General features: G+C 34.4%; 52 protein-coding genes, 1 tRNA gene and 1 pseudogene. 30 read left to right on the top strand and 24 right to left on the bottom strand.

Annotation, left to right across the window (positions count from 1 at the left end):
- Positions 1-404: 404 nt before the first annotated feature.
- Positions 405-1,142: an IS21-like element helper ATPase IstB gene (istB, locus tag FDY99_RS14000; protein ID WP_139420992.1), complete on the bottom strand. Its 738-nt coding sequence runs from the start codon at positions 1,140-1,142 to the stop codon at positions 405-407.
- A gap of 12 nt (positions 1,143-1,154) precedes the next feature.
- A complete protein-coding gene (istA, locus tag FDY99_RS13995) occupies positions 1,155-2,705 on the bottom strand; it encodes an IS21 family transposase (RefSeq protein WP_139420994.1) in 1,551 nt (516 codons plus the stop codon).
- Positions 2,706-3,060: 355 nt separating this feature from the next.
- On the opposite strand from istA, the gene FDY99_RS13990 reads away from it, so the two are divergent.
- From FDY99_RS13990 to FDY99_RS13980, 3 genes are all read left to right on the top strand, one after another.
- Positions 3,061-3,630, top strand: a complete 570-nt coding sequence (locus tag FDY99_RS13990) for a hypothetical protein (RefSeq protein WP_139422297.1) — start codon at positions 3,061-3,063, stop codon at positions 3,628-3,630.
- On the top strand, positions 3,627-4,358 hold the full coding sequence (qatD, locus tag FDY99_RS13985) for a Qat anti-phage system TatD family nuclease QatD (protein ID WP_139422295.1): 732 nt from the start codon (positions 3,627-3,629) through the stop codon (positions 4,356-4,358). Before FDY99_RS13990 ends, qatD begins: the two co-directional genes overlap by 4 nt.
- 282 nt (positions 4,359-4,640) lie before the next feature.
- Positions 4,641-5,998 (top strand): IS3 family transposase gene (locus FDY99_RS13980; protein ID WP_394344535.1). Its coding sequence is split into 2 segments (ribosomal slippage): positions 4,641-4,976 and positions 4,979-5,998, totalling 1,356 coding nucleotides; the frame shifts between segments, so codons are not numbered across the junction.
- Between the two features lie 2 nt (positions 5,999-6,000).
- Here FDY99_RS13980 and FDY99_RS13975 read toward each other — a convergent pair.
- Positions 6,001-7,026 (bottom strand): SIR2 family protein, encoded by a 1,026-nt coding sequence (locus tag FDY99_RS13975; RefSeq protein ID WP_139422293.1) that lies wholly within the window; start codon positions 7,024-7,026, stop codon positions 6,001-6,003.
- A gap of 115 nt (positions 7,027-7,141) precedes the next feature.
- Positions 7,142-7,549 (bottom strand): helix-turn-helix domain-containing protein, encoded by a 408-nt coding sequence (locus FDY99_RS13970; RefSeq protein ID WP_139422291.1) that lies wholly within the window; start codon positions 7,547-7,549, stop codon positions 7,142-7,144.
- Positions 7,550-7,729: 180 nt separating this feature from the next.
- Here FDY99_RS13970 and FDY99_RS13965 point away from each other — a divergent pair, with 180 nt between their 5' ends.
- From FDY99_RS13965 to FDY99_RS23355, 4 genes and pseudogenes are all read left to right on the top strand, one after another.
- Positions 7,730-8,284: a hypothetical protein gene (locus FDY99_RS13965; protein ID WP_228448798.1), complete on the top strand. Its 555-nt coding sequence runs from the start codon at positions 7,730-7,732 to the stop codon at positions 8,282-8,284.
- Positions 8,285-8,997: 713 nt separating this feature from the next.
- On the top strand, positions 8,998-10,677 hold the full coding sequence (locus FDY99_RS13955; RefSeq protein WP_162304173.1) for a hypothetical protein: 1,680 nt from the start codon (positions 8,998-9,000) through the stop codon (positions 10,675-10,677).
- 110 nt (positions 10,678-10,787) lie between these two features.
- On the top strand, positions 10,788-10,955 hold the full coding sequence (locus FDY99_RS13950; protein ID WP_139422283.1) for a DUF2624 family protein: 168 nt from the start codon (positions 10,788-10,790) through the stop codon (positions 10,953-10,955).
- A gap of 89 nt (positions 10,956-11,044) precedes the next feature.
- Positions 11,045-11,827: pseudogene (locus tag FDY99_RS23355) on the top strand (recombinase family protein); the annotation flags it as partial.
- 742 nt (positions 11,828-12,569) lie between these two features.
- Here the strand turns inward: FDY99_RS23355 and FDY99_RS13940 are convergent.
- Positions 12,570-12,640: transfer RNA gene (locus FDY99_RS13940), tRNA-Gln, on the bottom strand.
- Positions 12,641-12,739: 99 nt separating this feature from the next.
- On the opposite strand from FDY99_RS13940, the gene FDY99_RS13935 reads away from it, so the two are divergent.
- The 5 genes from FDY99_RS13935 to FDY99_RS13915 all read left to right on the top strand — a co-directional run bounded on the left by FDY99_RS13935 (position 12,740) and on the right by FDY99_RS13915 (position 17,530).
- Positions 12,740-13,768 carry an AMP-binding protein gene (locus FDY99_RS13935; protein WP_139422281.1) on the top strand — a complete coding sequence of 343 codons (1,029 nt, stop codon included), beginning with the start codon at positions 12,740-12,742 and terminating at the stop codon, positions 13,766-13,768.
- Between the two features lie 99 nt (positions 13,769-13,867).
- The gene (gene arfB / locus FDY99_RS13930; RefSeq protein WP_139422279.1) at positions 13,868-14,260 is read left to right on the top strand and encodes an alternative ribosome rescue aminoacyl-tRNA hydrolase ArfB; all 393 of its coding nucleotides are present in this window, start codon (positions 13,868-13,870) and stop codon (positions 14,258-14,260) included.
- 195 nt (positions 14,261-14,455) lie between these two features.
- Positions 14,456-15,427: a deoxyhypusine synthase family protein gene (locus FDY99_RS13925; protein ID WP_066680555.1), complete on the top strand. Its 972-nt coding sequence runs from the start codon at positions 14,456-14,458 to the stop codon at positions 15,425-15,427.
- A gap of 203 nt (positions 15,428-15,630) precedes the next feature.
- Positions 15,631-16,578 carry an acyltransferase family protein gene (locus FDY99_RS13920; protein WP_228448797.1) on the top strand — a complete coding sequence of 316 codons (948 nt, stop codon included), beginning with the start codon at positions 15,631-15,633 and terminating at the stop codon, positions 16,576-16,578.
- Positions 16,579-16,651: 73 nt separating this feature from the next.
- The gene (locus tag FDY99_RS13915; protein WP_063969482.1) at positions 16,652-17,530 is read left to right on the top strand and encodes an IS982 family transposase; all 879 of its coding nucleotides are present in this window, start codon (positions 16,652-16,654) and stop codon (positions 17,528-17,530) included.
- A gap of 381 nt (positions 17,531-17,911) precedes the next feature.
- Here FDY99_RS13915 and FDY99_RS23170 read toward each other — a convergent pair whose 3' ends face one another.
- Together FDY99_RS23170 and FDY99_RS13905 are read right to left on the bottom strand one after the other, a co-directional pair.
- Entirely contained in the window at positions 17,912-18,058 is a 147-nt protein-coding gene (locus FDY99_RS23170; protein ID WP_167494297.1) for a hypothetical protein, read from the bottom strand.
- Positions 18,059-18,223: 165 nt separating this feature from the next.
- A complete protein-coding gene (locus FDY99_RS13905) occupies positions 18,224-19,015 on the bottom strand; it encodes a glucose 1-dehydrogenase (protein WP_139422275.1) in 792 nt (263 codons plus the stop codon).
- 167 nt (positions 19,016-19,182) lie between these two features.
- On the opposite strand from FDY99_RS13905, the gene FDY99_RS13900 reads away from it, so the two are divergent.
- On the top strand, positions 19,183-19,479 hold the full coding sequence (locus tag FDY99_RS13900; protein WP_139422273.1) for an MGMT family protein: 297 nt from the start codon (positions 19,183-19,185) through the stop codon (positions 19,477-19,479).
- Positions 19,480-19,617: 138 nt separating this feature from the next.
- On the top strand, positions 19,618-20,418 hold the full coding sequence (locus FDY99_RS13895; protein ID WP_139422271.1) for an alpha/beta hydrolase: 801 nt from the start codon (positions 19,618-19,620) through the stop codon (positions 20,416-20,418).
- A gap of 110 nt (positions 20,419-20,528) precedes the next feature.
- On the opposite strand, the gene htpG is transcribed toward FDY99_RS13895, so the two are convergent.
- Positions 20,529-22,421, bottom strand: a complete 1,893-nt coding sequence (gene htpG, locus FDY99_RS13890; protein ID WP_139422269.1) for a molecular chaperone HtpG — start codon at positions 22,419-22,421, stop codon at positions 20,529-20,531.
- Between the two features lie 335 nt (positions 22,422-22,756).
- Between htpG and FDY99_RS13885 the strand changes: the two genes are divergently transcribed.
- The 5 genes from FDY99_RS13885 to FDY99_RS13865 all read left to right on the top strand — a co-directional run bounded on the left by FDY99_RS13885 (position 22,757) and on the right by FDY99_RS13865 (position 28,688).
- A complete protein-coding gene (locus FDY99_RS13885; RefSeq protein WP_139422267.1) occupies positions 22,757-23,386 on the top strand; it encodes a hypothetical protein in 630 nt (209 codons plus the stop codon).
- An 83-nt stretch (positions 23,387-23,469) separates the two neighbouring features.
- Positions 23,470-26,838 carry a beta strand repeat-containing protein gene (locus tag FDY99_RS23220; protein ID WP_185148732.1) on the top strand — a complete coding sequence of 1,123 codons (3,369 nt, stop codon included), beginning with the start codon at positions 23,470-23,472 and terminating at the stop codon, positions 26,836-26,838.
- Positions 26,839-26,997: 159 nt separating this feature from the next.
- Entirely contained in the window at positions 26,998-27,615 is a 618-nt protein-coding gene (locus tag FDY99_RS13875; protein ID WP_228448796.1) for a hypothetical protein, read from the top strand.
- 44 nt (positions 27,616-27,659) lie between these two features.
- Positions 27,660-28,091, top strand: coding sequence for a transposase (locus FDY99_RS13870; RefSeq protein ID WP_317129830.1), 432 nt, complete (start codon positions 27,660-27,662; stop codon positions 28,089-28,091).
- A 282-nt stretch (positions 28,092-28,373) separates the two neighbouring features.
- The gene (locus FDY99_RS13865; protein ID WP_139422265.1) at positions 28,374-28,688 is read left to right on the top strand and encodes a helix-turn-helix domain-containing protein; all 315 of its coding nucleotides are present in this window, start codon (positions 28,374-28,376) and stop codon (positions 28,686-28,688) included.
- A gap of 157 nt (positions 28,689-28,845) precedes the next feature.
- Here FDY99_RS13865 and FDY99_RS23545 read toward each other — a convergent pair whose 3' ends face one another.
- Positions 28,846-28,980 carry a hypothetical protein gene (locus FDY99_RS23545; RefSeq protein ID WP_262711399.1) on the bottom strand — a complete coding sequence of 45 codons (135 nt, stop codon included), beginning with the start codon at positions 28,978-28,980 and terminating at the stop codon, positions 28,846-28,848.
- A 6-nt stretch (positions 28,981-28,986) separates the two neighbouring features.
- On the opposite strand from FDY99_RS23545, the gene FDY99_RS13860 reads away from it, so the two are divergent.
- Both FDY99_RS13860 and FDY99_RS13855 read left to right on the top strand, forming a co-directional pair.
- On the top strand, positions 28,987-29,259 hold the full coding sequence (locus FDY99_RS13860; protein WP_139422263.1) for a helix-turn-helix transcriptional regulator: 273 nt from the start codon (positions 28,987-28,989) through the stop codon (positions 29,257-29,259).
- A gap of 89 nt (positions 29,260-29,348) precedes the next feature.
- Positions 29,349-30,782 (top strand): tetratricopeptide repeat protein, encoded by a 1,434-nt coding sequence (locus FDY99_RS13855; protein WP_139422261.1) that lies wholly within the window; start codon positions 29,349-29,351, stop codon positions 30,780-30,782.
- A gap of 54 nt (positions 30,783-30,836) precedes the next feature.
- On the opposite strand, the gene recA is transcribed toward FDY99_RS13855, so the two are convergent.
- The 7 genes from recA to FDY99_RS13820 all read right to left on the bottom strand — a co-directional run bounded on the left by recA (position 30,837) and on the right by FDY99_RS13820 (position 39,573).
- A complete protein-coding gene (gene recA / locus FDY99_RS13850) occupies positions 30,837-31,841 on the bottom strand; it encodes a recombinase RecA (RefSeq protein WP_074230138.1) in 1,005 nt (334 codons plus the stop codon).
- 658 nt (positions 31,842-32,499) lie between these two features.
- Positions 32,500-33,696 (bottom strand): oxygenase MpaB family protein, encoded by a 1,197-nt coding sequence (locus FDY99_RS13845; RefSeq protein ID WP_139422259.1) that lies wholly within the window; start codon positions 33,694-33,696, stop codon positions 32,500-32,502.
- Between the two features lie 193 nt (positions 33,697-33,889).
- Entirely contained in the window at positions 33,890-35,080 is a 1,191-nt protein-coding gene (sucC, locus tag FDY99_RS13840) for an ADP-forming succinate--CoA ligase subunit beta (RefSeq protein WP_074230142.1), read from the bottom strand.
- Positions 35,081-35,211: 131 nt separating this feature from the next.
- Complete coding sequence (locus FDY99_RS13835; RefSeq protein ID WP_139422257.1) at positions 35,212-36,489, bottom strand: chloride channel protein; 1,278 nt, start codon at positions 36,487-36,489, stop codon at positions 35,212-35,214.
- 129 nt (positions 36,490-36,618) lie between these two features.
- Positions 36,619-37,005, bottom strand: coding sequence for a DUF423 domain-containing protein (locus FDY99_RS13830; RefSeq protein ID WP_074230144.1), 387 nt, complete (start codon positions 37,003-37,005; stop codon positions 36,619-36,621).
- 2 nt (positions 37,006-37,007) lie between these two features.
- The gene (locus tag FDY99_RS13825) at positions 37,008-38,078 is read right to left on the bottom strand and encodes a hypothetical protein (RefSeq protein ID WP_139422256.1); all 1,071 of its coding nucleotides are present in this window, start codon (positions 38,076-38,078) and stop codon (positions 37,008-37,010) included.
- A gap of 166 nt (positions 38,079-38,244) precedes the next feature.
- Positions 38,245-39,573, bottom strand: a complete 1,329-nt coding sequence (locus FDY99_RS13820; RefSeq protein WP_139422254.1) for a hydroxymethylglutaryl-CoA reductase, degradative — start codon at positions 39,571-39,573, stop codon at positions 38,245-38,247.
- A gap of 194 nt (positions 39,574-39,767) precedes the next feature.
- Here FDY99_RS13820 and FDY99_RS13815 point away from each other — a divergent pair, with 194 nt between their 5' ends.
- Together FDY99_RS13815 and FDY99_RS13810 are read left to right on the top strand one after the other, a co-directional pair.
- Complete coding sequence (locus FDY99_RS13815) at positions 39,768-41,024, top strand: putative DNA modification/repair radical SAM protein (RefSeq protein WP_139422252.1); 1,257 nt, start codon at positions 39,768-39,770, stop codon at positions 41,022-41,024.
- A 73-nt stretch (positions 41,025-41,097) separates the two neighbouring features.
- Complete coding sequence (locus FDY99_RS13810) at positions 41,098-41,856, top strand: TIGR03915 family putative DNA repair protein (RefSeq protein ID WP_139422251.1); 759 nt, start codon at positions 41,098-41,100, stop codon at positions 41,854-41,856.
- Between the two features lie 197 nt (positions 41,857-42,053).
- Here the strand turns inward: FDY99_RS13810 and FDY99_RS13805 are convergent, their stop codons facing one another.
- Both FDY99_RS13805 and hutH read right to left on the bottom strand, forming a co-directional pair.
- The gene (locus tag FDY99_RS13805; RefSeq protein WP_139422248.1) at positions 42,054-42,500 is read right to left on the bottom strand and encodes a GNAT family N-acetyltransferase; all 447 of its coding nucleotides are present in this window, start codon (positions 42,498-42,500) and stop codon (positions 42,054-42,056) included.
- A gap of 96 nt (positions 42,501-42,596) precedes the next feature.
- Entirely contained in the window at positions 42,597-44,087 is a 1,491-nt protein-coding gene (hutH, locus tag FDY99_RS13800; protein WP_139422246.1) for a histidine ammonia-lyase, read from the bottom strand.
- A gap of 182 nt (positions 44,088-44,269) precedes the next feature.
- Between hutH and FDY99_RS13795 the strand changes: the two genes are divergently transcribed.
- Both FDY99_RS13795 and uvrC read left to right on the top strand, forming a co-directional pair.
- Entirely contained in the window at positions 44,270-45,031 is a 762-nt protein-coding gene (locus FDY99_RS13795) for a hypothetical protein (RefSeq protein ID WP_139422244.1), read from the top strand.
- 88 nt (positions 45,032-45,119) lie between these two features.
- The gene (gene uvrC, locus FDY99_RS13790) at positions 45,120-46,913 is read left to right on the top strand and encodes an excinuclease ABC subunit UvrC (RefSeq protein ID WP_102981582.1); all 1,794 of its coding nucleotides are present in this window, start codon (positions 45,120-45,122) and stop codon (positions 46,911-46,913) included.
- 57 nt (positions 46,914-46,970) lie between these two features.
- Here the strand turns inward: uvrC and FDY99_RS13785 are convergent, their stop codons facing one another.
- Together FDY99_RS13785 and FDY99_RS13780 are read right to left on the bottom strand one after the other, a co-directional pair.
- Entirely contained in the window at positions 46,971-47,795 is an 825-nt protein-coding gene (locus tag FDY99_RS13785) for an anti-sigma factor (RefSeq protein WP_139422242.1), read from the bottom strand.
- A 1-nt stretch (position 47,796) separates the two neighbouring features.
- Positions 47,797-48,306, bottom strand: a complete 510-nt coding sequence (locus tag FDY99_RS13780; RefSeq protein ID WP_228418755.1) for an RNA polymerase sigma factor — start codon at positions 48,304-48,306, stop codon at positions 47,797-47,799.
- Between the two features lie 250 nt (positions 48,307-48,556).
- On the opposite strand from FDY99_RS13780, the gene FDY99_RS13775 reads away from it, so the two are divergent.
- On the top strand, positions 48,557-49,126 hold the full coding sequence (locus FDY99_RS13775) for a fasciclin domain-containing protein (RefSeq protein WP_139422240.1): 570 nt from the start codon (positions 48,557-48,559) through the stop codon (positions 49,124-49,126).
- An 87-nt stretch (positions 49,127-49,213) separates the two neighbouring features.
- On the opposite strand, the gene FDY99_RS13770 is transcribed toward FDY99_RS13775, so the two are convergent.
- On the bottom strand, positions 49,214-49,399 hold the full coding sequence (locus tag FDY99_RS13770) for a hypothetical protein (protein ID WP_185148731.1): 186 nt from the start codon (positions 49,397-49,399) through the stop codon (positions 49,214-49,216).
- Positions 49,400-49,584: 185 nt separating this feature from the next.
- Between FDY99_RS13770 and FDY99_RS13765 the strand changes: the two genes are divergently transcribed.
- On the top strand, positions 49,585-50,466 hold the full coding sequence (locus FDY99_RS13765) for a tyrosine-type recombinase/integrase (RefSeq protein ID WP_228448715.1): 882 nt from the start codon (positions 49,585-49,587) through the stop codon (positions 50,464-50,466).
- Entirely contained in the window at positions 50,451-51,743 is a 1,293-nt protein-coding gene (locus FDY99_RS13760) for an IS91 family transposase (protein WP_228423886.1), read from the top strand. The genes FDY99_RS13765 and FDY99_RS13760 overlap by 16 nt, the downstream gene beginning before the upstream one ends.
- A gap of 218 nt (positions 51,744-51,961) precedes the next feature.
- On the opposite strand, the gene FDY99_RS13755 is transcribed toward FDY99_RS13760, so the two are convergent.
- From FDY99_RS13755 to FDY99_RS13745, 3 genes are read right to left on the bottom strand one after another with little or no spacing between them, the layout of a single operon-like run.
- Positions 51,962-52,495 (bottom strand): hypothetical protein, encoded by a 534-nt coding sequence (locus FDY99_RS13755; protein WP_139422238.1) that lies wholly within the window; start codon positions 52,493-52,495, stop codon positions 51,962-51,964.
- Positions 52,496-52,517: 22 nt separating this feature from the next.
- A complete protein-coding gene (locus tag FDY99_RS13750; RefSeq protein WP_139422236.1) occupies positions 52,518-53,600 on the bottom strand; it encodes a putative type IX sorting system protein PorV2 in 1,083 nt (360 codons plus the stop codon).
- 13 nt (positions 53,601-53,613) lie between these two features.
- Positions 53,614-54,492 (bottom strand): DMT family transporter, encoded by an 879-nt coding sequence (locus FDY99_RS13745; RefSeq protein WP_139422234.1) that lies wholly within the window; start codon positions 54,490-54,492, stop codon positions 53,614-53,616.
- A gap of 453 nt (positions 54,493-54,945) precedes the next feature.
- Here FDY99_RS13745 and FDY99_RS13740 point away from each other — a divergent pair, with 453 nt between their 5' ends.
- Positions 54,946-56,574: an acyl-CoA carboxylase subunit beta gene (locus FDY99_RS13740; RefSeq protein ID WP_139422232.1), complete on the top strand. Its 1,629-nt coding sequence runs from the start codon at positions 54,946-54,948 to the stop codon at positions 56,572-56,574.
- A 191-nt stretch (positions 56,575-56,765) separates the two neighbouring features.
- Positions 56,766-57,233 (top strand): VanZ family protein, encoded by a 468-nt coding sequence (locus tag FDY99_RS13735; protein ID WP_139422230.1) that lies wholly within the window; start codon positions 56,766-56,768, stop codon positions 57,231-57,233.
- Positions 57,234-57,671 lie beyond the last annotated feature (438 nt).

Raw genomic sequence — 57,671 nt, 5'->3', positions numbered from 1 at the left:
AGTTAGGAGCTCATTCGCAACTTTGAAAGTCCTGACGTCCTAACAAAGTTGCTACTTCGCTCTACGAGGCTAACGGAATTGGTATTTACATTCATTTCAATATTTTACTAATACAGTATTGGAAAATCATTACCGTATTTATACTGATATTTCATAATGTATTTTTTACGATCTTTATCAAACAAATTAACTACGATTACGGATATCCGTAATTATTGTATAATTATTAAAATTATTTTAGCATAATCAAATTTTTAAATTTTATGTGTGTAAATTCCAGTGATATTGACCACCCAATTTCAATTCAAAGTGACCAGGTAATTTCGGTTTAAATTGACCACCCTTAAATTTGATAAAAACTCTTGCTTTTCATGTGTCAATTAATATTCAAATATAATAATTAATTACTCCCTGCTAACTCTTCTCTTTTTTCTCATAGATTCCCCCTGGAGTTCCAGGCGGTGAGACTGATGGATAAGTCTGTCCAGAATAGCATCAGCTATGGTCTTTTCGCCAATGATGTCATACCAGCCTTGCACCGGGATCTGTGATGTCACAATGATGGACCCGTTGTTGTGACGGTCTTCTATGATCTCCAGAAGGGTTATCCTGTTGGCACTGTCCAAAGCCTGAAGACCAAAATCATCAAGGATGATCACATCCTGCCTTTGTAGTTTTGCTAGTTCGCGCAGGTATGACCCGTCTGCTTTTGCCATTTTTAATTTGGCAAACAGCCTGGAAGTATTAAAATAATTGACCTTGAAGCCTTCGATACAGGCCTGGTAGCCCAACGCAGTTCCCAGGTAACTTTTACCCACGCCTGTACTTCCTGTGATCAGGATGTTCTCATTTTTCTCTACGAACTCACATCCTGCAAGACGCATTACCAGATTACGGTCGAGATTGCGGGTGTCATCGAAGTTGACACTTTCAATACTGGACCTGTAATGGAACTTGGCATTTTTGATGCTTCGCTCTATGCGTCTGTTGTGCCTCTCATCCCATTCGGCATCGATGAGCATCGATACAAACTGGTCGAGGGTATAATGGTCTGTCCTTCCGCTTTCAATAGCGGTCTTAAAGGCATTGTGCATGCCGTAAAGCTTCATTTGCTTCATTTTGCTCACTGTCGGTTCGTTCATAACTGTTGGTATTTAATGATAATATTGTTTTCCTCTGATGTTGCCGTGATCAGGCAGTTCCTGCTCCTTTTCTTCTTTTTCCGGATCGATCATCTGATCCAGATTGTTCTCCAATATCTTCTGCACGGTCTTAAAGCTGTAGATCTTAAAATCCAATGCCCGTTTACAGGCATTGATCAATCGTTCCCTGCCTACTTTCTTTTCGAAGTTCAGGATCCCCAGGCAGCTTTTGTAGGCCTGCTCGGGATGATTGCGACTGTCGATAATTTGGACAATGTATTCTCCCACTGCGGTATCAATACTATTAGCCCAATCGATAAAGCGGGCAGCGCTCCATCCGGCAACGAACTGGTGGGTGCTGGCCAGATGTTCTGTAATGGTCGTGTAGACATAAGGCTTGTAATTGCGTCTGTGCATGGCGATCCTGTTGTATTTATAGTAGATCTCCACGGTGGAAGAGGTGTATAGGATCTTGATCTTCTTCTTGATATACTGGTACGGGACACTGTAGTAGTTCTTATCCTGGCTCAACTGTACGTGCCCGTTCTGCATCACTGTTGCAAAGGATTGGTACCTGATCTCAAAACGACGCTCAGGCAGTGGGCGCAGCTGCTGCTTCTCGTCCTCCAGGAACAGCTCGTAGCGGGAGTAAGGACGTCCTGTGAGCTTGCGTTTGTTATGGGAGTCCAACAGGTCCCGGATCTCAAGATTTAGTTCATCCAGGCCGCAGGCTCCCTGTTGAAGGTTGGCGTAGATCCTTCTGTACAGGATCTTGACCGCTCCCTCTACCAAGGATTTATCCCTCGGTTTGTAAGCCCTGGCAGGCAAGATAGTCGTCTCATAATGTTCGGCCAGATCGGCCAGGGTCTCATTGATGGTGGGTTCAAAACGGCTGCTTTTGATCACTGCGGATTTTAAGTTATCAGGAACGATCGCTGCCGGTGTGCCTTCAAAAAAGCGGATGGCATTTTCTACAGATCGTACAAAATCTTCCTTCTGCTGGCTCATAGAGGCTTCAGCATACGTGTACTGGCTTGCTCCCAGGATAGCTACAAAAAACTGAGCTTCTTTAAGCTCCCCGCTTTCCTTATCAATAATGGAGAGTGTCTTTCCTGCATAATCGACATACATCTTATCACCGGATTTGTGATTCATATGCATCACAGGGTTCACACGTTTGCCCCAGACCTTGTAATGATGCCGGAACTGTGAACTCTGAAAACCATCAGGATGCAGTACAAGATACTGCTCCCACATATGATGGATAGTGATCCCCACCTTTTTGAGCTCACGTTCCATCTTGGGAAAAAAATCGTACAGGGACTGTAGTTTGGGGCTGATGGTGTGAACCGTGTTATTGGAAAACAAAAGTTCCAACTCGGCGTCTGTCTTGGCATTGATTGCATCAGGGCTCAAGCCCAGGATCTCATATAATGAGATGTATTTCTTAACGGTATTTCTGGAAAGGGATAGATAGCTGCTTATAAATAACTTGCTCTTTCCAGTGCTGTAGAATTTTATGACTTTTCTAATTTTACTCATGTCTGTTATTTTATTTGCCATAATCCGCTTTTTTTAACGAATATATGACGCTAACATCATGAAAAAACCAAGTCGTTTTTATCTCAAATATAACCCAGATAACAGGTGGTCATTTTAGACCGAAAAGTGGTGGTCACTTTGCTCCGAAATCAGTGGTCAATTTACTCCGAAATTAGGTGGTCAATTTGACCGTCTTTTCCAATATTGGGTACAATCAAAATTAGCATTATCAAGGAAAGATATTGATGGAAACAGAGTAACCATCGAAAATAATTATCGTAGTCGTTCTCTGTTTTTTATTGGTTTAGGTTGTTACCTATCTCCAATTGATGAATTAATAATTCCTGAGAATGGCACAATTTCAATCAATTATCCATTGACCCCATCAAGAGTAAGTTCTTTAAGTACAAGAACAACACATCCCTATGTTTTAAAAAACACTCAAGAATTGCTTGCCGAATTAGGGTTATCTACAAGAATACATAATCCTTATACATTTAAAACTAAAGGAGAGATGTTTGTTGAATGTACAAACCAAACATTTATACAAAGTATTTTTCAAAATTCGGTGTCTTGTGGCAAAAGAGGCAGAAAGCAAAATTGGGAAGTAAAAACAGGTACCCAAGAATGTGGAATCTGTATGCCTTGTATTTACAGACGAGCTGCTTTGAATAAAGCACGATTAGATAACGAAAATCATTATGGCAACTTTATTACCAGACCAAATTCACGAAGCTACAGTACAGATTTACCCGCATTAATAAGTTATTTAAAAAAAGATATTTCTTTGGAAAAAATGAAAAGAGATTTATTGGTGAATGGAAATATTGAAATTGATAATCTTCAACAATATGCGAATATGGTATTAAGGTCTAAAGAAGAAGTTTTACAATTGTTTAGGGAGAAAGGAAATATATTTGTAAAATCTGAGCTAGGGATAAGATGATTATCGATACACACTGCCATATAGATTTATATCAGAATCCAAGAAAAATTTTACAGGATTGTGTAAAAGCTAATATCACTATATTAGCAATGACCAATCTGCCAAGCCATTTTGAAATGGGGTATTCTCATTTCCAGTCATTAAAAAAAATAAGATTGGCTTTAGGAATGCATCCATTAATGGCTGATTCGCATAAAAAAGAGTTTAATTCATTCTTAAAGAATATTAGTAAAACATCATATATTGGAGAAATTGGTTTAGACTTTTCTAAAGAGGGTGTCTCAACAAAGGATATTCAATTAGATACTTTTTCTAAAATATTAAAGGCTATTTCAGGGCAAAAAAAAATCTTAAGTATTCATTCCAGAAAGGCAGAAAAAGAAGTTTTAGAGCTTCTAAAAAAAAATAATATAAGGTCGGCAATTTTTCATTGGTATTCAGGTGGGCTTACTCTAATTGATGAGATTGTTCAAGAAGGTTATTACTTTTCAATTAATCAGTCAATGATAAAGTCAATGTCTGGCAGAAAGATAATTTCGAAAATACCAAGGCATCTTATTCTAACAGAAACTGATGGTCCTTTTATTAATGTGAATAATTCTCCGATTATACCAGGAGAGGTAAGAACTGTAATTTCATTTTTAGCCAGTGAGTGGAAAATAAATGAAAACGACGTAGAAAATCTCATTTGGTCAAATTTCAAAAGCATTGTATCTAGCCTGAAATAATAATATTTTATTTCAAGACATTCTTTGCCATTTAATACTCTTTTAAGTCAAAAGTTTTTGATTTAAAAGAGTATTTTTTATTTAGTGCTTGTGAAGACTTCCATTAACTTTAAGTCAGCAAAAGCAGATTCTGAAACCCATAACTTCAGAAAGAAAACATTCGATTATATTCGAAAGGATTTAATAGCTAAAAACGAATATTGTGTAAATCGTCAGCAAAAAGTAGACACTATATAGTATAAAAGTTAAGGAGTGTTTTCAAAAAAAGAATTACATTTAATTATGGAAACACCTAAAAAGAAAAGTTCCGAAAAATTCATAAAAGACATCCGTAAAAATACAAGGAGGATCTTTACAGCCGAGCAGAAAATTTTAATCGTAATGGAAGGGCTTCGTGCAGAAACTTCTGTAGCGGAACTATGCCGACAGCATAATATTGCCCAATCTCAGTTTTATTCCTGGAACAAAGAATTTATGGAAGCCGGTAAAAAACGACTCAACGGCGATGTCATTAGAGAAGCCACGAGTGATGAAGTGTCGGATTTGAAGAAAGAGAATGCCCGACTGAAGGAAATGGTTGCCGATTTGGTTCTGCGCTATGACATTGTAAAAAAAAGCTTAGACATGCTGGATTGACCCATAAATACAGAAAGTTTATGAGATTATCAGCAAGTGAGAAATACGAAATTATTCAAGAAGTTACTACGAGTGAAATTGGTGTAAAACGAACCTTGGAAAGCTTTGGGATTGCAAGAAGTACTTTCTATAAGTGGTATCAGAAATACCTTGAAAACGGCTACGATGGCTTGGAAACGTCCAAAAGAACATCTAAAAGACAATGGAATAGCATTCCGGAAGAACAAAAAGATTTGGTAGTAGAAATCGCTTTGGAACATACAGAACTTTCCTCAAGAGAACTGGCGCACAAAATTACCGATGAACAAGGTATTTTCATCTCAGAATCCAGTGTTTACAGGATTTTGAAGCAACGGGATTTAATCCCTGCACCGAATCATTTTTTACTTTCAGCAGCAAATGAATTTAAGGATAAGACAGAATTTGTGCATCAAATGTGGCAAACAGATTTCACTTATTTTAAAGTGATTGGTTGGGGTTGGTACTATCTGAGCACTGTTTTAGACGACTACAGCAGGTATATCATCCACTGGGAACTCTGTGATTCGATGAAGGCTGAAGATGTGAAAAGAACAGTAAATACAGCGATTGAAAAAGCAAAATTAAAGTCTAAAGCCAAACCGAAATTACTCTCAGACAATGGTTCCTGCTACATATCAAACGAACTCAGAACCTACCTGAAAGACGATTTGAAGATGAAGCAGGTTCACGGAAAGCCGATGCATCCGCAAACCCAAGGGAAAATAGAACGATACCACAGAACGATGAAAAATGTGGTAAAACTCAATCACTTCTATCATCCTGAAGAACTTGTGGAAGCTTTAGAAAAATTCGTAGAAAACTACAATAACAAGCGATATCACGAATCTTTGAAAAACCTTCCTCCAGCAGATGTGTACTTCGGAAGATCTGAGCAAATTTTGGAAAAAAGAAGACAAATAAAATCGGATTCAATCCGAAAAAGAAGACAGTTGTATTTTCAACAGAAATTTATAAATTTATAACCCTAAATACTCCTTAAGGATTTATTCCAAAATGTCCAAGTTAGTTTGAAGACGTACAGCATAAGATTAAATGGAATTGATTCAATTTTCTTTGAATCATCTTTAACAAGTGCCTCAAACTCATTATAGATTTGTATATTATCACTTAGTAGTAATTGAGCAATTTGATAGATAGCATTATCAAATCCTTCGGTAGCAACATAAAAGGCTCTCTTTTTGCTTTCATTTGCAGAAAGGATCAGGTTTTTGACTATTTCACTTTTGTTTTCTTTATATCCACACCAATATAATCTACCTCCACCTTCTTTTGTATATAATTCTCGCAGAGTATTCATAAGAGAATTATCCCTACCACTGTATCCAAAAACAATAAGATGTTTATCCTTAAGATACTCGATCATTTTTTCTCGAAATACTTCATCTTGAGTCTTCAACTCACTTTCAGTATTTTTTAAATCTCCAAACTTAAAATCCCCGTGAAGTTTTAGAATTGGTAATTCGCTACTATTTTGAGCACGATTGATAATTCTGGAAGTATTTTCTAACGTTATATCGATTGATTGAAAACGCTGCGATATACATGCATCTCTCATTAAATCGTCGAAATTAGTTGTCCAAACCGTATCAACAAAACCTGATTTGGCTAATAATGCTGTTGCTTTGTAGCCAATAGAAGGTTGAGCATTAGAACAAATTTTCTGAAAATATTTTCTTCGGTCTTCGTCAATGGGAAAGCACTCGTTTGCATAAAAAGAATATTCGATTTCAGATTCATTGGGAGGAAATCTCCCTTGATTATCCAGCCAATTTTGTATGATCTCTTGATTTTTTTTATTCCTAAAGTTTTCAATTAGCTCATTTGAGATATTATTACTGGTTTGATAAATCATTTTTTTCCATTCCCAAATGCAATCATAAGCTGATTGAATTCCGGAGGTTATTGAACTACCTGCACCTAAAAGAAAAGCATATTTGTCATTTTTCGAAATAATTAATGACCTTTTAAACTTATCAAAATCTAATTCCATCGTTCAATTTTTTAATTATTAGTTTAGTTTTTAAATTTCAGTGCAAGCTTGAGTATTTAAAAGGCTCAACTACAAGTTGAGCCTTTCTTATGAAAAAGTAATTATCCCTAATTACTTATTCTTTATTTAAAAGTTTTTCGAGGGTTTTGATTTTATCATCCTTTGCCTGCAAAAGTTCAGCATTCAATCTTTTAATTTCATCTAACGCTTCAATCCATTTCTCGACAGGATTAACATTGAATGTAGGATAGTAATTATATCCATTTGATTGATCATTAAATGTGTTTGATATAATATTAACAGCTTGTTCTTCATCAAAGTTTTGGAAAGCCTCTACAGGAATTTTAAGAGTATTTGAAATTGCTTTCAACAGATCATCTTCGATCACATCTTTCTGCTCCAACAGAGAAATTTTCTTTTGATTCCATTCCTCGCCTAAGTCAAATGCCAAAGCTTCCTGCTTGATTCCAAGCATTTCTCTAAAGCGTTTTACATTTCTTCCTTGATGTATTTTCTGTTCCATAGCGGTTATCAAAATTTTAAAGGCTTAAAGATAAAGCCATTTCTATTAATTCGTCTGAATTGTAAAGTTAAAAAATTATCCTGTAAAATATCCCTTCCAACGGATATTTTATTCGCTAAAAGAATAGATTATTCAGTCACAACAAGAGAATTTAGTTCTCACATTTCAAAACCTATTCTAATGAAAAAGATTAAAATATCTATGGAGACGAGTTTCTGGGCAACATACGAAATTAAAGATCCTTTTGAGCTAATCAACACTTTCTTTAACTACTGTACTATAGACAGCTATAAAAATACACTCAACGAGGTTATGCTGTATGTCTACAAAGCTGAGGTCTGTAACAAAGAACGTCCGGGAGACGTCTTCGATTTTCATACTGCTGTCAAATCATTTATAAGGGGAGCGTATCTGCTAACATTCAAATCTAAAAAATGGAAGGTAAAAGAAGCTCCCAACGAATGGCAGATCATAGGTCAAGCATCTTTAAACAAAGAAGAATATCAAGATCCATTTCTTGTGTTCGAGAAAGCATTCAGATGTAAAACGTTGGACGAATATGAGTTTTTCTTGAATGAAATTGTTCACGTGTCACTTTCACCTTACAGGGAAGAATTTGATTATGACCTTATCACTCCTCACATTTACCTTGTTAAAATGCTGGATGCAGCGCAGGTATTGAGTGAAAGAGGTGTCACAAAGATCAAAGATAAATTTAAGAATAATTCTGAATAATATATCCCTTTCCGGAATAGGATATCTTTCAGTCCTTTTTCAACTTTACTAAAGCAAAATTATAGACATGAAAAAAAACACACCCTTTAGTAAAGAGAAACAGCTTGTACAAACAAGAGAGCAAGCTGAAATCGCATTAAGTATTCTGGTTCAGAATTCTCAAGGAGAAGATCTTGAATTTGGTATATTCTGCCTGCGTGACCAACTGAAAAATCCCAGACTTACAGAACTGCTCGATAGCTATCCTGATTTGATTCAAGAATACGAATTGGAGAAATTATTATCAGGAAAGATTGAGATCAAAGATGCAAGCAGGCGGGATGTCAAGACGGCAGGACTGCTGTCCTGCCTGTTATTACTCATTCATTTTTACTTTGACAAGGATAAGGGTAATTTGAGTAAAGGCAAGGTCGATGATGTGACTCAATTTGATAGCATAAATTATATAATGAATGCAATCACTTCCGAGGAATGTATTAATGAGCTATTCCTACTAATACTATCAATAGTAGGAATTGATTACTTTAAGAAATATCAAGAAAATATGAAAGACCCTGATTTTGTTTTGAAACAGACTTTGGGATTTGACAGCGATTCCGAAATGGGTGTACATATCGATATGATGGTATGGTATGGTTTGCCTTGGTTCGCTTATTTATTGAGGCTATCTTTATATGCTACGATAGTGATTATGAAACTAAAAACGATCAGCTATGAAAACGCTAAAGAAATCTCAATTTTCAGTTCTCGCCAACGAGTTCATGGAAAACACATTGAATCAGCTTGTAAACAACTATTCAATTGTTCAGATATTCTACAAGCAGGAAAAGAACTCAACTAAATCACACCTGCTCATCTCCGTTTCTAAAAATGCAGATGCTATAAAATTACAGTCAAAAAAATGGGTTGCCGAAGTCAGAGAACAATATCAGGTCTATATTTACTTCATTGATTATTCAAGACTGGATTACCAATTTTCTAAAGGTCACCCATTCATAGAATACCATTGTCATCAGTCATCAATGATCTATCAGAAAGAAGATTCACGTTCTTCACTTTTAATCAATAGAAACTGGAAAAAATATCACAAAAAGTTCAATCGGTACGAAGATACTTTTCACCACGACCACGAGATCCATCAGTTGCAGGTCGAAAGGCTGATCGCTGAGAATTCCTACAATAGTGTCTTTACTTCTTATGAAAAACTGATCGAATATGATCTTGAATATTTGGAAGAATTATTTACCGGAAACAGGACATTTGACATTGATCTGAACAAAAGGATAAATAAACTGCTGATCTACATTCCGGAACTCAAACAATATTTTGTTAAAAAGAATCAGTACGAATATTTTATCACTGAAATTTTTGACGAAACAAAGAAGTCAATTGAAGAGGATGATATAATCTACAATTCAGAAATGTTTGATTCGTTGCGCATCATTTCGGATTCATTATATACATTTATCACAGTTAGATTCTACAATTTGAAATATCTTATCAAAAATCAATACGAGAAGATATGTAATGCTGGTGAAGGTCTATTTCCAATCGAGGAATCTAAAAAAGATGAAATTCTCGAGAAGGCTATTGACAGAATATTGACCTTCGCAGAATTGGAACAGATCTATTTTTTTCATCAAACAACCTATGGAGATGTGAAAACTTACTATTTCCTGCTAATTGGTCTGAATGTAAACAATGAAAAAATTAAAGCCATCACACATTCTTTGATGAGCCTTTTTGGAACTCAATACAGGTTTTTATTGGTCGGTCACGATCGGTATTGGATTCAAAAGAATCTCCGTGAGTTCCAGAGTTTCTTTGTTTTCATTATGCAAGGTAAAAATCTCGTCTATTCCTCAGATCAGTATCATCCGGAACCACATTGGGAAACGCCACATCATCCACAGCACAATGACCTGTATTTTTATTACAAAAGCACATTGGGAAGTTCATTGCAGTTTTATAAACTGATTGATGGTGAAAAAGAAAATTATCAAGGGGTAGATAATATCTTTGCTTTATTTCTCTTGTCCTTTTGTAGAACATACATCTACGCAAAAACCTACTATCTGCCAAATTATATGACCACCGAAGCCCTTTGGCAACTATGTATCTACGCTGATATGGACATACATAAATACCACTATCTCTTTGATCAATTCTCTACGAACATATTTTCTTTTACTGATTATAATATGAGCGTACATCACAGTATAGCAAAAGTTAACACTGAGAAAGCAGATCAAATGAAAATGATTGTAGACAAGTTGATGGATGAGCTCAAAGAAACTGTTGTTGATGGTAAATTGCTAGATGATTTTAAGATAAATTTAATCTGCGATAAAACGGAGAGTGCAATACTATCAGAAAATAAAATAGACCTTTAAAAAATAAATTTTATCTAATTAAAGACTTTCTGTGCCTAACTATGCAGTGAGATACATATCACGGAATAAATGGAATTTCTCTGAATTATTTTTAGGGAAATTCTGCATTTATGTCTAAGGCAAAAGAAATCAAAAAAATACCGATAGAGGAAGTTATTGAATATTTCCGAACTGAAGGTATGGAGCTGACAGAGGAAGAAGCTGAATTGATAATGGAGTTTCTTTACAACCTTACACTAATGGTCATTAAAAAGTATTTCGATACTGATCAGAAATGATACTCCATAGTGGAATATCCATCTGGTAAATTTGAAATTTATTATTTGACCATAATTACTATTATTCCAAGGAATTAAATTTTAAAATTATGAAAACAGCAGATTTATATATACGTGTATCGACAGATGAGCAAGCGGACAAAGGTTATTCACAGAGAGATCAGGAAGAACGTCTTAAACGTTATTGTTCACAAAATAATTTGATTGTAGGAAATGTTATTTATGAAGATCATTCTGCAAAATCTTTTAACCGTCCCGAATGGAAAAACCTTCTGACTGAACTTAAGAAAAAAGGTTCTAGAACCAATGTTATTTTATTTACGAAATGGGATCGTTTTAGTAGAAACGCAGGCGATGCCTATCAGATGATAAGCATCCTCTCCAAGTTGGGTGTGGATTTACAAGCCGTTGAACAACCGCTTGATCTTTCCATCCCGGAAAACAAAATGATGTTGGCTATCTATTTGGCTGCGCCCGAGGTTGAAAATGACAGAAGAGCACTCAACGTATTTTATGGAATGAGAAGAGCTGTCAAAGAAGGGCGTGTTATGGGAAAAGCCCCATTTGGTTATGCTAACAAGATAACCGAGAATGGTAAAAAGTATATTGCAATCAAAGAGCCGGAAGCAACAAAAATGAAGTGGGCATTCAATGAATTGGCTAAAGGAATCTATACAAGCAATTCTATAAGAACAAAAATTAATGAGTCTTTGAGGAAAGGTGTCAGCAGAACATCTTTTCATATAGCTATTCGTAACCCGATTTATTGCGGTAAAGTATTTGTTCCAAAACATAAGGATGAGGAATCCTGTTTTGTTGACGGTCAACACGAACCTTTAATCAGTGAGGAACTTTTTGACAAAGTACAAGAGATACTGGATGGAAAGAAACGACCTCAAAGACCGAACACAAAAATCACTGTTCAGGAAAATTTTCCACTTCGTGGATTTTTAACATGTCCCAACTGTGGTAAAACAGTTACCGCCAGTGCTTCAAAAGGTCGAAGTAATAGATACTATTATTATCATTGTAATTCTATTTGCGGATTCAGAGAAAGAGCAGAGATAGTCAATAAAGTTTTTGAAGATGGATTAATGACATTAGAAATGAATGCACCAGTTAAAAAATACCTTAAAAAACTTTTGACTGAAAATTATAAGAACTTCATTAACGATCCATTAAAAGAAAAAAAGAAAATATCTGACGAAATCGATATTTTAAATAACAAACTATCTTTTGCTCGAAACAAGTTTCTTAGTGAGATAATTGATGATGATGAATATCTAGAGATTAAAAGAGAATGTAAAGAGCAAATTACAAAGTTAGAAGAAAATATTAATAAAAGTTCAGTGCCACAAATTACCAATATAGATAAACTGCTCGAACAAGCCTTAGAGACACTTCAAAATATCGGAAAACACTATCAAGAAGGAGAAATTGAGGTAAAGCGTGCAATTATTGGTTCGATATTTCCTGAAAAATTGGAATTTGATGGAAAACATTATCGAACCGCCCGAATTAACTCAATAGCACACTATATATTTCAGATAAACAATGAGTTAGATGGTGTAAAAAAAAAGAGAAATGATCATTTTGATCATTCCTCCTTGAATGTAGACCCACAGGGATTCGAACCCCAACTGATGGTACCAAAAACCAGAGTGCTACCGTTACACCATGGGTCTGTTTTATTTTGGTGATGCAAATTTAAAGCTTTTTTCTTTATTTGCAAATCATTTTTTAAATTTTCTTTAAATTTACAAATACAATTTAACCCCGTGAATATGCTGCTCGACTTCAATGATCTCGAAATTAATAATTTACATACTGAAACCGATTTCGAGAAAAAAGTGATTTTTTTTCTCGAACAATGGTTCTCTGATCCAAAAAAAGTAAAAGTACAGACTTCAGGTTCTACAGGCGTTCCTAAGATCATTGAAGTTGAAAAAAAAAAAATGCTGAATTCAGCAAAAATGACCTGCAATTTTTTAGATTTAAAAGAAGGAGACACTGCTTTAATCTGTTTACCCATTGAGTACATTTCAGGAAAAATGATGGTTGTGCGAGCTATTACTCGAAAGCTAAAGCTTATTATTTCAGATCCTTCTTTAAAACCTCTTGAAAATTTAAATGAGAACATTGATTTTTGTGCAATGACTCCATTGCAGGTTGAAAACTCATTAGATAAAATTCACTTCATAAAAAATCTCATTATTGGCGGCGCCGCTGTTTCCGAATCTTTAAAAAAGAAAATTTATCAAACACTCTTACACTCCCACTCTCCCACTCAGATTTACGAGACGTATGGAATGTCTGAAACTCTTTCTCATATTGCTTTAAAGAAAACCTACCCTACTCAGGACGAATACTTCAGTGTTTTTGATGGTATTGAAATTTCAACCGACGAAAGAAACTGCCTGAGAATTTCTGCACCCCAACTTAATTCTGAAATATTGCTGACGAATGATTTGGTTGAAATCAAAAACCAAAATCAGTTTAAATTTTTAGGAAGAATTGACAATGTAATCAATTCAGGAGGTGCAAAAATTTTTCCTGAACAGCTTGAAGCTTTAGTAAAAAAGGAAATTCCTAATGAAGTGGTATTTTTAGGAATTAAAGATGAAAGTTTAGGACAGAAATTGATATTAATTGTTGAAGGATTTGAAGGCGAGAATCTCAAATCTCAAATCTCAAATCTCAAATTTGAAAAGTCGTTCCATAAGCCGAAAGAAATTATTTTTGTGGATGAAATTCCGAGAACGCCGAACGGAAAAGTAAATCGTTTGGAATTAAAAAGTATTTTTGAGGTTTAAGAATTATATTTATCCGTTTAAACCACCCCGTCTTTCGAACAAAGTTCGAAATCCACCCCTCCAAAGGAGGGGAATTTGAGTCGTTAAAAAATATTATTTATGAAAAACTTCACCACAGAACTCACTTACAAAACTTCACGAAGCAGCGGTGCAGGTGGACAAAACGTGAACAAAATAGAAACTTCTGTAACGGTAATGTGGAAGGTATCAGATTCTGATCTTTTTAATGATTTTCAAAAAAAATTAATTACCGAAAAACTTAAAAACCGAATTAATCTGGATGGAATTTTACAATTGACTGTTTCAGAATCACGAACGCAGCTGCAGAATAAAAAAATTGCTACAGAGAAAATTCTGGAAATTGTGAATGATTCTATCATTATTCCTAAAACGAGATATAAAACAAAACCTTCTAAGGCTAAAGTTCAGAAAAGATTAGATACCAAGAAGAAACTTTCTGATAAAAAAGAAAACAGACGTTTTAAATTCTAAAAAATAAAAACTTAACCTTCTTGCGTAAGGGATAGAAGTGGAAATCCTTTTTTGACTAAAAAAGATTGCAACGGATAGCCCGACCCTAGCTGCGGGTGAAGTTTTGGCAAGGGATACGCCTAAAAACTGTTTTAAAAACTCTGTGAACTTTTCGCATCCAACATCTTTCATTATCTTTGTGAAAATTTTAAAATAATGAGCAAACCGATTACTGAGTTCATAGAAAAATATTATCTGCACTTCAACGCAGCAGCTTTGGTAGACGCATCTAAAGGATATGTTGCCCACCTTAAAGAAGGCGGAAAAATGATGATTACACTTGCAGGTGCAATGTCAACTGCTGAATTAGGAAAAATTTTGGCTGAAATGATTCGTCAGGATAAAGTTGATTTTATTTCTTGTACAGGGGCAAACCTTGAAGAAGATCTGATGAATCTTGTAGCGCATTCTCATTACGAAAGAGTTCCTCACTACAGAGATCTTACAGCTCAGGATGAGTGGGATTTGTTGGAAAGAGGTTTAAACAGAGTTACAGATACTTGCATCCCTGAAGAAGAAGCTTTCAGAAGACTGCAGAAGCATATTGTAGAAATCTGGAAAGATGCTGAAGCAAAAGGTGAGAGATATTTCCCGCACGAATTTATGTATAAAATGATCCTTTCTGGAGTTTTGGAGCAGTATTACGAGATTCCAAGAGAAAATTCTTGGATGATTGCTGCGGCTGAGAAAAACTTGCCAATCGTAGTTCCGGGATGGGAAGATTCTACAATGGGTAACATTTTTGCTTCTTACTGCATCAAAGGTGAATTAACGGCTACAACTATGAAATCTGGTATCGAATACATGACGTATTTGGCAGACTGGTACACTAAAAACTCTGCAGGAAAAGGAGTTGGTTTCTTCCAGATTGGTGGAGGTATCGCAGGAGATTTCCCAATTTGTGTGGTTCCGATGTTGTATCAGGATATGGAAATGCATGATATTCCGTTCTGGTCTTATTTCTGTCAGATCTCAGATTCAACTACTTCTTACGGTTCTTACTCAGGAGCAGTTCCAAACGAGAAAATTACTTGGGGTAAATTGGATATCACAACACCGAAATATATCGTTGAAAGTGATGCGACAATCTGTGCACCATTGATGTTCTCTTACATTTTGGAAAACTAATTTTTACAATTAAAATTAATTATATTTAAAAGGCTTATTTATTAAGCCTTTTTTAATTTATAAAAATTTCATTATCCGCAAAAGAGACAAAAGAATTCATTAAAAAAATAGAAATTCAAAAGTTTACAAAATATGAATGCATTATTTGTCTGATGTTTTGTAAGCTGTTGAAATACTTCTTACATAAAAATCTTTTGATTCTTTTGCGGTTAAAAAAACTAAAAACTTTTATTGTTTATCCTTTGGAAGCTCTTCAAAAAAATAAATTCGATGCTTTAACCGGAATGCGCGCCATTGCCGCAATTATGGTATTTGTCTATCACAACCGAAAATATTGGCGTTACGATTTACCTTTTGAAATCATGCGTTTTATCAGCGAATGGCACATCGGCGTGACTGTATTTTTTGTTTTGAGCGGATTTTTGCTCGCTTATCGATATGAAGAGAAACCTTTAGAATCGAAAAAATCTTATTTAAAATATATTCTTCTCCGGATTGCGAGAATTTTTCCGTTGTACTGGATTTTGCTGAGCTGTTATTTTATCGATACTTCATATTCCAAAGGGGTTGATACTTATTTTCTGCAATACTCATTGTTTTATTCACTTTTTGAAAGATATTCTGTCTCAGGAATTGTGCAGGCTTGGTCGTTGACAGTTGAGTTTTTCTTTTACATTTTAGCTCCGTTTTTATTTCTATTATTAAAGAAAAGCTGGAAATATTGTATTCTTTTTTTAATCGGATTTTTTCTTTTAGGATGGGGAATCGGCTTCGGGCTTAAAGAATTCAACGGAAATCCTAAAGGGTTTTTATATCCTCTCCAATTTATGATTGGAAGTACATTCTTTGGCAGAAGTTTAGAGTTTTTCTTCGGAATGTTGCTCGCTTATTTAATGAAGAAAGAAAAAGGAATTCAATTTTTAAACAAGATTAAAAAACCGACACTTTGGGGTGGAATTTCCATTCTTATTTTCACAATTTCTATTGCGTTTTTTGCCAGAAATAATTTTGTGCATGGTGTAGAACGTTGGGAAGGAAGACTCATTCATGAGTTGTTTTTACCTGTTGCAATTGCCGTTTTCTTTTGGGGGTTGATGACCGAGAGAACCTTTGTTTCAAGAATACTTTCTACTAACCTGTTGTGCATTTAGGAATTAAACAATAAAAGATTGTTCATTTGGTTCAAAAACCGTATATTTATTTGACTACCAATCATTTAAATACATGAACAATCTTATTCAAAACTACAAAATTATTTTAGAAGAATTGATAAATACTTGCAGTCATATTAAGACTAAACCTCAGATCAGAGTTCCAAAACTTTCTGATTTAGAACTTGTAGCTTTAAATATTACAGCAGAATATATGTCGATAAACTCTGAATTACAACTGTTTAGATACATTTCAAAAACAGAATTAGAACAAAAAATAGAAAGAAGCGTTTATAACAGAAGAAAGCGAAAATTGTTTTTCTACTTAGAAGAAATACGCAGAGTTTTGAGTGCAAAGTTTTCTGATTTTACAAACGTTTTTATTGTTGATTCAACACCATTGGAGATATGTAAAATAAGTAGGGCAAATCGCAGTGGAATTTGTTCCACAGAAAATATTCGTCCGGAATTTGGATATTGTGCTGCACAAAAAACACGATATTTCGGCTATAAATTACATGCTGTCTGCGACAAAAACGGTGTTTTTCATTCCTTCGATTTTTCTCCGGCAAACGTTCATGACATAAATTATCTGAAGGATATAAAAGAAAACTTCAAAAACTGTTTACTGATAGGCGACAGAGGATATATTAGCGAAAAATTAAGGGTTGATCTGTTCAATTACTCAAACATTAAACTTTCTGTTCCAATGAGAAAAAATCAACATGAATTTGTATCGTTTTCGAAAGTAAAATCTAAAATTAGAAAACGGATTGAAACAGCTATATCACAACTGAGCGGACAATTTTTACTACACATCAATTTAGCAAAAACTTTTGAAGGGTTGGCAACCAGAATTACCTCTAAAATCACTTCTTTTACAATGATACAATATCTTAATTTCTTTATATTTAAAAGAAGTTTAAACAAAATAAAAATTAATTTATCCTAAATGCACAACAGGTTTTCTACTAAATTTTTTATTCTTTTAGGAAACGCTTCTTTTGTCTTTTATTTGATTCATCTCAGCTATTTTAATATGAAGCTGAAATCTTATTTTTATTTACCCGACCGTAACTTTGTAGCGTTGTGGATTTGCTCAATCATTATTTATTTGTTGATTGAAAAGCCTTTATATGAAGCTTGCAGAAAATTGATTGCTAAAATTAAATAGTTTTTTCTCTCGCTCCTGATATCACTGATTTTTTTAAAAATTACGGATTTAAGTAAGATTCACTGTTGTCTTTAAGAATCAATAAATTGATTATATTAAGTTTAATTAAGCAAATCGTTTTAAGATCTCTGTAAATCTGTGAAATCTGCGTGATATCATTTAATCTAAAGAATTCGTAAGTACAAAATAACGGTACGCTAAAATTCCTTTTTGAAGTTTGGTCAGTTTCAATGGATCTTTATCGCTCAATTTAGGTAAAATTGCTTTATTTATTTTATTCAGAAATCTGAAAATGGACTTTTTCATGACAGACTATTTTGAGGTGTTATTTTAAAACATTCAAAAATTGTGCTGTTTTGCATTAAGCTGGATGATGGACGTTAGAAGCAGGAAGTTTTAAGTAGTAAAAAAATAATTGTCTACACCTCTGCAGACAATTATTATTTATAACCCATTATTTATTATCAATAATTATGGGTTTCCGTACATATTAGATTCTCCACCGTCGATTGCGATGACCTGTCCGGAAACGTATCCGTTTTCATCACTTAAAAGATAGACAACCAAATTACCAACATCTTTCGGATCACCTAATTTTCTTGTGGGATTTCTAGACGCATATTCTTTCTCTGCAGCTTTGGGATCAGAAGGATTTACCTGATTGAAAGCTTCTGCAACCATTGGTGTCAAAATCGCACCCGGAGCAATTGCATTCGTTAAAATATTATCTTTACCATATTCTAAGGCTGCATTCTTCGTCATTCCGGCTACAGCGTGTTTTGTAGCAACATACGCAGTTTGGTTTAGAACTCCTCTGATTCCGCCAACTGAAGCGACGTTTACGATTCTTCCGCCTCCGTTTTTCTGCATTTCAGGAATTACATATTTCATTCCGTAATACACTCCCAAAAGATTGATATCAATTACTTTTTTAAAAACATTAATATCATAATCGATTAATGGAGCTTGCTTTCCTTCAATTCCGGCATTGTTGTACAAACCATCAACTTTCCCGAATGCTTTTACGGTTTCGTCTACATAATTCTTTACATTTTCTTCAACAGAAACATCAGCAGTGACTGTAATAAACTTACTCTCAGGATACTTTGAGGACAATTCTGCTTTTGCTTTTTCCAAAGCCTCTGCATTATAATCTACCAAAGTAAGATCTGCACCTTTTGAAGCTAAAGCTTCTGCTGCAGCCAATCCTAATCCCATTGCAGCACCTGTTACGATTACTGCTTTTCCTTTAAAGTTTGACATAATATTTGTATTTATTTCATTGCTTCAATTTACAACAATCATACCTTTCATTTTGTTGATGTATGATAACATTTCATTAATTCAAAAACCATTTCATAAAATAAATACCCGTATAATCTTAAAAAAGAAAGCCAAATTTCTTATTTTTGATTGTAAATATTCAGGAGATGAATGAAATTTTCAAACAACAAGTCTGGGAAATTACCAAATTGGTACCCAAAGGAAGAGTGACGAGCTATGGCGCAATAGCCAAAGCTGTAGGTCTTCCTAATCATTCACGTCATGTTGGTAAAGCAATGGGAGGCTGCCCTAAAGACGTTCCTGCTCATCGTGTAATTTCAAGCTCAGGAACATTATCCGTTCCGGAATTTCAGGAAAGATTGGAAGCTGAAGGAATTGAAGTAGAAAACTTCAGAATAAAAAATTTCAAAAAACTATTTTGGAATCCTTTGGACGAATTGTAAAATTTATCGCTTCAAAGAAAATGTAATGTTCATTTATTTTTAAAACAACAGTTCAGCAATAAAAAGTAACAGTTCAGTGATTTAATATTGCATAAACCTCCTATCCTCTTTATATTTGCTTCATAATTAAACAATTCTATGAAAGCAAAAACTACCATCACATTTTTATTCATTATCCTTACTCAATTTTTCTATGCTCAAATTGATGATAAATTTTATCAGCCCAGTAAAGAATTAAAACCTATAGAAAATTTGAAATACGAGGAAATCAGTTATCCTGTTGATAAAGACACCATCACTGCTATTGTTCTAAAACCAAATTCTGTAAAGCCAAAAGCTACCATTTTATTTTTCCACGGTGCAGCCGGAAATGTTACAACCTATACTTTTATAACAAAACCTTTGGTTGAGGCAGGATTTCAGGTTATCATGGTCGATTTCCGAGGATATGGAAAGTCTACAGGAAAACCAACCCACCTTAATGTTGCCGAAGACGGACAAAAGTTTTTTAATTATATAACAAGAAGAAACGATGTAAAAAACACTAAAATCATCATTTATGGAGCTTCTTTGGGATCTCAGGTTTCTACACATTTAGCGAGAGCCAATAAAGATAAAATTTCCGGTTTGATAATTGATGGCGGAATGTCTTCATTCGCAGATATTGCTGCTGTTTTCGCTCCACAATTTAAAGATGCACTTGCAAAAATGTTATCTTCCGTCTATGCTGCAAAAGAAGATATAAAATATACAGAAGGACTTCCAAAGCTATTTATCTATAGCAAAAATGATAAAACCGTTCCTTTTTCTCAGGGAGAAGAAATTTATAAAAATGCTTCTGAACCAAAACAGTTTTTTGAATTTACAGCCGATCACTTGAGTGCTGTATCCGAAAAGCCTGCAGAAGTTGTAAAAGCAGTTGAAGCTTTGATTAAGTAATGCTTTAGACAATAAATAAGAGTTTCGGCGGCGGCAAAGCCGCCGCCGAAACCACAAAAAAATCGGGCACAACAAAATTGTGCCCGATTTACAATATAAATTAGTTTAAATTACTTCTCCAGTTGCTTGTAACTTCTCTGAATAAAGTCTGTCAACTCTTTTCCTTTCAACAGATTTTGAGAAAGTTTAGCCAAGTCTAAAGCGTGTTTAATTTGAGAGCTTTTCTCCTCAGCGTTTTCATTAGCAAGAATTTTAGTTGCAAATTCACTGTTAGAATTTACCACCAAATTATACATTTCAGGGAAACCTCCCATACCGAACATTCCACCGCCTCCGGTTGCCTGCATATCTTTCATTCTACGCATAAATTCGGGCTGGGTAATGGTAAACGGAGCGTCGTTGCTGTCTAAATCTTCCAGCTGAACAGTGAATTTTTTATCATTAATAGATTCTTCAACATTTTTCTTTAATGATTCTTTTTCAGTTTCATTTAATTTAGAAATTGCCGGTTCGTCTTTTTTAATCAAGTTATTGATGTGATCTGCATCAACTCTTGCAAAAGAAATCTTCTCTTTTGAAGTTTCCAATTTTTGAATTAAATGCGGAACAATTGGTGAATCTAAAAGAATAACTTCATACCCTTTATCTTTAGCTGATTGAATGTAAGAATGCTGTTCGTCTGCATTTGTAGCATAAAGAATCACTAAATTCCCATCCTTATCGGTTTGATTAGGTTTAATTTTTTCTTCTAATTCATTCCAAAGAAAATATTTTCCGTCAGTTGTTGGGTAAAGTGCAAATTTGTCAGATTTTTCAAAGAATTTATCTTCGGAAATCATTCCGTATTCGATAACGATTTTAATATCGTTCCATTTTTTATCGTAATCTTCGCGGTTTTCGTTAATCAACGAAACCATTTTATCGGCAACTTTTTTCGTGATGTAAGAAGAAATTTTCTTCACTGCGCCATCAGCTTGCAAATAAGAACGAGAAACGTTCAACGGAATATCCGGAGAATCGATCACACCTCTCAACAACATCAAAAAGTCAGGAACAATCCCTTTCACCTCATCAGTTACGAAAACCTGGTTTTGGTATAACTGAATCTTATCTTTTTCAATATTTAAATTATTCGCCAATTTCGGGAAATATAAAACTCCTGTCAGATTGAACGGATAATCAACATTCAAATGAATATTAAATAACGGCTCTTCAAACTGCATCGGGTACAATTCGTGATAGAACGCTTTGTAATCTTCGTCCTTTAATTCGCTTGGTGATTTCGTCCAAGCCGGAGTTGGATTGTTAACAATATTATCAACCTCAATTGTTTCAGCAACCGCATCTTCTGCAGCACCTTCCGGTAAAGGAAGCGTTTCAGTTTTTGTTCCAAATTTAATTGGAACAGGCATAAACTTGTTGTATTTCGTCAACAATTCACGAATTTTTCCTTCTTCCAGAAACTCTAAAGAATCTTCGGCGATGTGAAGGATAATTTCAGTTCCTCTGTCGGTTTTAGCAGTAGTCTCTTCTAAAGTAAATTCAGGACTTCCATCGCAAATCCAGTGAACCGCTGGTTCGTCTTTAAATGATTTTGAAATAATTTCTACTTTTTCTGCTACCATAAAAGCAGAGTAGAAACCTAAACCAAAGTGACCGATAATTCCCGAATCTTTAGCTGAATCTTTATATTTTTCTAAGAATTCTTCAGCTCCTGAAAATGCAACCTGGTTGATGTATTTTTCAACTTCTTCAGCCGTCATTCCTAAACCTTGGTCGATGATGTGAAGCTTTTTGTTTTCCTTATCGATTTTTACCTCGATTTTCGGATTTCCATAGTCTACCTTAGCTTCACCAATATTGGTTAAATGCTTTAATTTTAAAGTAGCATCTGTTGCGTTTGAAATTAATTCTCTTAAAAATATTTCGTGGTCGCTGTAAAGAAATTTTTTAATCAACGGAAAAATATTTTCCACCGAAACATTGATATTTCCTTTTGTCATTGTATTTAATTTTTAAATTTGATTATCAATTCTCAAAAAAAATACCATTGAACGGAAAGTGACAGATTGGCATTTTATGGATATGAAATTTTAGTTACTGTCAGTGTAATTGTATAGATTTGCCTTTCGACGTTTCGATGTTTTTAATTGATTCGACAGATTTTTTTTGATTTAAATAAAAATCCACCCAGATAAAGATACACTTGCGGCTTGAAATTAAATTGTTGATTTTTAAGCAATTAAACAAAATTAATACATGAATAATACATGGTGTTTTGTGTACATTAGGTTTCCTTAACGTTACTTTGCTCGTTATAAATTAACTAATATACTTAATGAGCACCAGAAACATACATGATCAGATAAAGGCATTCAATATCCTCTCTCTATGGCGGAAGATATTCAGTGTTTTTCTGGTGCTCTTTCTTCAAAATCTGATTGCGCAAATTAGTATTAGTGACGAAACAAAATTGTATGTTAGTAACGGAACAATTATTTACGAAGCAAATGCAGAACCTGAAAAGATAGTTGCAAAAGGGAAAATTTTTGTATTTGGAGAAACAAAAATCTATCAGAAAAATTCAGAAAATAATTTTGAAATAGTTCAGCAAAAGACTTCCCAAGAAAAAAGTAAAAAAGAATATGCTTTAAAAATTGCTCAAATTCAAAAAGAAAAAAAGCAAAAAGAAAAAATTGCTTCTGTAAAAACTTCTATAAATAATAAGAAAGATTTTTTTTCTAATCAAAAATCTGAAACTTATTTTTCTTTCTCTGCCAGTTTTTCTAAAATTTCTGTTCCTGTTTCTCAATTTAATGCAAAGCAAATTATTAGTTCTGAAAACGACAACACTTCTTTATCTTATAGATGGAGCAAGATGGCATCAGAACATTTTAAGAGCGCCGAACTTCTTACTGCTCAAAACAAGTCTGCCTTTTCGGTAAGACCGCCGCCTTTCTTGGTTTAAAATATCGCTTTTTTACAAATTATTCTTGTCTTTCTCTGTCTGAAAATAGATAGAGCAGAAATTCTATTATTCAAATTAAAAAAATGAAAAAAAATCTATTGTTAATAATATTAATCTTTTTTACAGGATTATTTTACAAAGCCCAAGATATAGCTGTGAATATTTCCGGACCCAAAGCAATCACTACAGGTGGTTCAGTAACTTATAAAATTTACGTTACTAATAACAGTACAACAAATGCAACAAACGTAACTGTTAAAGCTTCAAATGCTGCGAATATTACAGAAACTACCATAAGTTATGCTAATGGACCAGGTAACGGAGGTTCTTCGACAAATCCAAGTGGAGGAACAGTTACTTTAGCAAATCTTCAAGGGGCTAGTGGTATAGTTATACCAAGTTTACCAAGTGGGAGTGCTGGTGTATTTACTGTAACGGGAACAGCAAGTAGCACCGTTGCTAATATAAATTATACCGCTACAGCTAGTTCTGGTGGAACCGATACCAATTCCGCAAATAACTCAGTAACATTTGTAACAAATGTGTATGCTACGGCGAGTTGTGGTAGCACAACTACATATACTTTAAATTTAGCACAAACAGCCTCTAACAATTCGATTGCGTTTAATGGTGGAACAATCAATCTTTATTATACAAGAACTGGAGGTACTGCAATTGCAGGTTTAGCTGATCCACTGATTATCCCTGTATCTTACAGTGATTCAAATAGTTACTCTGGAACAGATCATCGATGGTATTCAATAGTAAACGAGACTGGCGGAACAGGCGATGGTGTAAATCTAGGTTTGGCTACTTATGATAGTAATGCTAATGCTGCTACCCAAATTGCAGATCCTGGAAGCATTTACAATGGTTTGCCTGCATCAAATATTGAATCTAGTGCTATTCCTTATGTGGGTAATGGTGCTATTGACGGGACAATTACTGAAGCTCTGCGATTAGGTACGATTAACCAATTAGGTACATTTACATTAAATTTTGGAAACTTAACCTTGCCTTCGGGGGTCCGTATAACTTCAAAAAATTTAATTATACAAGGTCGAGGATCAGGAAATACTAATGCCTCTACTACAGCGTATGTTTCTGGTTATTATGCCAAGCCAATAATTCAGAATGCTGTACTAACTGGAACTGGTAGTGTTACATCCGATACTGAAATGGAGTTTGGGCAAACTTATACTTGGCGATACACTGCTTTTGCAACTACTGGATTTCCCAGACAGCATAATAATAGAAGAGGGGTTGTTTTTAAAAGTGGTGTGATAACTTTTACTACCGCTGCAGCAATACCAACCATAACAACCACAGCGGCTACTTGTTCCGCTAATGGAACTGCAACTATTTCAAATTACAATGGAACGCCTAGTTCTTATACATTTTCGCCGACAGGACCAACCGTAGCAATGGGAGGTGTAATTTCTAATTTGACACTTGGAACCACTTATACTGTTACAGCAACTGTTAGTGGTTGCCAATCTAATGCTAGTGCGGAATTTAATATTGCAGCTCAACTGGGATCGACAACGATTCCAAACTTTAATGATTTTGAATCGAGCGCCTACCGGTATTTTTATGATAACACTGATAATATTGCTTCTTTCGGTATTAAGTGTGGCGGTGGTATTACGGCAGACCTGACCACATTGGCGCTTAGAACTGCCGTATCAGGTAGCCCAATACCGGCAACTCCTTTACCGGTAGGTACCACTTTAACCTGGCACAGTGCAACACCTGCAACAGATGCCAATCAAATAACTGATCCTTTAACAGCAGTGACTGGTGCAACAAGAAAAATTTATGCCGCTTTTAGAGGTGGTGTAAACTGTTACTCGCCTACAAGAGAAATTAGTATATATGCGCCAATTTGTGCCACTGATGATGATTATACAGCAATACCGATTACTTATGGTGTTGGTGGAACATTACCATCTGTATTTACCAATGATACCTATAATAATGTAATTATTTCGACAATGCCACCTTCAAGTGTCGGTTTTAATTATTCCATATGGATACCGGCAAATGCAAATATCAGTTTTTCTACTGGAGTTATTACTGTTCCTCCAACCGTACTTCCGGGTATATACAGTTATTCCTACAAAATAGCGGATAAAGATCCAGATGGAATTGTAGATAGTAACGCTAGTTATGCTTCCATTACTTTTAGAGTAATAGCTGATAGCGATGGTGATAGTATTCACGATGACGCAGATGTAGATGATGACAATGATGGTATTATGGATACTGCAGAATGTAGCAATACAATCACAGATATGGCAAATGCATATTCTGGTGGAACATTATTAAATATTGTTCCATCTGATTTCGGATTAGCCTTAAATGTTAAACACCAAAATGTAACCAAAGATTTAAGCGCAAAATTTGGTTATCCTGCCAACTCAGGAGCGGTAATCATTAATATTACAAATGCTTCTGTACATCCCATAACAGATGCTTGGTGGACAAAAAACGGAGAACAACCTTCTAGATGGAATGTTTCCGGGAAAATGAGTGCATTTGTTCTAATGTCTCAAAATCCGGAATTCTATAGTAATGATAGTAAAACAATACATATTTATGATGCCCAAACAGTAACTCCAATCACGCTTCCGGGTATGGTAAATCAAACAGCAATAGCAGGACAATGGAGTATTTTAGATACTTCAATACAAAAAACGCTCAATAATCTTGATAATAATACTTCAACCAACGAATACGGTAACTGGAGATACGCCAATATGAATTTTGGAGCAAAATCTTTTGGCTTTTCTACCACTACAGCATTTGGAGAACCAACCTATGCTGTAATGATGTACTTGGAATGTGATTCAGATAATGATGGCATACCAAACCGTTTGGATCTTGACAGTGATGCCGATAGCTGTGCTGATGCTATGGAAGGTGATGCAAATATTACTTTATCACAATTGATTACAGCTACAGGAACACTTTCTGGAGGAAGCACAACAGTAAATCAGAATATATGTACAACTTGTGTCAGTACAAGCGGTAGCAATATTGGTCTGCCTCAGTTTACAACAACACCAATCGGCTACAGCAATACTACCGGGCAAAGTATTGGAAGTTCACAAAATGCATTGGTAAATGGGTGTATATGCTATGAAGATCCTTCATTAGTAACGGGAGTAACTTATCCTGTAAAACATGGTATTACCATATTAGGAAGAGCAGGAAAAGATCATGGAAACTGGCCAATGATCAGAAATTCCGCATACACTGCGCTGGAAAGTAAAACGAAAGGCTTTGTCATTACAAGAAACAGTAATCCTGAAGGATCAATTACAATTCCAACAGTTGGAATGATGGTGTTTGATACGGATGAAAACTCAGGAAAAGGATGTCTGAAGATTTACACAGGAGGCGGAGCTGGAGAAGGCTGGAAATGTTTCAATACTCAAGGATGCCCTTAATAGATAAGTGTAATAACTCCTTCATTCAATAAAAAAATTTATTTAAAACAAAACCTCATCATTGCCCTCCTCTCTGCATCGAAGACCAGAATCTCCTTATACCAAACACAATAATATTTAGAGACAGAGGGTATGATGAGTAATAAAATATAAAAAACAATGAAATTAAAAATTAACGAATTCAAAAATCATATAAATATGAATATGAATAAAAAAGTAACCATTTTATTATCATTTTCTATTTCTATCCTCTCTTTTTCACAGGTGAGAATAGGAGCAATAAATTCCGTTGGAAATATAACCAATACTTCAGTTTTATTGGAATTTGGTACAGATAATGACAAAGGAATTATCCTTCCCTATGTCGAAATATTACCTTCAGGAACTAATAATTCAAAAGGAGGCACCCTAATTTTTGATGTTTCAGTCAATTCAGAATATAAGATAAAGGTAAAGAATGAAAATACAGGCTGGACAGACCTTAGTATACAATCTGGATATTCTGCTGCAGTACAAAACGTAGTTAAAACGCCCCAAGCCTTACCTCTTATAGATCAATCTGGTGCAAAAGCCGTTATCGGTGATGCGAATACTACAACAGATGGTGTTTTAGTCCTTAATTCTTCGGATAAGGCAATGGTATTACCTATCGTTTCAAGCTATACCCAAATAAAGAATCCATCTCCCGGTATGGTGGCTTTTCTTCAGGGAACTAATGCTGGAGAGCATCGTTTAATAGTATTTAATGGTCAGAAGTGGACATTTTGGAAACCATAAATACAATAAGATTTCAGCGCAAGATTTAACAAAAAAATACAATAATGAAAATAGATTTAAAAAAAATTCATATCGGGGAATTGATTGAAAAAGGAGTTGCAGAAAGCGGGATACAAATGTCCCGTATCTGTAGCTTCCTTAAATGTAATGAGAATGATGTAAAAGAAATGTACAATGCAAAGAAACTGGATACCGAACTTCTCCTTCGCTGGAGCAAACTTCTGGAGTACGATTTTTTCAGATTGTATTCTCAGCATCTTATACTATATTCTTCAAATTCCACAGTCCAAAAACGAGTTGGAGAACGAAAAAAAACTACCCTACCAGAATTTCGCAAAAATATTTACACAAAAGAGATTTTAGATTTCATTCTTGAGATGATAGAATCTGGTGAAAAAACAAAGCAGCAAGTAATAGAAGAATACAGAATTCCCAAAACAACATTATACAAATGGATCGGCAAATACAGAAGCTGAAAGTTCTACTCAAAAACAACCTGGGTAAAACAGAAGAAATTTGTCGAGAATGGGATAAGCCTGAAAAAATTATCTGGATATGGATGATGTTTGCCCCTACACCCAAAAAAGAAAAATCATTTTTAAAGATAAAATAATCTTCGTGATAAAGGCTGACAGAATCTCAGATATTATAATAACAGAGTGTATTCTTGGGATAAAGTTTTTCGGCATTTAACATAACAATGGGGAGAAACCTACTTATGAGATTATTAACTTTTTTACAATTAAAAAAAACTACTTATGACTCCTGATTATAAAAGAATTTACACAGATCTTCTTGAAAAGAAACTACCATCCCGATACCACGAGTTTAAAGATAAACTCGAAAGAAAAGACCTTAATACGCTCGATATTATCCGAATTAATCAATCAATTTTTGGGAGTTCCAATAGCGAATCTGAAGCTTTTAACCAAAAACACCGCTCCTATAACAAAGCCACAATTTTACAGATTTTAGATTATCAAAAAGCGCATAAGCTTAGTAATATTCAACTGGCTCTTCACTTCAAATTAAGCAGAAATACTGTGAGTAAATGGAAAAAACTATTTCCATAATCAACTTTTAGTTCGAGCAACCTTGAATGTTTTAATAATAATTAATTTTTTTTAACCCTTCCACAAAAGATAATTCTGCAACGAATAAGGATTTTGTAAGTTGAAATGTATAAAAACAAAATACTGATTTTAATCTTTTTCCCTTACTTTTTTTCTCTTAATCTCTAGAAAGAGACTCTTTGTTGATACCCGGAAAATCAGCGGCAGAAAAAAGATTCAGGAACTCATTCAATTCAATGAAAGTATTATTTCTTAAAAGAAACTCAGGAACTAAAACAAAAAATAAACGCATCTTTTGATGAGGTTATTCACCTTGCAAAAACCAACAGTTCTGAGTTTTTCACACGTTTTCGGGAAGTTTATCCGGAAGCTTTTAGAAATAGAAGCAAAATTCAGAGTTTCAGAGCTGACACTTTGTACTTATATATATTTGGGATTCAGCTCAAAAAACATTGCACTTTATACTTTTAAATCTGTAAATACCGTACGAAGCAGAAAATACAACCTGAGAAAAAAACTACATATTTCTCCTGAAGAAAATATGGAATTGTGGATAAAGAATGTAAATTGATATTAAATCTAAAAGTTTTTAGAAGTAATTTGTCAGAGATTATTTTTATTACATTTGAGAAATGTTTTCTTTAAGGACAAAAATATTTAATGCAAGTAATAAAACTCATCATACTTTATTTATTAATTTTCTCCGGCATTTCTAAAATGCAGGCGCAACAATATTCTGAAAAAGAAATAGATTCGTTACTCAATAAAGAAGTCGATCAACATTTCAGATCTGGTAAACTAGAAGAATCTTTAGTTTTATGTAAAGAAGTCATCAAACAATATAATCGCATAAATAATAATGATAAATCTGCAAAAGCTTATTTATCTGCAGCCAATATTTGCAGTAATCTTTTTAGGATAAAAGAAAGTTTACAATATCTGGATTTAGCTCTCGAAAAAAATAAGGAAGTAAATAATCTTGATTCAGAGGCCAGAATTTATGGAGAATATGGAAGGAATTATTATCAGCTTGGCTTCAAAGGAAAAGCATTAGAAAACTACGATAAAAGCATCTCTCTTACAAAATCTGCCGGATTAAAAAATGGTAACTTTCAGCTTCAGTATTATTATGGTCTAAGAGCAAAAGTATATGAAGAAAGTGGCAACATGAAAGCATTCTATACTGATTTAAAAAATGCACATAAAGCCAAATCTAATACTTTTACCTCAGCACGGCTTGCAAAATACTTTATCGGTACAAAAAATCTGGATTCTGCAGAATATTATCTTAATCTTGGCGAACAGTTTGTAAAAAAAGGTAACGTTCCTTTATACCAAATCTGCATACTTAAAAGAAATTACGGAAGGTACTATTTTGAAAAAAAAGAGTATCAGAAAGCCATCTCTTTTTATGAAGAATCGCTTGCTATAGCAAAAGAACTTAACAAGCCACAAGATGTGAGAGACACCTACAAATTGCTTTATGAAGCCTATAAAACAGTTAAAAATGAAAAGAAAACCATTGAGCATATAGAAAACTACACCGCAATAAATGATAGTTTAAAAACAATAAACACTCAAATACAAGAAATACCAGTAACAACTTTTATAAAAGAAAAGGAAGTAATCGCCGAAAAGTCAAAAAAAAAACTTTACATCATAATATTCTGTATCATTATTTTATTTGTTTGTATTTTTTTATTTCTAAGAAAAAATTATATCAAAAAAAGTCATGAGAATGAAAAACAGCTCTACAACAAAGAAGAAGAAAATATTAAGTTGCAACAAAAAGTAAACGAATCTTTTGATGAGGTAATCGATCTTGCAAAAACCAACAGTCCTGAATTTTTCACCCGATTCAAAGAAGTTTATCCTGATATTATTGCTAAACTCATAGAAATAGACCCAAAACTGAGAGTTACTGAACTTACTCTTTTGGCATATTCTTATCTTGGATTTAACTCTAAAGATGTTGCACTTTACACTTTCAAATCGGTAAATACTGTACGAAGCAGGAAGTATAATTTGCGAAAAAAGCTTAATATTCTACCCGAAGAAAACATGGAATTATGGCTGAAAAATCTAAGGGAATAAAAGAAATAAAAAAGACAGCCATTTAGCTGTCTTTTTTATTTCACTTAGAATAAATTACTTTTTGTTAGCAATTTCTTCTTTTACTTTATTTTCAAGTTCTTCTGCTAATTCAGGATTGTCTTTCAACAAATCTCTCACAGCATCACGACCCTGCCCTAGCTTAGTTTCACCGTAGCTGAACCAAGAACCACTTTTCTTCACGACCCCCATATCAACCGCAGTATCTAAGATCTCACCTGTTTTAGAAACTCCTTCACCATACATAATGTCAAATTCTGCCATTTTGAAAGGTGGAGCCACTTTATTCTTCACCACTTTCACTTTCACGCGGCTACCGATAGCTTCATCACCATTCTTAATTGGTGCGCTTGCTTTTCTGATATCTAATCTTACAGAAGCGTAGAATTTCAGCGCATTACCACCGGTTGTCGTTTCAGGATTTCCGAACATTACACCAATCTTTTCTCTCAACTGGTTGATGAAAATTACCGTACATTTTGTTCTGTTAATAGTCGCAGTTAACTTTCTTAATGCCTGAGACATCAATCTTGCATGAAGACCCATTTTAGAATCTCCCATTTCCCCTTCGATCTCTGCTTTTGGAGTCAATGCCGCAACAGAGTCAATTACCACAATGTCGATTGCTCCTGAACGAATCAAGTTATCAGCAATTTCCAAAGCTTGTTCACCGTTGTCCGGCTGAGAAATAATAAGATTTTCTAAATCGATTCCTAATTTTGCAGCATACCCTCTGTCGAAAGCGTGCTCAGCATCAATAAAAGCAGCAATTCCACCTGCTTTTTGAGCTTCTGCGATTGCATGAAGCGTTAATGTTGTTTTCCCTGAAGATTCTGGCCCGTAGATCTCAATAATCCTTCCTCTTGGATATCCGCCAACACCTAAAGCGATGTCTAATCCTAATGATCCAGACGGAATTACTTCGATGGTTGTATCAACTGCATCATCTCCCAAAGTCATTACAGTTCCCTTTCCGTATGTTTTATCTAACTTGTCAAGCACCAATGCAAGTGCTTTTTTCTTATCATCTATGTTGCTCATATTATATTAAAATATTTTATCAAAAGTACATATTTTAAATTTTAAATGCTAATATTATTTGTCTTCGGATTTAGTTTTTAGCGTTAAAAAATGATAAAATTTATTCCTTTAAAAAAGCAAAAAATCAAGATAGTTTTTTTTAAAATATTGACCTTTTTTGAAGCTTGATCCCGCTTTCCACTATATCTTTTTCGCCATCGCTTTTTAACAATCCAACTCAGAAAAAGGATGTCGCTGCAATCGGGGCTATTGACAAGGGTTATTTACAAAACACAGATTTTGGCTAAAGCCAAATTGAATTGCTTGTTTTAAAAACGGGCTAAAGCCCGTTTCTATTGATATTCGTAAAATTTCACATTGTTCAATTCAAACTTAAGGTCATTAAAATTTCCAAAATTAATTCTTGCAATCATAAATTTTCTGTGACGAGAATTCCCCTCCAAAGGAAGGGTGGCGAAAATTCTTTAGAATTTTTGACGGGGTGGTATTCAACATTGCTTTTTTTAGCCCTGATTGAACGGCATGTTTGAGCTCTTTTCTTTATTTTGTGCGGAGCGGCTTTGCCGCTCCGCACAAAATAAAGAAAAAGCGAGTAGTGAAAGCAGGATTAAGCTTCTAACTATGAAGAATAAGGAATAAATAGGCAATAAATAATCCATTAATGGAAATTTGAGTTCTGGGTAATTCTCAGGTAATCCTCCAAAACTTTCATCTGATCTTTATTGCCTTTTTTTATTCTTGCTTCACGACTTACCGTAGAATCATATATTTTATTGATGAGCTTCTTTGTAATAGGAAAACCTTTTTTCAACGGTACATCAGGAATCTGAAGTCTTTTGCAAACCTCATCATCCAGCAAAAACCAGGTGCAACAAATATGTAAATACCGTAGATTTTTTCTTTGAAAACTATATTTTAAAATAGGATTTTCTAAAGATTCATTCAGTAAAGAATGTGCCAACAAAACCGAATCTTTGTCTGAAGACGGCTGAACAGAGGTCCATAAATAAAAATATTCTGTCGCCTGTTTTTTATCATTGGGAAGAAGATTTTCGGGAATTCCGAGCAAATATCCTACATATTTCCAAAGGTGAAAAAGCCCTTTCTCTTCCTCTTCAGAAAAAGTATTGCCAAATTTATGAAGACTATGAAGGAAAACGAGGCTGAAACCAATATAAGTTGCCATCATATCCCAAGAATTGATGGGTTCGCCCCAGTTTTCAGTGTCCCAACTTTTGTAATGTTTTTTGATCGAAAGTCTTGCATAAGAATGGATAAGTCGAGTTTTGATAGCAAATTCGTAACCTTTTTGATGAATTTCTAATGCATCATATCTTGTGACGTTTACCCAAAAATCAAGTGTTTCCGAAAGTCTTTTTACGGCACCTTTTTTTAGAGCTTCGGTTGCAACTAAAGGTTTGTTGAGATAAGCATAATCGTAACCGCCAATTAAACAATAATCTCTGAGCGAAATTAAAGAATCGAGATTACTTCGCATACATAGCTCTGCTCCTGCTTTTATTAAATTATAATCTAGCCAGTCGGGAAGTTTTTGCGTTTGTGCAAAAAGTTTTTTAACACTTTTTGGAGCATTATCATACTGTGAAATTCCATTTCTGATATACTGTTCGATTTCCCGTGATGCCTCACTATATTTTTTGGTAAAATAAACATCTTTTACAACCTCATCTCCTACTTCATCTACATGATAAAAGAAAGGAGAAAATTTTTCAAAGTCTTTAAAACTCACTTCTGCACCAGAAAAATCAATCAATTGTTTTCCGTTTCCTTTCGTCCAAAAATCTTTGAAATGAAGAGAATCTTTAAATCTTGGCTGTAAATTGTAGTCTTTCATCAATGATAAAGGTACAAGTTTTACGCCGAAAACAGCTTGTGAGATTTGTCAGTTGTAGATCAAACTATAAAAGTATTTTAAAATAATTAAGTTTAATGTAAAAATAATTAAAGTGTTAAAAGATATTTTTATTCGTTAACAAAAAAACCGCTCCAAAAATGGAACGGTTTAAATTTATATAAAAGTTTTAAAATTAAGCTAAAACTTCTTTTACTTTGTTTGCAGCTTCTTCTAAAGTAATTGCAGAGTGTACCGGAAGACCAGACTCGTCAATTAATTTTTTAGCTTCTACAGCGTTAGTTCCTTGTAATCTTACGATCAATGGAACCGGAAGGCTTCCCATCGCTTTGTAAGCATCTACAACACCTTGAGCAACTCTGTCGCATCTTACGATACCTCCGAAGATGTTGATCAAAATAGCTTTTACGTTTGGATCTCTCAAAACTATTTCGAAAGCAGTCTGTACTCTTGCAGCATCTGCAGTGCCACCAACGTCTAAGAAGTTAGCAGGGTTACCACCAGATAATTTGATGATATCCATTGTAGCCATTGCAAGACCAGCTCCGTTTACCATACAAGCAACGTTACCGTCTAATTTTACGAAGTTAAGACCAGCTTCACCAGCTTCAACATCCAAAGGATCTTCTTCTCTTGTATCTCTCAACTCAGCAAGATCTTTGTGACGGAACAATGAGTTACCATCCAAAGTTACTTTAGCATCTACAGCGATAATTTTGTTATCAGAAGTTTTCAAAACCGGGTTGATTTCGAAAAGAGAAGCATCAATTCCTACGTAAGCATTGTAAAGAGATGAGATGAATTTTGTAAATTCTTTGAATGCATTTCCTTCAAGACCTAGGTTGAAAGCAATTTTTCTAGCCTGGAAACCTTGAAGACCCAAAGTAGGATCAATCAATTCGTTGTGGATTAAGTGAGGAGTTACTTCTGCAACGTGCTCAATATCCATACCACCTTCTGTAGAATATACGATTGTATTTTTACCTTCAGCTCTATCTAAAAGAATAGAAACATAAAATTCTTTAGTTTCAGATTCTCCAGGATAATAAACGTCTTCTGCAACCAAAACAGAGTGTACTTTTTTACCTTCAGCAGAAGTTTGTGGAGTTACCAACTGCATTCCGATGATGTTTTCAGCATTTTCTTTAAGCTTATCCATGTTTGGAGAAAACTTTACACCACCACCTTTACCACGACCACCTGCGTGAATCTGCGCTTTTACAACCCAAGCCTGAGCTCCGGTTTCAGCAGTCAATTTTTCAGCAGCTGCTACAGCTTCTTCTACGTTGTTTGCAACGAAACCACGTTGGATAGCTACTCCATACTTTGATAAAATCTCTTTTGATTGATACTCGTGAAGATTCATATTATTTTTATTATTTTATTTTAATATTTAAAGGTTGACAAATTTAATAAAAAGACACGGAAGTTCAAGTTTATTAGAATAAAAATTAAGATGATATTTCTTCTTTAATTTACTTTTTGTCTTAAATATTTCTATTCTTCGGCTAATTTTTCCGATTGCGAACCAATAAACGGAATTTTCGGAGCTAAGAAATACCCTGTCAAACTTGCAAAAAGTATCGGTACGAAATACGTAAATCCCGTCAAAGTTCCCAAAATAATCGTTGTACTCATCGGCGTTCTCGTAACACATGCATTGATCGCAGCCATACAGCTTACAATCGCTAAAGTGGTGTCAACTGTCGGAAATAAATGATGAATAATCAATCCTAAAGTAGTTCCCACAAAAAACAACGGAATGATGAAACCACCTCTCCATCCCGAAGTTACGGTAATCGCAATGGCTAAAATTTTAAAAATTAAAATGATAATTAAAAAATTCAGGGCGTAATTCCCATTGATCAATTCATTGATTTCATGATGCCCGAAATATCTCGTTAACGGAAAATAAAAAGCAATTATCCCCAATAAAATCCCACCTACTAAAGTTTTAATATAGATTGGAAAATTTCTGTATTCGAAAACTTTTTTGAAAAATTTAACCACAAAAATGAAAATCCAGCCAAACAAAGTTCCTACAATTCCGAAAGCAGTTGCATAGGCAAAATCATAAACTCCGGTGTAATGATAGGCTTTCAAATCCCAAGTCGCTCCGATTCCCAAATGAATAATTAAAGCAAACATCAGATAACTAAAACAGCTCGCTACCAAAGCAGGAATAATCGCCTTGTAATATTCTACAGCGTGTTTATGATGAAGAATTTCCAAAGAAAATAAACTTCCACCAAGCGGAGCGCCAAAAAGTGCTGTAAAACCAGAAGCCATTCCCGCAATACTTAAAGAGCGTAACTCTTCTCCTTTCAGCCTAAAAAGTTTTCCTAAATAGGTTCCTGTTGAACCCGTAACTTGTACCAAAGGTGCTTCAGGACCTAAACTTCCACCCGATGCCACACAAAAAAGTGACGACAAAATCATGGAAGGATTATTTTTAGGTTCTAATTTTCCTTTATTAAATCTGATGTTATTAACAATCAAATGAATTTCTCCAGGATCGCCAATAAAATGAATGACCAAACCTGCCAAAAGACCTGAAATTGCCATCGTCGGAATCACCATCCAACCTTGGAAGTGATGTAAAAATTCTGTGAAGTGTTCGAGAACAATCCAGTATAATCCGGCGATAATTCCGCCAACCAAACCTGTAATTGCCCACATAAAAAAAGTACGGCTGAATACGAAAGGATTAAACTTAATGGGTTGATCCAAAAGATTAAAAGTTCGTATTAAGCGACGTCTTCTGTTGATTTTCATTTTAATTTATTTTTTAAAATTACAATCATCATTTGTAAAATGCTTCGACTTCGCTCAGCATGACATCTCTAATACACAACGTTTTTGTAGGAATGTCGGTCTGAGCGAAGTCGAAGACTTTCTTATCATTTAAATTTTATTCTTTACAAAATAAAAAATCAGCATCAACCAAGCTAAAATCATAAACAATCCTCCAAGTGGAGTAATTGGTCCTAAAAATTTAAGATTCATTCCCCAATAATCCTGCATACTGAGCATATATATACTGAAAGAAAACAGTATTGTTCCAGCAATCATCAAAATAGAAATCCATTTTTGAGATGAGGTGTCAAATTTTAAAATATACCCTGCAATCAGCAAAAAAAACGCAGCGTACATTTGATATCTTACTCCTGTTTCAAAACTTTCCAGCCTTTCTACAGATAATATTTTCTTTAAAGCGTGTGCTCCAAAAGCACCTAAAATAACTGATAACATGCCATAAACAGCACCGAAGACCAAAGTAATTGTTTTCATTTTTATAATTCTTCTAATTCTAATTTTAAATATTTCTTTGTTTTGTAATCCTGCCAAGTTCCGATGATTTTGTTCCCTTTCAAATCTGCTTCGATTAAGGCTCTTGGTATCCATTGTTTTAGTTCTTCACTGTGATAATCATCTTCTGTAATCGACAAATGATCGTGAACGAATTCTCCTCTCCAATTGATCAGTTTCTTACTTTTATCATACCAATAAGAAGCTGAAAAAGAATCATCTTCATTAATAGAATTAATTAAAACGGTAATCGGATACTTTCCGTCAATTTTTCCTTTATACAGTTTATTACTGAAACTCGTTTTATCAACTTTTTCAGAATCAGATAATAAGTTTTTCGCGTATGAACTCCAATACTTTTCCAAATTTTGGTAAGGAAATTCCACAACATGACTTCCCAATTCATCCAGTGCTCTCATCGCATGATTAGAACATCTTCCGGCAATGAATCTTATTTTATTTTTAGCGAAGTAATATTCAATTCCGTCTAAAGTAAAATCGGTAAAACATTCTTCATAAATAGCAATCTGGTCTAAAACCTCTTCCGAAGGGTTTTTCTCAGATTTTAATGCTGCAAGAAAATCATTTATTTCTTTCTTAATATTTTTCTGAATTAAGCCTTCAACAGTTTTTATTGAATTAGGCTGGAATAAATCTTTGGCATTGATTAAATTTCCCGTTCTCAAATCAAAATTCTTCCAAATATCAAAACCTTCAGGATAGGCTCCTGAAGCTTCTCCACTAATGGCAATACTCAAAATATTTTTAGGCGTTTCCAGCTTTTCCCAACCATAAAAATAAACGTAGTTGGAATATGAAGTTTTTCCTGTAGATACCAATTTCGAAGGATTTCCTTCTGAACCGGGAATATATTCAAGCTGATTTACCTGCAAGAATGTATTGATCTTGTTTTCAACCAAAGGTTTTTCAGCATAAGAAACTTTTGGGAAAGCAAAATCTTCGGATTTCGGTTGCAAATCAGTTATTTTTAAATTTTTCTGTTGCGAAAAACTTAAACCGGAAATCAAGAGGAAGAATAGAATTTTCTTTTTCACTACAGTGGATGTAAAAAATATGAAACCAATCTGCTAAGCAAGATTACACCTCCCAAAATAACAAACATCTTCCAAAACTTTTTAGAACGTCTAAAACCAGGATGATTTGTTTGTTTAAGAAAGATTCCAAAAACAACAAATAAGACAGCCAAAATAACCTGTATCATTATTTTTCTCTTAATCTGTTAAATTCGTTGATAACTTCGTGATGCGTCACCGTTTTATCTTTAAAATACGTCACAAAATGCTGTTTCTCTTCTTCCGTTGCACCCATTTGGTTTAAAATATTCAGCAAATGCATTTTCATGTGACCTTTCTGAATTCCCGTAGTTACCAAAGAACGAAGCGCTCCAAAATTCTGAGCTAATCCTGAAACTGCCAAAATACTCATCAATTCCTGAGCAGAAGGTTTTCCAAGAAGTGCCAAAGAGAATTTTACCAAAGGATGAAGATTCGTCAAACCACCGACAACTCCTACAGAAATTGGAAGATCGATCCAAAATCTGAAAATTCCATTATCTGTTGTACAATGTGTTAAAGAAGAATATTTTCCATTTCTCGCTGCGTAAGCATGTGCGCAAGCTTCGGTTGCTCTGAAATCATTTCCGGTTGCGATAACAACTGCATCAACACCGTTCATAATTCCTTTGTTATGCGTTGTTGCACGGAAAGGTTCAATTTCAGCAATCGCAACCGCTTGTTTGAATTTTCTTGCAAATTCTTCGTTTGAAATTCCGCTATCATCTTTTAAATCTTCAATTTTACAGGAAACCTCAGCTCTTACAATACAATCCGGAGTGAAATTGGAAAGAATATTCATTACAATCTGCAAAGAATTTTTCTCTTCCTGTGTAAAATCTTCACTGATTGCAATTTCCTGCTTCAAAGTTTTTCCAAACTGCTCCAAACATGAATTGATAAAGTTGGCTCCCATAGAATCCACAGTATCAAAACTTGCTTTCAGCTGATAATAATTGGGCATTTCAGAAGTTTTGTCGATCAATTTTATATCTAAAATACCGCCGCCACGATTTCTCATGTTTGCTGTAATCGCTTCTGTTGCTTCAAACAGTTTTTTCTTTAAATTAAAATTAAAAAAATGCTGCAGTTTGTGAGATTCAACATCAATGATAAAATGTGTGTGTCCCAGTTTTTCGGTGTTGATGATGGTTGTTTTAAACCCCCCTTTATCAATCCAGAATTTTGCTGCTTTTGAAGCCGCTGCAACTACTGAACTTTCTTCCACCGCCATTGGCAAAGCAAATAATTTCCCGTCGATTAAAAAATTAGGTGCAATTCCGTAAGGCATATAAAAATTGGAGATTGTATTTTCAGAAAACTCATCGTGAAGTTTCTGTAGATCTGCATTTTCGTTCCAATATTGATTGAGTATATTTTGATAATCCTGGTTTCCTTCGAGATATTCGTTAACAAGCCAGTCTATTTTTCCTTGTTTGGTTAATTTAGAAAAACCTTCTACCGGTTTATGATTCATATTGATAATTTTTATATGTCGTGCGTAATCGTAATTTTTACGATTTCACTCATAAATTAATGACCGTAAATATACTAATTTTGCTTTGGAAATATGTGGATAAGTTTGTTTTAAAAACACTGACTTTTCTCAATTTTGGACTTAATTTTGCTTAAAATCTTATTGAATTTTCCATTTTAAAAATATTTATTTAAATGAATTTTGACCGCATAAAAGAGAAACTCGAAATACTTGCAGATGCTGCGAAGTATGATGTTTCGTGCTCATCAAGCGGTGGAAAAAGAAAAAATAACGGTGGTTTAGGCGACAGTTCAGCAAGTGGAATTTGTCACACTTATACTGAAGATGGACGTTGTGTTTCTCTCCTTAAAATCCTTTTGACCAATCATTGTATTTACGATTGTATCTATTGCATTTCCAGAAAATCGAATGATATTAAACGTGCTGCTTTTACCGTGGAAGAAGTGGTTGATTTAACCATCAGTTTTTACCGAAGAAATTATATTGAAGGCTTATTTTTAAGCTCAGGAATTTTCAAAGATGCCGATACGACGATGGAACGTTTGGTGAGGGTTGCAAAAAAACTAAGAACCGAACACAATTTCAACGGATATATTCATTTGAAATCAATTCCCGGAGCAAGTGATGATTTGATGAATGAAGCAGCGCTTTACGCCGATCGCTTGTCTGTCAATCTTGAAATTCCGACAGAATCTGGACTAAAATTATTGGCACCGGATAAAAACCGTGAAGATATGCTTCAGCCGATGAGGATTGTTCAGAAAGGAATTCAGCAATATAAAGACGAAAAGAAAATCATCAGAAGCACTCCGAAGTTTGCTCCGGCCGGACAATCAACACAAATGATCGTGGGGGCAACCAACGAAAACGATTTACAAATCATTAAAGTTGCCGATCATTTTTACAAAAATTACGGAATGAAGCGGGTTTATTATTCCGGTTATATTCCGGTTACGGTAGATAATCGTTTGCCTTCGATTACATCGGAAGTTCCTGTTTTACGGGAAAACCGTTTGTATCAATCAGATTGGTTGATGCGTTTTTATGGTTTTAAAGCTGATGAAATTTTAGATTTCAATATGCCATTTCTTGATCTGGAAGTCGACCCGAAATTAAGCTGGGCTTTGCGACATCTGGATCAATTTCCTGTAAATCTTCAAACTGCAGATCATAAAATGATCCTAAGAATTCCCGGAATTGGTGTAAAAACGGCACAGAAAATTGTGAGTGCAAGAAAATTTCAGGTTTTAAATATCGACCATCTTAAAAAACTGGGCGCTGCAGTCAATCGGGCAAAATTTTTCATTGATTTTACGTATGGAAATCCATTTTTAAAACATTTAACTGATTTAAATTTAAGGAAGTTGATCATTGGTGGAAGTCAATCGAAATTTCAGAATCAGTTTTCGCAACAATTGACACTTTTTTAAACACGAATTTTACGAATATTTTTTCACAAATAACACTATTATAACTCTAATACTCTCAAACCCTCCAACTTAAATGACCACCCTACTCTACGACGGAAGTTTCGACGGACTTTTCACTGCGATATTTGAAGTTTTTGAATATCGGTATCAAGATGTGGAGATTTGTAGCAAAGAAAATTTCCAGCAGGAGAATATGTTTGCAGAAATTCATGAAGTGATCACCCAACAGGAAAAATCGGAAAGAGTTTTAAACAAATTAGAACAAAATATTGGGAAGTCGGGAATCCATCAATTATTACAGGTTTTTCTTTCTGAAGATCAGGAAATGGAAAATCTTATTTTATCAGCAGTAAAACAATCTATCAAACATCCTGAAGAAAATATATTACAAAATTTTGCAGATAATGATATTTTGAAAATTTCAAAAATATGCAAATCTGTAAGTAGAGAAAGACATCGAATGACTGCTTTTGTACGGTTTGAAAAATTACAGGACGATATTTATTTTGCAAAAATTGATCCTGATTTTAATGTTTTACCTTTGATAAGAAAACATTTTAAAGACCGTTACGCAGACCAAAAATGGATGATCTATGATTTGAGAAGACATTACGGTTTGTTGTATGATCTAGAAAACTGTGAATTCTTTTATCCTGATGAAAAATTAGATTTAAACCAATATCAGCAGAAATTTCACGAAGAAGAAAAAAAATACCAGACCCTTTGGCAAAGTTATTTTACCAAAACCAATATTAAAGAAAGGAAAAACACAAAATTGCATATTCAACATGTTCCGAAGCGATATTGGAAATATTTGACGGAGAAATGGTGAGAAATACTATTCTTACTTAAAAAACATCGGAAAAGATTGAACTCCTACGGAGTTCTAATTGTGGATTTTACTATTATCCTACAAAGGTATCGCTCCTCTGGAGCTGTTGTTGATAAATGGTAAATAAGTTTTGGCTAAAGCCAAACTGATGGAGCAAAAGAAAAGCCGGGCTAAAGCCCGACCCTTTTGATATTTTTTTATAAAATTTTCTCAAAACAGATACTGTTTTCAATTCCTGCATATTGCCCGTAATTAGGAATGATAGCATAGTTACATTTTTTATAAAGAGCAACAGCTTCTGTTTGCTTCTTACCTGTTTCTAATACGGTTTTTTCATAGCCCAATTCTTTTGTCCAAATCTCCAGTTCTTTTAAAATTGACGCTGCAAAACCTTTTCCACGAAACTCAGGAAGTGTAAACATTCTTTTTACTTCCATTGTGTTTTCGTCAATTGGTTTTATCGCTCCGCAAGCAACCGGTTTTTCATTTTCAAAAATAACGATACAGTTTTTCAGCAGAGTAATTTTATTATATTGATCATAAAAAGCATGGTCTTCACCATCCATTTCTGCTAGATAAGCATCCAACTTTTTTACAAGATTTTGAAAATCGGAATTTTCGGAAGTAGTTCTGAGAATTTGCATTTTATTCGGATTTAAAATTTATCTGGCAGATTTAGCAAATTTCGCAGATAAAAATATAAAATCTGCCCAATCTATTTAATCTGCGAAAGATTTAATTTAAAAATTCACTACAAACTTTCTATCATTAATCAGCTCTGCAATCGCCAACATATCTTTTCCGATTAATCGGTCATCTTCCAGTTTATCAACTTTAGAACGAAGAATGGCAAAGTTTTCTTCAATAATTTTTGAGCATTTTGCAGGTCTTCTGAATTCTAAACCTTGTGCTGCAAACATTAATTCAACCGCCAAAATATTTACAAGATTCCCTAAAACCTGATTGAATTTTCTACCAGAAATACTTCCCATTGAAACATGATCTTCCTGACCTAAACTTGTCGGGATAGAATCCGCCGAAGCCGGGAAACAAAGCGTTTTATTCTCAGTAACCAACGCTGCAGAAGTATATTGCGGGATCATAAATCCTGAATTCAAACCTGAGCTTTCAGTTAATAATCTTGGTAAACCGTATTTCCCTTCTAACAATAAATAACTTCTTCTGTCTGAAATATTTCCTAACTCTGCAACAGCTAAAGTTGCATAATCTAAAGGCATTGCCATTAATTGCCCGTGGAAATTTCCTCCTGAAATAGATTCTTCAGCGCTTAAAACGATCGGATTATCGGTTACAGAATTCAATTCCGTTTCGGCCATCATTTTAAGATGTTCAAAAGCATTTCTACTTGCACCGTGAACCTGAGGAACACATCTCATAGAATAAGGGTCCTGTACTCTTTCGCACTCTTCGTGAGCTTTTAAGTTTTCAGAATTCTTTAAAAATTTCAGCATTCTTGCCGCTACTTTTTTGCTTCCTTCAAACGGTCTAATGTCGTGAAGTTCTTTTTTAAATGGACTTGCTGAACCTCTGTAAGCTTCAAGACTCATTGCAGCAGTCATATCCGCTAAATCTAATAAATATTCAAATTTTTCTAAACCTTTTATCGCATGAGCCAGAATAAACTGAGTTCCGTTGATTAATCCCAAACCTTCCTTCGGTCCTAAAACCAATGGTTCAAGATTGTTTTTTTCTAAAACTTCAGCCGTTTCAAAAATTTCGTTTCCTACCCAAACCTGTCCAAGTCCTAAAAGTGGTAAAACCAAATGTGAAAGAGGAGCCAAATCTCCCGAAGCTCCTACAGAACCTTGCTCCGGAACTACAGGAATAATATCTTTTTCAAGCATCAGAATAATTCTTTCAATCACTTCCAAAGAAACTCCCGAAAAACCTTTAGACAACGCATGAACTTTCGCAATCATCATAATTTTTGAAAATTCTTTATCAATCGGTTTCCCTACTCCTACTGCGTGAGAAATAATTAAATTGTACTGAAGCTGAGCTGTTTCATCAGCCGAAATTTTAGTATCACAAAGCGGTCCGAATCCTGTATTGATCCCATAAACACATCGATCTGACTCTACAATCTGTTTTACATTATTCTGAGATTTTAAAATTTGCTCTTTCGCTTCTTTATTTAATGTAGCTTTATTTGGGTCTTTACAGATTTCCAAAACATCATGAAAACTGAAAGTATCTATACCGTATATCATTTCAAAAAATTTGCCTAAAAATACACATTTTGAATCATACTTAAAAAGACTATTAAAGTAAAATATGGTATCCTTAAATAAGACAATATTCAGATTTATAAAAAACTTCGACATCCTTAAAATATTTTATCAAATCATCAATTATTTAGTTATTTTTACCGAAATAATTTAAACTAATATTTATGAAATTTAAAGCTCTATTATGGGCACTTTCATTCACAAGTGCATTCTCATTCGCTCAAGACAAGGTGAAGTATTCTAAGGAAGACATCAAAAAAATGGAAACTTATCTTTTCAATGAAGGTTTCAATATTCCGTCTCCAAAGAAAATATCTACTATTATCATGAAAGACGGAACTGTAAATAAAGGATATTGCAGTAAAGTTGATTCTAAAAAAGGACAGATCTACGAAATTGCCATTAAAGACAGCGCTACAAAAAAGCAAATGACTTTTAATGCTGAAAATGTAAGTGAAATGTATATTTACCCAAGTAACGCTGAAAAAATTGCAAAAGTTGGAAAATATTTTGGAAACATCAGAAACTTCGGAACCAAAAAACTGACAAAAAATACAACCGGTGAAAACATTCACTTTGTGAATCAAACTGTTTCTTTAAAGAATAAAAAAGATGAAAAAGAATTTTTGATGCAGCTTATCAATCCTGAATTCAGCGACATTATCTCCGTTTATCATGATCCGAGAGCTAAAGAAACCGGAGGTGTTTCTTTTGGTGGTCCTCAATTGGGTGGCGGAGTTATTAAATCTTTCTATGTGAAAAAAGGCGACAAAGTAATGTGGTTGCACAAAGATGATTTTGAAGACAATTATGATTTCTTATTTGGCGACAATACAGAATTCATGAAAAAATATCCTAAAAAATCTGTAGAATGGGATTATTTCAGCTTTTTGGTGAGTCAATACACCGAAATGACAAAAGGATAAAATTATTTAATGATAAATCTGAAGCTGTAGAATTTCTGCAGCTTTTTTTGTTGGTATAAAATACATTGAGAATGCTTAATTTTGTGATATGAATCCGTCTTTAGAATTACAGCTTAAAACTTTACCTTCAGAACCCGGCGTTTATCGATATTATGATAAAAACGAAAATCTGCTGTATGTAGGAAAGGCTAAAAACCTAAAGAAAAGAGTACTTTCTTATTTCAACAAAACGCTTTCCGGGTACCGTACCAGAATTATGGTCGGAAAGATCAACCGTCTTGAAACCACTATTGTCAACAGTGAATACGACGCTCTTTTATTGGAAAACAATCTGATTAAAGAACATCAGCCTTTCTACAACGTGATGTTGAAAGATGATAAAACTTATCCGTGGATTTGTATTAAAAATGAAGATTTTCCAAGGATTTTTCTTACGAGAAATAAAATAAAAGACGGTTCGGAATATTTTGGACCTTACGCAAAAGTACGTCCTGCAAAGATTTTATTAGACACAATTAAGCATATTTATAAACTTCGTACCTGCAATTTAAATTTATCTCCGAAAAAAATTGAGGAAGGTAAATACAAGGTCTGTCTTGAGTTTCATATAAAAAACTGTGAAGGACCGTGTGAAGATTTGGAAAGCAAGGAAGATTACGACGAAAAAATCGATGCAATTCGTGGGATTGTAAAAGGAGATTTCCGAAGAGCAAAAGAATATTTGATCAATCAAATGACGAAATATGCGTCTAATCTTCAGTTTGAAAATGCACAGCTCATTAAAGAAAGACTGGATATTTTGGAGGATTATCAGGTGAAACATACCGTAGTAAATCCGGATATTGATGATGTAGATGTTTTCGGAATGACGAGTGATGAGACTGCGGCTTATGTTAATTATTTCAAGATCAGGAACGGAAATATTATTCAAAGTTTTACCACAGAGATCAAGAAAATGCTTGAAGAAACCGATGAAGAGATCATGGAAGAGGCTTTGATAGAAATCCGCCAAAAATTTGATTCTGATTCTAAAGAAGTTTTGCTTCCGTTTCACTTAACCGTTGAAATTCCGAACGTAAAGCTGATTGTTCCGAAAGTCGGCGATAAAAAAAGAATCGTTGAACTTTCTGAAAAAAACGCCAAAGAATACAGAATTGAAAAATTAAAACAGGTACAGATTGTAGATCCCGAAAGACATTCTAACAGAATTATGGCAGAAATGCAAAAGCTATTAAGAATGCCTGTAGAACCGAGACATATTGAAGGTTTTGACAACTCAAATATTCAGGGAACCAATCCGGTTTCGGCATGTGTTGTTTTTAAAAACGGAAAACCGAGTAAGGCTGACTACAGAATTTTCCATCCTAAAACGGTTATCGGTCCTGATGATTTTAAAACCATGGAAGAAGTCATTTTCAGACGCTACAAAAGAATGTTGGAGGAAGGCGAAAGTTTACCTCAATTAATTTTGATCGATGGTGGAAAAGGACAGCTATCTTCTGCTGTAAAAAGTTTAAAACTTCTTGGTCTTTACGGAAAAATTACCATTGTGGGAATTGCCAAAAGACTCGAAGAAATTTTCTTTCCTGAAGATCCTATTCCTTTATATCTCGATAAAAAATCTGAAACGCTTAAGATTTTACAACAAGTACGTGATGAAGCCCACCGTTTTGGCGTAAAACATCACAGAACAAGACGTACCAATTCTACCATAAAATCTGAGCTTGAGGAAATTCCGGGGGTTGGTGAAAAAACAATTGAATTGCTTTTATCTAAACTAAAATCAGTCAAAAGAATAAAAGAAGCCAACCTAGAAACTTTAGAAGAAATTTTAGGAAAATCTAAAGCGAAAGTAATCTGGGAATTTTTCAATGCTGAATAAAACAAAAAATCTCTTATCGATGATAAGAGATTTTCAATTTATTGTTAAAGAAAAGTTTTAAACTCCTCCCATTACATACATGTTTTCCATTGTAGGAATTGTGCTTCCGCCTTCTTTTTCTAAAGTAATGGCAAAAGCCTGCGCATTCGGAATATTGGCTAAAGCTATTTTAGCATCTTTTTCGTCGGTGTACATTCCTGCGCTCACTGGTTTTCCGTCTGCAATTGCCCAAAGTTGGTACTGCATTCCTTCAGGAGCTTTTGGCAAGCTATTCGCCGTTAAGTAAACATCTTTTGAAGTTTTATCCCAATATACCACAGCGTTGGATTCTGGATGTTTTTCAACGCCCGCCAAAACAATTTTAAGCATATTTGGGTTTGAAGTTATCTTCAGTTTTTGCTCAAGATTTTGCATCGCAAGATTCTGAGATTGCTTATCAGACTTTAAACCAGCTAATTCGTTTTTCATTTCGTTTTGGCTGTTCATCCAATATAAATTACCTCCAATACTCACTAAAAATAAAACAGATGCAGCCACCGCAAAGGTTTTCCAGCTGTTACTTTTTTCTACTTTTATTTCCTGCGTTATCTGTTGAGTTTCCATTTTTGGTTCAACATTATTAATAGGAATTACAGGTTTCTCTTCTACAACTTCTTGTTCAAGTTGAATTTTATCCCAGATTTTTGCTTTTAAATCAGTGGGTGGTGTCATTGCCTGTGCAGTTGCAAGCAATTCAAAAGTTTTCTGCGCCTCTTCATAGGCAGCTTTTACTTCAGCATTATTCTTCATCACACACTCCAAAATACCTGCTTCCTCGGGAGAAACAAGACCTAGAATGTAAGATTCTAGAATTCCGGATGATATGTATTCTTTACTATCCAATTTATTGATAATCTTTTAACAAGTCTTTTAATTTAATCAATGCATTTCGCATTTTTGTTTTAACAGTACCTAAAGGCATATTCAGTTTTTCTGATATTTCACTCTGCGTAAATCCTTGATAATAGGCAAGATCAATGAGTTCCTGCTTATCAGATTCCAAACTTTCAAGCACTTTATTAAACCCAATAAAATCTGAATTATTGGTAGTTGTAAGTTCCGCATTCTCATATACGAAATCTGGTAAAGGTTGGTTTTTAAGTTGGTTTTGAAAGCTTTTAGATTTAAGATAATCAATTGCCGTGTTTCTTGCAATATTAATCATCCAAGTATAAAATCTACCTTTCGCAGCATCATATTGATGAATGGAATTCCAGATTTTTACAAAAACATCCTGAATAATCTCTTCTGTATATTCTTTAGACTGAACAATTCTGAGAATTACACCATACAACGCACCAGAATAGTTATCATACAAGTGATGAAAACCAGCTTCGTTTTTCTGTCTCAGCAAAACGATAAGTTCTTCTTCTGAATAATTTGTTTTGATGGTGAATATTTTTCATTTCAAATGTAATGAAATAATATAAATAATGAGAAAAAAGTTTTAAAAATTACGTACCACACAGAATTGATTAAAAAATAATCAATTACCGTTAATTATTGTTAAAATTTAAATTCTTAAATCTAAACCAAACTGATCTTCGTAAATGAGGGTAACAAACAAAATTACTTACTCAATAATAATTTAAAAAATTAAAGAAATGAACACAAGATCAAAAATCGCAGTATTCGGAATGGTGGCTTTATCATTCGCATTCAGTGGAAATGCAGCTGCACAGCAAATGAAAGAAAAAACAGTAATGGTAGGTGGAGCAGCAATGTATCCTTCTAAAAACATTATTGAAAATGCGGTAAATTCTAAAGACCACAAGACATTGGTTGCCGCAGTAAAAGCTGCCGGTTTAGTGGAAACGCTTCAAAGCAAAGGTCCTTTCACAGTATTTGCTCCAACTGATGCTGCTTTTGCAAAATTACCAACAGGAACAGTTGAAAATTTAGTAAAACCAGAGAATAAGGCAATGCTTATAAAAATCCTTACCTATCATGTTTTACCCGGAAAATATAGTGCAAAACAAGTTTGGGCAGCGATAAAAGCAGGAAACGGTAAAGCAATGATGAAAACTGTACAAGGTGAAGAGCTTACGTTCTGGACAAAAGGAAAAGATTTATATGTTACCGATGCAAAAGGTAACAAAGCGAAAGTTACGATTGCAGACGTTAATCAGTCAAATGGTGTGATACACGTAATTGATACGGTGTTGATGCCTTAATTTTAGTTTTTATGGTTTATTTTAAGGAAGGCTTACCTGAAATTTTCGGGTAAGCCTTTTTTATATTTTTTTTGAAAAGTTGTAAAGCTATTTTACAGGTGAAAATACTTCTTTAGAATATTCGTCGTTACCTTTTGGAATTTCAATTACTAAATTTCCATTTTCATAATATCCTGTTGTAGATTCGCCTGAACCTAATTTAACTCTGAAAACATCTTTTTTAGTAGTCTCTTTGAAAGTAGCAAAAGGAACAGAACTGTTTCCGTCTACCAAAATAAATTGAGAAGCATCAATCTGAATTTTCTGAAGACTTAGTTGAACTAAACCTTCGGTAGCTTTCCCAATCGCATAAATCAGTTACTTTGTAAAGTTAATTAAAAAATCAATAGAATGGCTACAAAAAAAAGAGTTTAGACGAGCTCAGAGAAAACAAAATCATCAATCAGGCAAAGCGCGAAGTGCCTGGTTTTACAGAACTTTTAAGCCGTTTTGAACGTACGGTTTCGGTGTTGGGACGCAGTCAGAGCACGTTCAATAATTACTCCAGACACGTCGCGGCGGTGTCGCTGCATTTCGGGAAAATCCCGACAGAATTGGATCCTGAGCAGATCCACGATTACCTTTTTTACCTTCAGAAAAAATCAAGATCACCCTCGCAATCGTATTTTAAACACACGGTTTACGGACTTCGGTTTCTGTTGAAATCGGAAGGTTTGAGCTACGATTATCTAAGTCTTCCGGAAATTAAAAAAGAGAAAAAACTGCCTGTTGTGCTCAGTAAACAGGAGGTTTGGCAGATGTTGTCATGCTGTAAACTTTTAAAACATAAAATCTTAATCGGGTTGCTTTACGGTTGCGGATTGCGCTGTCTGGAGGTCAGAAATCTCCGTTTATGCGATTTGGATTTTTACCGAAAACAGCTGAAAGTGGTTCAGGGAAAAGGCAAAAAAGACCGCTATTTGCCTTTGTCGGAACATTTGATTCGGGGTTTGAAAAAATATATTGAAGCGGAAAAACCGGAAGATTTTCTCTTTGGAGAACCTCGAGCAAATCGTGCAGGTGGAGAATTCGATTCAAGATATTCGCAACGTGGCGTACAATGGGCGGTGAAACAGGCTTCAAAAACGGCAAAAATATTGAAAGAAGTGAGTGTTCATACGCTTCGGCACAGTTTTGCGACGCATCTTTTGGAGGATGGGATGAACATTGTGAGCATCAAAAATCTCCTCGGCCACGAAAACATCGAAACGACCCTCGTTTACCTTCAAATCGCCCAACTTTCTACCCAAAAACTCTTCTCTCCACTGGATACTTTGTTTGAGGAATGCAGAGCGAAGTAGTTGGTTTTGAATTTGTTAAAAGCCAAAATTCAAGCTTTAAATTTAATGAAAATCAACGTTTAGAAATCTCAAAAATACAGTCTGCTCAACCTGAATCTCAACCTCGATACGAAGTCGCAGATGTGTTGAATATTTTAGGTTCAAAACTAGAAAATTTAGGATTAAATTCCTGGCAATTAAGAACTTTATTTGCGTTAAAAAAGTGCCGTACATCGGCTTTGGGCGGTCATATTGACGCTTGTGACGAATGCGGAAATATCAGCATCAGCTACAACTCCTGCCGAAACCGGCACTGCCCGAAATGTCAGGGCAAAAACCGCGAAAAATGGATTGAAAACCGGGAAACCGAACTGCTTCCAGTGCCTTATTTTCACGTGGTTTTTACCGTTCCGGAAGTGCTGAACAAAACCGCACTTCATGCTCCGAAAATGTTGTATGATATTTTATTTGAATCGGCTTGGGAAACGCTGCAAACCTTTGGTGAAAATCGAGGTTTAAAAATGGGAATGATCGCTATTTTGCATACTTGGGGACAGAATCTGAGTCTGCATCCGCATTTGCACTGCATCGTTCCGGGTGGCGGCGTGGATGAAAACGGAGTTTGGAAAAACATCAGAAGCGACGGTAATTTTTTGTTTCCTGTAAAGGCTTTGAGCAAAGTTTTCAGGGCTAAATTTTGTGAGAAGCTGAAGGTTCGGTTATCATTAAAATGTAATAAAAATCAGACGGAAAATGATGAAAATCAATTTGAAAACCGAAAAAATGAAGCAGAAACTTATGAAAAACTCAGACAAAAACTTTGGGAAAAACCTTGGGTAGTTTTCGCTAAAAAACCCTTTGGCAGCCCGAAATCTGTGGTGGAATATTTGGGAAGATATACGCACAAAATCGCGATCAGCAACCAGAGAATCAGGAAAGTTGATGCGGAAAATGTAACGTTGGAGTACAAAGATTACCGCCAAAAAGGCATCAAAAAGCAGATGGTTTTGAGCCATGAGGAGTTTATCCGCCGTTTTGCGATGCATATTTTGCCGAAAAGATTTGTGAAAATCCGCCATTACGGTTTTCTCAGCAGCACATGGAAACGAATGAAGCTAAAAAATCTGCAACAGAATTTAGGCATTCAGCCCAAAGGAAAATTTCCACCCAAAACTTTTCAGCCGAAATGTAGTTGCTGCAAAGTTGGGAATTTGGTAACGATTGCAACGTTCGATTTGCGCGGTCCGCCCCTTTGGTTTTTGGAGATGAGCCAAAACTTTGAAAAGCCAAAAATCTAGCATTTTGGGTAAGGGTATTTATGCCTAAAAGTGAAGGAAAACACGATAAAACCAAGAAAAACCATCAAATTCACCCACAAAAAAAGAGACCTTTCTGAAAGTCTCCTGTATATCTTTAAAATCCTTCGTCGGTAAACCCATAATGCTGAAAAAAGCTCCCGAAGCTTCCGTTCAACAGGGTTTTCATTGTTCGTGCTTCGCACGCAACGAAAACTTAGCTATTTTCCGTTGCTGTATTTTTCTGCCTTTGAAGCTTGAGATTTTTGTTCGCTTACTTTAGGAATTTCCTGTACAGTTTCTTTCACCACTTGAACTTCCTGTTTAAAAGTTGTGTTTTCAACAGGTTTTGAGATAGAAATATTTACTAAAGCTTTAGATAATGCATCTTTGAAACCTTCTTCATATTCTTTTATTGACGAGTTTCCTTTTTCAGAAGAAATCACTTTGCTGTTGCAGTCTTTAAATTCTAAAATAATTCTATTTCTAAGAAAACTACTGTCATTTACGAGATCAGCATTCAGAACGCTACACGGATTAACATTTGCTTCTTCCGGCCATTGACCTCTGTTTTCAGAAATTACTACATATTGTTTAGATTTTAGACTTTTAGTTAAAAATGCGCTAAGTCCGTAATTATTTTTTTTAAAACTTTCAAGCGAACTTGGAACAACAACATATTTATAATCAGAAACTTTCTGTGCATACGAAAGCATCACACAAAAAGATGATATAATAACTGATAACTTCTTCATAAAATTAATTTAAATAAAATAATTAATCATTTCTAAATTCTCCCATATCCAGTTTTAATGAGAAGAAATTAGAGTAAAAATTAGAACCTCCGATTCCTGAATTACTGATTGCGTAATCAAGCGTTAAACCTCTGTAACGAATTCCTATACCTGCGCTTGGCTGAAAAGAGACTTTTCTCTGAAGGTCTTCAATATCGGTAATCGACTGAAATCTGTTAACACCTACTCTTACAAAAATCATTTTCTGATATCCCAATTCTGCTCCTGCATAAGGCGTGATACTTGCAAAATCTGTTGAAAGCAGAGCCGCTGTTTTAGCAAAATCTACATTGATTCCCGCCTCCGGTAAAACATACAAACTGCTGTTGATATTAAATAACTTACTTGCTCCTGCATTTAGCTTCGGCATCGTCAATTCCATTTTATCGGTTGGAGCAGGGTTAAATTCTTCACCATTTACAATGGTAGACAATTCTTTTTGATTCACAGTCCAAAAGTTGACGGTAGTCGTAGCATCACGAAGAACCCCTCCAAATTTCCAGCCGTTATCAGCTTTATAAATAGCACCAACATCAAAACCAAAACCATATCCGCTTGCAAATTTCCCTACATTTCGGTAAACGATTTTAGCATTCACACCAACATCCAATTTCGGATTTCCACCAGGATTGAATGCATAAGAAATGATTCCTGCATAATCTGATTGTGAGAATTTAGTAATTTTATCGTAATCAATATTTCCTTCCGTATCGATTAATTGAGTAGTATTTAAAATATTATCAACCCCTAAACGGACAACAGAGACTCCGAAAACACCAGTTTCCAAAACTTTTGCGTAAGCCAAATAATCATATTTAGCAATAGATTCAAAATATTCTGCGTGCATTGCTGCACCTTGCCAATCTCTTGTAATCCCATTCAAGCCTGCAGGATTCCACATCGGTGAATACACATCGTCCTGACTGGTCATTACGGCACCTCCCATCCCGATTCCTCTAGCTCCGGCTCCGATATTTAAAAATTCATTGGAATATTTTCTGATAATCTGAGATTGAGAAAACCCAAATAAAAGGGAAAATACTAATAATAGATATTTTTTCATCATGTAGAATAGATGCTTAGTTAATGTTTTTTTGTTTTCTAGTTTTTATCAGCGCATTTACAACAATTGCCAAAATCATAACCAAAGATGCAACATAAAATACAGGGCTCATGTGTTCTGATTCTCCAAAGATAAAAAAAGCTAGTATAATTCCGTAAACTGGTTCTAAATTAACTGTTAAAATTAAAGTAAATGGCGAAATATATTTCATCAGCTTCACAGATTCAAACATAGGATATGCTGTAAATACACTTGCCAACAAGCCTATTAACGCAAGATCTCTATAATTTATTTCATCCATCTGCATGATTTGTCCCGTTACCAAATAAAACAGCATTAAAATAAACCATCCTGAAAAGATTTCATAGAAAATAATATTTCCAGAACTGGTTTTTCCGAAAAGTTTTCCATTAAAAACAGAAAAAACGGTTCCGAAAATCGCGCACAAAACTCCGTAAAAAATTCCTTCTTTATACTGAAACTCTGTTTTAAAAATAAGTAAAATACAGGCAACAATCACCGCTCCCATTACCACTTCCGAAACATCTACTTTCCGTTTAAAAACAATAGGCTCCAAAACCGAAGCAAACAAAGTAGATAACGAGAGACAACTTAAAGCTATGGAAACGTTGGAAACTTTAATCGAATAAAAAAAGCAGTACCAATGCAGCGTCATAAAAAAACCAACTCCCGATAATTGTAAGAATAATTTTTTTGAAACTTTAATGCTCTCTTTTTTGTAAATTCTTATAAATGCATAAAGAAATATGGCCGCAAAAAGCATTCTGTAAAATACAAGAATCTGGGCATTTGCGGTAATCAGTTTACCTAAAATTGCTGTGAATCCCCATAAAAAGACAATTAAATGTAATCTGAAAAGTGCTAATTTCTGCATATTGATCCTCTAAATTTTAAACAGACAAATTTACAAATAGCTTTTCATTAAATTTAAAAAAATATAAGATTAGTATCATTATTTCTAATGATAACATCAACTTTCTTGTTCAGGATAAAATTTTATTTAATTTATCCGCTAAATATTAAAATTTGGATATTAAAGAAGTAACAGAATGAGTATAAAAATCCAAAAACCCTGAAAATCTATAGAACTTTCAGGGCCTTCAAATAATAAACTATTAAAAAAATAAACTAGGAACTTAGAGTATTTATATAGAAACTTTCATTTCTATTACTCTATTGTAAAGTTAGCAAAATATGCACCAAAAAAAACGTATCATTTGTTAAAAATATCATAATTTTCTGATAACCAAATCATTAAAATAAAATAAACATATTTTACTACTTTTTCTAAAAATAGTATCTTTAGGCAGATTAAAATATAAATTTCATGGATATTGAATTTAACAAAAGAGAAGATCAAAATAAATTAAAATTATCTGAAATCAATCGTTTGCTTACAGAAATAAAAAAAGGAGGTGGCGAAAAAAGACTTCAGAAACTTCGTGACGAAGGGAAAATGACGGCAAGAGAAAGAATAGAATATCTTCTTGATAAAAATTCAGATTCCATAGAAATTGGTGCTTTTGCTGGTTATGAAATGTATGAAGAACATGGCGGTTGCCCAAGTGGTGGTGTTGTGGTTGTAATGGGTTATGTTTCAGGCAAGCAATGTTTAGTTGTAGCAAATGATGCTTCGGTAAAAGCTGGAGCTTGGTTTCCGATTACAGGAAAGAAAAATCTAAGAGCGCAGGAAATCGCTATGGAAAACAGACTTCCAATAATTTATCTTGTAGATTCTGCAGGAGTTTATCTTCCGATGCAGGACGAAATTTTCCCTGATAAAGAAATGTTCGGAAGAATTTTTAGAAATAATGCTAAAATGAGCGCTTCAGGAATTATTCAGATTTCTGCTGTGATGGGAAGCTGTGTTGCGGGGGGAGCTTATCTTCCTATTATGAGCGACGAAGCAATGATTGTTGATAAAACCGGTTCTATTTTCTTGGCCGGAAGTTATTTGGTAAAAGCTGCGATTGGTGAAAGTATCGACAATGAAACTTTAGGTGGAGCAACAACGCATTGTGCAATTTCTGGAGTTACCGATTATAAAGCTAAAGACGATAAAGATGCTTTAGACCGTATTAAAAATATTATGAAATCTGTAGGAAGCTATGACAAAGCAGGTTTCGACAGAATAGAAAGTTTCCCTCCTAAAGAAAAAATAGATAATATTTTCGGAATTATGCCTGTTTCCAGAGCAGAGCAATACGATACTTTAGAAATTATAAAATGTATTGTTGATAATTCTGAATTTGAAGAATACAAAGCAGATTACGGTAAAAGTATTATCTGTGCAACGGCAAGAATTGACGGTTGGTCTGTAGGAATTGTTGCCAACCAAAGAAAATTGGTGAAAAGCGGTAAAGGCGAAATGCAGTTTGGTGGAGTAATTTATTCTGATTCTGCCGACAAAGCAACGCGATTTATTGCTAATTGCAACCAGAGAAAAATTCCTTTGATCTTTTTACAAGACGTAACAGGATTTATGGTAGGTTCAAAATCAGAACACGGTGGAATCATTAAAGACGGTGCAAAAATGGTGAATGCAGTTTCTAATTCTGTTGTTCCTAAATTTACGATCATTACCGGAAATTCTTACGGAGCAGGAAACTATGCAATGTGTGGAAAAGCTTACGATCCGAGATTGATTGTAGCCTGGCCATGGGCAGATTTGGCTGTAATGGGAGGAGCACAGGCTGCGAAAGTTTTAGCACAAATCCAGGAATCTACTTTGAAAAAACAAGGAAAAGTAATTACTGAAGAAGAGCACCAGGAAATTTTAGATACCATTACAAAAAAATATCAAAAACAGACGGAAGCAACCTATGCAGCTTCAAGATTGTGGACTGATGCAATTATCAACCCTATCGATACCAGAAAATGGATTTCTATGGGTATAGAAGCAGCCAATCATTCTCCGATTACTGAAAAATTCAATTTGGGAGTAATTCAAGTGTGATTTTACTCGATTTTACAATATTTGGCCTCACTTTTAGAAGTGGGGCTTTTTATATTATGTTAAATAATCCTAAAGAATTATAAAGTTTCAAAACACCATACTATTAAGGTAAGATTTTTGTTAACATAATATATCTAAAAACTAATAAGCACTACAACCTCTTTTTAATTACTAATCCCAAAAGGAAACCTATGAAAAGATATTTTGCAGTATTTATTGCCTTATATACCGTCGTTTTATTATACATGATGTTTTACGCATCCGGAAGAGAACCTTCTGAAATTTCTTATATTCAGCATCAGCCGTTTATTACTATCCAGCATTTTTTTAATGACAATAATATAGACAATCAAGCTTTTATCGTCAACATATTTGGGAACATATTTCTATTCAGTCCATTCGGTTGGTTGGGATTATGCATCAAAAAATTCAACCGTTTTATCCCTGTTACTTTGTTCTTTTTAATTGCAATAAGTATTATCGAATCAACACAGTATTTTACAGGCAGAGGCGTTGCAGATATAGACGATGTATTTTTAAATACTTTGGGGATGTTAATCGGCTTTTTCCTATTCAAATATGCAACCTGGAAAAACATTGCCAATATTCAGTTTCATTTTCAATTATTAGAAAACGATTCTACTGTAACAGCTTCTTAGATATAACTTTTTAAGATATGTAAATGTATAATCTAGTAAAACATTATGTTTCTTAGGAGCTTATTCCGGCTATACGCTTTTACTCCTCACGTCGTTGTTTCTCCATCTCTAAATCCTTCCTACTCTCCTACTCACGTTGCGGGGTAACCGCTTCTATCCGAGCTAGAATCATAGTTATTCGATATTAGTTTTGGCTTAATTAAGACAACTAAGTTTATTCAGCTTTAGTTTGTTCATTATATCAGCTTTAATCTCTTTACTTATTACAACTCTAAAATTAATACGCGTCACTTTTCTTGAGCTCAGAGAGGTGTAATTGTGATTATTTGCTACTAAAAAGGTTCCGCTACTGAACTAGCTATTATAAATATATTATGACTAAAGAAAATAAACTGTGAAGAAGAAGTTACTGTTGTAAATGAAATCATGTAATTATTC

The sequence above is a fragment of the Chryseobacterium mulctrae genome, assembly GCF_006175945.1.
Taxonomy (GTDB): domain Bacteria; phylum Bacteroidota; class Bacteroidia; order Flavobacteriales; family Weeksellaceae; genus Chryseobacterium; species Chryseobacterium mulctrae.
The sequence above is the reverse complement of the archived record's forward strand: the minus strand, read 5'-3'. Positions and strand labels throughout refer to the sequence as shown.

Bases quoted from the DNA above. Each gene is read 5' to 3' on its own strand.
- istB (WP_139420992.1), bottom strand. From the start codon at position 1,142: ATGAACGAACCGACAGTGAGCAAAATGAAGCAAATGAAGCTTTACGGC.
- FDY99_RS13915 (WP_063969482.1), top strand. From the start codon at position 16,652: ATGAACAATCTTATTCAAAACTACAAAATTATTTTAGAAGAATTGATA.
- FDY99_RS13735 (WP_139422230.1), top strand. From the start codon at position 56,766: ATGAAAAGATATTTTGCAGTATTTATTGCCTTATATACCGTCGTTTTA.
- FDY99_RS13755 (WP_139422238.1), bottom strand. From the start codon at position 52,495: ATGAAGAAGTTATCAGTTATTATATCATCTTTTTGTGTGATGCTTTCG.
- FDY99_RS13815 (WP_139422252.1), top strand. From the start codon at position 39,768: ATGAATTTTGACCGCATAAAAGAGAAACTCGAAATACTTGCAGATGCT.
- FDY99_RS13865 (WP_139422265.1), top strand. From the start codon at position 28,374: ATGACTCCTGATTATAAAAGAATTTACACAGATCTTCTTGAAAAGAAA.
- FDY99_RS13935 (WP_139422281.1), top strand. From the start codon at position 12,740: ATGCTGCTCGACTTCAATGATCTCGAAATTAATAATTTACATACTGAA.
- arfB (WP_139422279.1), top strand. From the start codon at position 13,868: ATGAAAAACTTCACCACAGAACTCACTTACAAAACTTCACGAAGCAGC.
- FDY99_RS13820 (WP_139422254.1), bottom strand. From the start codon at position 39,573: ATGAATCATAAACCGGTAGAAGGTTTTTCTAAATTAACCAAACAAGGA.
- FDY99_RS13810 (WP_139422251.1), top strand. From the start codon at position 41,098: ATGACCACCCTACTCTACGACGGAAGTTTCGACGGACTTTTCACTGCG.
- FDY99_RS13830 (WP_074230144.1), bottom strand. From the start codon at position 37,005: ATGAAAACAATTACTTTGGTCTTCGGTGCTGTTTATGGCATGTTATCA.
- recA (WP_074230138.1), bottom strand. From the start codon at position 31,841: ATGAGCAACATAGATGATAAGAAAAAAGCACTTGCATTGGTGCTTGAC.
- FDY99_RS13870 (WP_317129830.1), top strand. From the start codon at position 27,660: ATGAAAATAGATTTAAAAAAAATTCATATCGGGGAATTGATTGAAAAA.
- FDY99_RS13795 (WP_139422244.1), top strand. From the start codon at position 44,270: ATGAAATTTAAAGCTCTATTATGGGCACTTTCATTCACAAGTGCATTC.
- qatD (WP_139422295.1), top strand. From the start codon at position 3,627: ATGATTATCGATACACACTGCCATATAGATTTATATCAGAATCCAAGA.
- hutH (WP_139422246.1), bottom strand. From the start codon at position 44,087: ATGATATACGGTATAGATACTTTCAGTTTTCATGATGTTTTGGAAATC.
- FDY99_RS13895 (WP_139422271.1), top strand. From the start codon at position 19,618: ATGAAAGCAAAAACTACCATCACATTTTTATTCATTATCCTTACTCAA.
- FDY99_RS13900 (WP_139422273.1), top strand. From the start codon at position 19,183: ATGAATGAAATTTTCAAACAACAAGTCTGGGAAATTACCAAATTGGTA.
- FDY99_RS13950 (WP_139422283.1), top strand. From the start codon at position 10,788: ATGTCTAAGGCAAAAGAAATCAAAAAAATACCGATAGAGGAAGTTATT.
- htpG (WP_139422269.1), bottom strand. From the start codon at position 22,421: ATGACAAAAGGAAATATCAATGTTTCGGTGGAAAATATTTTTCCGTTG.
- FDY99_RS13875 (WP_228448796.1), top strand. From the start codon at position 26,998: ATGAAATTAAAAATTAACGAATTCAAAAATCATATAAATATGAATATG.
- FDY99_RS13975 (WP_139422293.1), bottom strand. From the start codon at position 7,026: ATGGAATTAGATTTTGATAAGTTTAAAAGGTCATTAATTATTTCGAAA.
- FDY99_RS13745 (WP_139422234.1), bottom strand. From the start codon at position 54,492: ATGCAGAAATTAGCACTTTTCAGATTACATTTAATTGTCTTTTTATGG.
- FDY99_RS13885 (WP_139422267.1), top strand. From the start codon at position 22,757: ATGAGCACCAGAAACATACATGATCAGATAAAGGCATTCAATATCCTC.
- FDY99_RS23220 (WP_185148732.1), top strand. From the start codon at position 23,470: ATGAAAAAAAATCTATTGTTAATAATATTAATCTTTTTTACAGGATTA.
- FDY99_RS13775 (WP_139422240.1), top strand. From the start codon at position 48,557: ATGAACACAAGATCAAAAATCGCAGTATTCGGAATGGTGGCTTTATCA.
- FDY99_RS23545 (WP_262711399.1), bottom strand. From the start codon at position 28,980: ATGCGTTTATTTTTTGTTTTAGTTCCTGAGTTTCTTTTAAGAAATAAT.
- FDY99_RS13955 (WP_162304173.1), top strand. From the start codon at position 8,998: ATGAAAACGCTAAAGAAATCTCAATTTTCAGTTCTCGCCAACGAGTTC.
- sucC (WP_074230142.1), bottom strand. From the start codon at position 35,080: ATGAATCTTCACGAGTATCAATCAAAAGAGATTTTATCAAAGTATGGA.
- FDY99_RS13855 (WP_139422261.1), top strand. From the start codon at position 29,349: ATGCAAGTAATAAAACTCATCATACTTTATTTATTAATTTTCTCCGGC.
- FDY99_RS13835 (WP_139422257.1), bottom strand. From the start codon at position 36,489: ATGAAAATCAACAGAAGACGTCGCTTAATACGAACTTTTAATCTTTTG.
- FDY99_RS13965 (WP_228448798.1), top strand. From the start codon at position 7,730: ATGAAAAAGATTAAAATATCTATGGAGACGAGTTTCTGGGCAACATAC.
- FDY99_RS13750 (WP_139422236.1), bottom strand. From the start codon at position 53,600: ATGATGAAAAAATATCTATTATTAGTATTTTCCCTTTTATTTGGGTTT.
- FDY99_RS23170 (WP_167494297.1), bottom strand. From the start codon at position 18,058: ATGAAAAAGTCCATTTTCAGATTTCTGAATAAAATAAATAAAGCAATT.
- FDY99_RS13760 (WP_228423886.1), top strand. From the start codon at position 50,451: ATGCAGAGCGAAGTAGTTGGTTTTGAATTTGTTAAAAGCCAAAATTCA.
- FDY99_RS13805 (WP_139422248.1), bottom strand. From the start codon at position 42,500: ATGCAAATTCTCAGAACTACTTCCGAAAATTCCGATTTTCAAAATCTT.
- FDY99_RS13860 (WP_139422263.1), top strand. From the start codon at position 28,987: ATGAGGTTATTCACCTTGCAAAAACCAACAGTTCTGAGTTTTTCACAC.
- FDY99_RS13845 (WP_139422259.1), bottom strand. From the start codon at position 33,696: ATGAAAGACTACAATTTACAGCCAAGATTTAAAGATTCTCTTCATTTC.
- FDY99_RS13905 (WP_139422275.1), bottom strand. From the start codon at position 19,015: ATGTCAAACTTTAAAGGAAAAGCAGTAATCGTAACAGGTGCTGCAATG.
- uvrC (WP_102981582.1), top strand. From the start codon at position 45,120: ATGAATCCGTCTTTAGAATTACAGCTTAAAACTTTACCTTCAGAACCC.
- FDY99_RS13970 (WP_139422291.1), bottom strand. From the start codon at position 7,549: ATGGAACAGAAAATACATCAAGGAAGAAATGTAAAACGCTTTAGAGAA.
- istA (WP_139420994.1), bottom strand. From the start codon at position 2,705: ATGGCAAATAAAATAACAGACATGAGTAAAATTAGAAAAGTCATAAAA.
- FDY99_RS13740 (WP_139422232.1), top strand. From the start codon at position 54,946: ATGGATATTGAATTTAACAAAAGAGAAGATCAAAATAAATTAAAATTA.
- FDY99_RS13925 (WP_066680555.1), top strand. From the start codon at position 14,456: ATGAGCAAACCGATTACTGAGTTCATAGAAAAATATTATCTGCACTTC.